Source organism: Pelagibius litoralis (assembly GCF_011683915.1).
GTDB lineage: Bacteria > Pseudomonadota > Alphaproteobacteria > Kiloniellales > Kiloniellaceae > Pelagibius > Pelagibius litoralis.
Genome location: NZ_JAAQPH010000006.1, coordinates 57,672 through 114,241, shown reverse-complemented (window position 1 = coordinate 114,241; position 56,570 = coordinate 57,672). Strand labels below are relative to the sequence as shown.

General features: G+C 63.5%; 54 protein-coding genes and 1 tRNA gene (2 of these 55 cut by a window edge). 27 read left to right on the top strand and 28 right to left on the bottom strand.

Annotated features, from left to right (window positions below):
- Together HBA54_RS09585 and HBA54_RS09580 are read left to right on the top strand one after the other, a co-directional pair.
- Positions 1-797, top strand: partial view of a CYTH and CHAD domain-containing protein gene (locus HBA54_RS09585; RefSeq protein WP_167223855.1) — the 3' portion only. It extends 793 nt beyond the left edge of the window; the window shows 797 of its 1,590 coding nt (coding positions 794-1,590); its start codon lies beyond the left edge, outside the window; it ends in the stop codon at positions 795-797.
- Between the two features lie 80 nt (positions 798-877).
- Positions 878-1,534, top strand: a complete 657-nt coding sequence (locus HBA54_RS09580) for a nucleotide-binding protein (protein WP_167223853.1) — start codon at positions 878-880, stop codon at positions 1,532-1,534.
- Positions 1,535-1,552: 18 nt separating this feature from the next.
- On the opposite strand, the gene HBA54_RS09575 is transcribed toward HBA54_RS09580, so the two are convergent.
- Genes HBA54_RS09575 through denD form a run of 3 tightly spaced genes read right to left on the bottom strand, consistent with a single transcriptional unit; the run spans position 1,553 to position 4,119 of the window.
- Positions 1,553-2,191 (bottom strand): 2-dehydro-3-deoxy-6-phosphogalactonate aldolase, encoded by a 639-nt coding sequence (locus tag HBA54_RS09575; protein ID WP_167223851.1) that lies wholly within the window; start codon positions 2,189-2,191, stop codon positions 1,553-1,555.
- A 3-nt stretch (positions 2,192-2,194) separates the two neighbouring features.
- Entirely contained in the window at positions 2,195-3,142 is a 948-nt protein-coding gene (locus tag HBA54_RS09570) for a 2-dehydro-3-deoxygalactonokinase (RefSeq protein WP_167223849.1), read from the bottom strand.
- The gene (gene denD / locus HBA54_RS09565) at positions 3,139-4,119 is read right to left on the bottom strand and encodes a D-erythronate dehydrogenase (protein ID WP_167223847.1); all 981 of its coding nucleotides are present in this window, start codon (positions 4,117-4,119) and stop codon (positions 3,139-3,141) included. Before denD ends, HBA54_RS09570 begins: the two co-directional genes overlap by 4 nt.
- A gap of 257 nt (positions 4,120-4,376) precedes the next feature.
- On the opposite strand from denD, the gene HBA54_RS09560 reads away from it, so the two are divergent.
- From HBA54_RS09560 to HBA54_RS29420, 7 genes are all read left to right on the top strand, one after another.
- On the top strand, positions 4,377-5,315 hold the full coding sequence (locus HBA54_RS09560) for a 2-hydroxyacid dehydrogenase (RefSeq protein ID WP_322096007.1): 939 nt from the start codon (positions 4,377-4,379) through the stop codon (positions 5,313-5,315).
- A 28-nt stretch (positions 5,316-5,343) separates the two neighbouring features.
- Positions 5,344-6,189, top strand: coding sequence for a fumarylacetoacetate hydrolase family protein (locus tag HBA54_RS09555; protein ID WP_167223845.1), 846 nt, complete (start codon positions 5,344-5,346; stop codon positions 6,187-6,189).
- Entirely contained in the window at positions 6,170-7,192 is a 1,023-nt protein-coding gene (locus HBA54_RS29635; RefSeq protein ID WP_367575707.1) for an NAD(P)-dependent oxidoreductase, read from the top strand. The genes HBA54_RS09555 and HBA54_RS29635 overlap by 20 nt, the downstream gene beginning before the upstream one ends.
- A 650-nt stretch (positions 7,193-7,842) precedes the next feature.
- The gene (locus HBA54_RS09545) at positions 7,843-9,030 is read left to right on the top strand and encodes a pyridoxal-phosphate-dependent aminotransferase family protein (RefSeq protein ID WP_167223843.1); all 1,188 of its coding nucleotides are present in this window, start codon (positions 7,843-7,845) and stop codon (positions 9,028-9,030) included.
- Entirely contained in the window at positions 9,027-9,794 is a 768-nt protein-coding gene (locus HBA54_RS09540) for a CDP-alcohol phosphatidyltransferase family protein (protein ID WP_167223841.1), read from the top strand. The genes HBA54_RS09545 and HBA54_RS09540 overlap by 4 nt, the downstream gene beginning before the upstream one ends.
- Positions 9,795-9,830: 36 nt before the next feature.
- Positions 9,831-10,652 (top strand): phosphocholine cytidylyltransferase family protein, encoded by an 822-nt coding sequence (locus tag HBA54_RS09535; RefSeq protein ID WP_167223839.1) that lies wholly within the window; start codon positions 9,831-9,833, stop codon positions 10,650-10,652.
- A 118-nt stretch (positions 10,653-10,770) separates the two neighbouring features.
- A complete protein-coding gene (locus HBA54_RS29420) occupies positions 10,771-10,905 on the top strand; it encodes a hypothetical protein (RefSeq protein ID WP_277345350.1) in 135 nt (44 codons plus the stop codon).
- A 196-nt stretch (positions 10,906-11,101) separates the two neighbouring features.
- Here HBA54_RS29420 and HBA54_RS09530 read toward each other — a convergent pair whose 3' ends face one another.
- From HBA54_RS09530 to HBA54_RS09505, 6 genes are all read right to left on the bottom strand, one after another.
- Positions 11,102-11,977 carry an SMP-30/gluconolactonase/LRE family protein gene (locus HBA54_RS09530; RefSeq protein ID WP_167223837.1) on the bottom strand — a complete coding sequence of 292 codons (876 nt, stop codon included), beginning with the start codon at positions 11,975-11,977 and terminating at the stop codon, positions 11,102-11,104.
- A gap of 124 nt (positions 11,978-12,101) precedes the next feature.
- Positions 12,102-13,700 (bottom strand): flavin monoamine oxidase family protein, encoded by a 1,599-nt coding sequence (locus tag HBA54_RS09525; RefSeq protein ID WP_167223835.1) that lies wholly within the window; start codon positions 13,698-13,700, stop codon positions 12,102-12,104.
- 341 nt (positions 13,701-14,041) lie between these two features.
- Positions 14,042-15,022 (bottom strand): substrate-binding domain-containing protein, encoded by a 981-nt coding sequence (locus tag HBA54_RS09520; protein WP_205944533.1) that lies wholly within the window; start codon positions 15,020-15,022, stop codon positions 14,042-14,044.
- A 126-nt stretch (positions 15,023-15,148) separates the two neighbouring features.
- Complete coding sequence (locus tag HBA54_RS09515) at positions 15,149-16,144, bottom strand: ABC transporter permease (protein ID WP_205944532.1); 996 nt, start codon at positions 16,142-16,144, stop codon at positions 15,149-15,151.
- On the bottom strand, positions 16,141-16,932 hold the full coding sequence (locus HBA54_RS09510) for an ATP-binding cassette domain-containing protein (RefSeq protein ID WP_167223831.1): 792 nt from the start codon (positions 16,930-16,932) through the stop codon (positions 16,141-16,143). Before HBA54_RS09510 ends, HBA54_RS09515 begins: the two co-directional genes overlap by 4 nt.
- A gap of 36 nt (positions 16,933-16,968) precedes the next feature.
- Positions 16,969-17,730: a FadR/GntR family transcriptional regulator gene (locus HBA54_RS09505; RefSeq protein WP_322096006.1), complete on the bottom strand. Its 762-nt coding sequence runs from the start codon at positions 17,728-17,730 to the stop codon at positions 16,969-16,971.
- Between the two features lie 176 nt (positions 17,731-17,906).
- Between HBA54_RS09505 and HBA54_RS09500 the strand changes: the two genes are divergently transcribed.
- From HBA54_RS09500 to HBA54_RS09490, 3 genes are read left to right on the top strand one after another with little or no spacing between them, the layout of a single operon-like run.
- Positions 17,907-18,845 carry an aldose 1-epimerase gene (locus HBA54_RS09500; protein ID WP_167223827.1) on the top strand — a complete coding sequence of 313 codons (939 nt, stop codon included), beginning with the start codon at positions 17,907-17,909 and terminating at the stop codon, positions 18,843-18,845.
- Positions 18,842-19,765: a dihydrodipicolinate synthase family protein gene (locus HBA54_RS09495; protein WP_205944531.1), complete on the top strand. Its 924-nt coding sequence runs from the start codon at positions 18,842-18,844 to the stop codon at positions 19,763-19,765. The genes HBA54_RS09500 and HBA54_RS09495 overlap by 4 nt, the downstream gene beginning before the upstream one ends.
- A 1-nt stretch (position 19,766) precedes the next feature.
- Positions 19,767-21,230, top strand: a complete 1,464-nt coding sequence (locus HBA54_RS09490) for a hypothetical protein (RefSeq protein ID WP_167223825.1) — start codon at positions 19,767-19,769, stop codon at positions 21,228-21,230.
- Between the two features lie 116 nt (positions 21,231-21,346).
- On the opposite strand, the gene HBA54_RS09485 is transcribed toward HBA54_RS09490, so the two are convergent.
- From HBA54_RS09485 to HBA54_RS09475, 3 genes are all read right to left on the bottom strand, one after another.
- Positions 21,347-22,375 (bottom strand): ABC transporter permease, encoded by a 1,029-nt coding sequence (locus tag HBA54_RS09485; protein WP_167223823.1) that lies wholly within the window; start codon positions 22,373-22,375, stop codon positions 21,347-21,349.
- Positions 22,372-23,154 (bottom strand): ATP-binding cassette domain-containing protein, encoded by a 783-nt coding sequence (locus HBA54_RS09480; protein ID WP_167223821.1) that lies wholly within the window; start codon positions 23,152-23,154, stop codon positions 22,372-22,374. The genes HBA54_RS09485 and HBA54_RS09480 overlap by 4 nt, the downstream gene beginning before the upstream one ends.
- An 83-nt stretch (positions 23,155-23,237) precedes the next feature.
- Positions 23,238-24,236, bottom strand: coding sequence for a sugar ABC transporter substrate-binding protein (locus tag HBA54_RS09475; protein ID WP_205944530.1), 999 nt, complete (start codon positions 24,234-24,236; stop codon positions 23,238-23,240).
- Between the two features lie 382 nt (positions 24,237-24,618).
- Between HBA54_RS09475 and HBA54_RS09470 the strand changes: the two genes are divergently transcribed.
- Complete coding sequence (locus HBA54_RS09470; protein ID WP_167223819.1) at positions 24,619-26,508, top strand: SLC13 family permease; 1,890 nt, start codon at positions 24,619-24,621, stop codon at positions 26,506-26,508.
- Here the strand turns inward: HBA54_RS09470 and HBA54_RS09465 are convergent.
- Both HBA54_RS09465 and HBA54_RS09460 read right to left on the bottom strand, forming a co-directional pair.
- On the bottom strand, positions 26,465-27,739 hold the full coding sequence (locus HBA54_RS09465; protein ID WP_167223817.1) for a division plane positioning ATPase MipZ: 1,275 nt from the start codon (positions 27,737-27,739) through the stop codon (positions 26,465-26,467). The two genes, HBA54_RS09470 and HBA54_RS09465, sit on opposite strands and share 44 nt — an antisense overlap.
- 191 nt (positions 27,740-27,930) lie before the next feature.
- On the bottom strand, positions 27,931-28,638 hold the full coding sequence (locus HBA54_RS09460; protein WP_167223816.1) for a DUF3313 family protein: 708 nt from the start codon (positions 28,636-28,638) through the stop codon (positions 27,931-27,933).
- Positions 28,639-28,818: 180 nt separating this feature from the next.
- Between HBA54_RS09460 and HBA54_RS09455 the strand changes: the two genes are divergently transcribed.
- The 9 genes from HBA54_RS09455 to HBA54_RS09415 all read left to right on the top strand — a co-directional run bounded on the left by HBA54_RS09455 (position 28,819) and on the right by HBA54_RS09415 (position 38,604).
- Entirely contained in the window at positions 28,819-29,841 is a 1,023-nt protein-coding gene (locus HBA54_RS09455) for a hypothetical protein (RefSeq protein ID WP_167223814.1), read from the top strand.
- Positions 29,838-31,031: a hypothetical protein gene (locus HBA54_RS09450; RefSeq protein ID WP_167223812.1), complete on the top strand. Its 1,194-nt coding sequence runs from the start codon at positions 29,838-29,840 to the stop codon at positions 31,029-31,031. The genes HBA54_RS09455 and HBA54_RS09450 overlap by 4 nt, the downstream gene beginning before the upstream one ends.
- 128 nt (positions 31,032-31,159) lie before the next feature.
- On the top strand, positions 31,160-31,627 hold the full coding sequence (locus tag HBA54_RS09445; protein ID WP_167223810.1) for a YbaN family protein: 468 nt from the start codon (positions 31,160-31,162) through the stop codon (positions 31,625-31,627).
- Positions 31,628-31,705: 78 nt separating this feature from the next.
- Positions 31,706-32,608, top strand: coding sequence for an alpha/beta fold hydrolase (locus HBA54_RS09440; RefSeq protein WP_167223808.1), 903 nt, complete (start codon positions 31,706-31,708; stop codon positions 32,606-32,608).
- 128 nt (positions 32,609-32,736) lie between these two features.
- Positions 32,737-33,570 carry a hypothetical protein gene (locus HBA54_RS09435; protein WP_167223806.1) on the top strand — a complete coding sequence of 278 codons (834 nt, stop codon included), beginning with the start codon at positions 32,737-32,739 and terminating at the stop codon, positions 33,568-33,570.
- A 247-nt stretch (positions 33,571-33,817) separates the two neighbouring features.
- Positions 33,818-35,077 carry a PQQ-dependent sugar dehydrogenase gene (locus HBA54_RS09430; protein WP_205944529.1) on the top strand — a complete coding sequence of 420 codons (1,260 nt, stop codon included), beginning with the start codon at positions 33,818-33,820 and terminating at the stop codon, positions 35,075-35,077.
- Positions 35,078-35,150: 73 nt separating this feature from the next.
- On the top strand, positions 35,151-35,492 hold the full coding sequence (locus HBA54_RS09425) for a c-type cytochrome (RefSeq protein ID WP_205944528.1): 342 nt from the start codon (positions 35,151-35,153) through the stop codon (positions 35,490-35,492).
- A gap of 71 nt (positions 35,493-35,563) precedes the next feature.
- Entirely contained in the window at positions 35,564-36,433 is an 870-nt protein-coding gene (locus HBA54_RS09420; RefSeq protein ID WP_167223788.1) for a peptidoglycan-binding domain-containing protein, read from the top strand.
- A gap of 227 nt (positions 36,434-36,660) precedes the next feature.
- Positions 36,661-38,604: a sensor histidine kinase gene (locus HBA54_RS09415; protein ID WP_167223786.1), complete on the top strand. Its 1,944-nt coding sequence runs from the start codon at positions 36,661-36,663 to the stop codon at positions 38,602-38,604.
- 21 nt (positions 38,605-38,625) lie between these two features.
- On the opposite strand, the gene HBA54_RS09410 is transcribed toward HBA54_RS09415, so the two are convergent.
- The 6 genes from HBA54_RS09410 to mnmA form a co-directional block, all read right to left on the bottom strand.
- A complete protein-coding gene (locus tag HBA54_RS09410; protein ID WP_167223784.1) occupies positions 38,626-39,312 on the bottom strand; it encodes a DUF2270 domain-containing protein in 687 nt (228 codons plus the stop codon).
- A gap of 121 nt (positions 39,313-39,433) precedes the next feature.
- A complete protein-coding gene (gene pta / locus HBA54_RS09405; protein WP_167223782.1) occupies positions 39,434-40,432 on the bottom strand; it encodes a phosphate acetyltransferase in 999 nt (332 codons plus the stop codon).
- Positions 40,433-40,547: 115 nt separating this feature from the next.
- On the bottom strand, positions 40,548-42,326 hold the full coding sequence (xsc, locus tag HBA54_RS09400) for a sulfoacetaldehyde acetyltransferase (RefSeq protein WP_167223780.1): 1,779 nt from the start codon (positions 42,324-42,326) through the stop codon (positions 40,548-40,550).
- A 252-nt stretch (positions 42,327-42,578) separates the two neighbouring features.
- Positions 42,579-42,655: transfer RNA gene (locus HBA54_RS09395), tRNA-Met, on the bottom strand.
- A gap of 115 nt (positions 42,656-42,770) precedes the next feature.
- A complete protein-coding gene (locus HBA54_RS09390) occupies positions 42,771-43,082 on the bottom strand; it encodes an SCP2 sterol-binding domain-containing protein (RefSeq protein ID WP_167223778.1) in 312 nt (103 codons plus the stop codon).
- A 36-nt stretch (positions 43,083-43,118) separates the two neighbouring features.
- On the bottom strand, positions 43,119-44,276 hold the full coding sequence (mnmA, locus tag HBA54_RS09385) for a tRNA 2-thiouridine(34) synthase MnmA (protein ID WP_167223776.1): 1,158 nt from the start codon (positions 44,274-44,276) through the stop codon (positions 43,119-43,121).
- A 213-nt stretch (positions 44,277-44,489) separates the two neighbouring features.
- On the opposite strand from mnmA, the gene HBA54_RS09380 reads away from it, so the two are divergent.
- Positions 44,490-45,533: an aldo/keto reductase gene (locus HBA54_RS09380; protein WP_205944527.1), complete on the top strand. Its 1,044-nt coding sequence runs from the start codon at positions 44,490-44,492 to the stop codon at positions 45,531-45,533.
- The gene (locus tag HBA54_RS09375) at positions 45,530-46,117 is read left to right on the top strand and encodes a TetR/AcrR family transcriptional regulator (RefSeq protein ID WP_167223774.1); all 588 of its coding nucleotides are present in this window, start codon (positions 45,530-45,532) and stop codon (positions 46,115-46,117) included. The genes HBA54_RS09380 and HBA54_RS09375 overlap by 4 nt, the downstream gene beginning before the upstream one ends.
- Here the strand turns inward: HBA54_RS09375 and HBA54_RS09370 are convergent.
- The gene (locus HBA54_RS09370; RefSeq protein ID WP_167223772.1) at positions 46,114-47,514 is read right to left on the bottom strand and encodes an alpha/beta fold hydrolase; all 1,401 of its coding nucleotides are present in this window, start codon (positions 47,512-47,514) and stop codon (positions 46,114-46,116) included. The genes HBA54_RS09375 and HBA54_RS09370 overlap by 4 nt on opposite strands.
- Positions 47,515-47,633: 119 nt before the next feature.
- On the opposite strand from HBA54_RS09370, the gene HBA54_RS09365 reads away from it, so the two are divergent.
- Positions 47,634-48,107, top strand: a complete 474-nt coding sequence (locus HBA54_RS09365) for a DUF302 domain-containing protein (RefSeq protein ID WP_167223770.1) — start codon at positions 47,634-47,636, stop codon at positions 48,105-48,107.
- A gap of 6 nt (positions 48,108-48,113) precedes the next feature.
- On the opposite strand, the gene HBA54_RS09360 is transcribed toward HBA54_RS09365, so the two are convergent.
- Genes HBA54_RS09360 through cysE form a run of 5 tightly spaced genes read right to left on the bottom strand, consistent with a single transcriptional unit; the run spans position 48,114 to position 52,241 of the window.
- The gene (locus tag HBA54_RS09360; RefSeq protein WP_167223768.1) at positions 48,114-48,443 is read right to left on the bottom strand and encodes a ferredoxin family 2Fe-2S iron-sulfur cluster binding protein; all 330 of its coding nucleotides are present in this window, start codon (positions 48,441-48,443) and stop codon (positions 48,114-48,116) included.
- 52 nt (positions 48,444-48,495) lie between these two features.
- Positions 48,496-49,719 (bottom strand): aminotransferase class V-fold PLP-dependent enzyme, encoded by a 1,224-nt coding sequence (locus HBA54_RS09355; protein WP_167223766.1) that lies wholly within the window; start codon positions 49,717-49,719, stop codon positions 48,496-48,498.
- Between the two features lie 8 nt (positions 49,720-49,727).
- Positions 49,728-50,828: a cysteine desulfurase family protein gene (locus HBA54_RS09350; RefSeq protein ID WP_167223764.1), complete on the bottom strand. Its 1,101-nt coding sequence runs from the start codon at positions 50,826-50,828 to the stop codon at positions 49,728-49,730.
- A 49-nt stretch (positions 50,829-50,877) separates the two neighbouring features.
- Positions 50,878-51,408 (bottom strand): Rrf2 family transcriptional regulator, encoded by a 531-nt coding sequence (locus HBA54_RS09345; RefSeq protein WP_167223762.1) that lies wholly within the window; start codon positions 51,406-51,408, stop codon positions 50,878-50,880.
- A gap of 53 nt (positions 51,409-51,461) precedes the next feature.
- On the bottom strand, positions 51,462-52,241 hold the full coding sequence (gene cysE / locus HBA54_RS09340) for a serine O-acetyltransferase (protein ID WP_322096013.1): 780 nt from the start codon (positions 52,239-52,241) through the stop codon (positions 51,462-51,464).
- A 314-nt stretch (positions 52,242-52,555) separates the two neighbouring features.
- Between cysE and HBA54_RS09335 the strand changes: the two genes are divergently transcribed.
- The gene (locus tag HBA54_RS09335) at positions 52,556-53,221 is read left to right on the top strand and encodes an alpha/beta hydrolase (protein ID WP_167223760.1); all 666 of its coding nucleotides are present in this window, start codon (positions 52,556-52,558) and stop codon (positions 53,219-53,221) included.
- A gap of 42 nt (positions 53,222-53,263) precedes the next feature.
- On the opposite strand, the gene HBA54_RS09330 is transcribed toward HBA54_RS09335, so the two are convergent.
- On the bottom strand, positions 53,264-54,358 hold the full coding sequence (locus HBA54_RS09330) for an anhydro-N-acetylmuramic acid kinase (RefSeq protein ID WP_167224160.1): 1,095 nt from the start codon (positions 54,356-54,358) through the stop codon (positions 53,264-53,266).
- 171 nt (positions 54,359-54,529) lie between these two features.
- Between HBA54_RS09330 and tyrS the strand changes: the two genes are divergently transcribed.
- Positions 54,530-55,783 (top strand): tyrosine--tRNA ligase, encoded by a 1,254-nt coding sequence (gene tyrS, locus HBA54_RS09325; protein WP_167223758.1) that lies wholly within the window; start codon positions 54,530-54,532, stop codon positions 55,781-55,783.
- Between the two features lie 12 nt (positions 55,784-55,795).
- On the opposite strand, the gene HBA54_RS09320 is transcribed toward tyrS, so the two are convergent.
- Positions 55,796-56,570 carry the end of a DUF3971 domain-containing protein gene (locus HBA54_RS09320; protein WP_167223756.1) on the bottom strand. It continues 2,576 nt past the right edge of the window, so only the last 775 of its 3,351 coding nucleotides appear in the window; the start codon falls outside the window, past its right edge; it ends in the stop codon at positions 55,796-55,798.

The following is a 56,570-nucleotide window of genomic DNA, read 5'->3' as shown; positions in this document are numbered from 1 at the left end:
AGATGCGGGTCGGGTTGCGGCGATTCCGCTCCGCCCTTTCGGTCTTTTCCGAACTGCTGCCCGAAGACCACCACCGCTGGCTGAATACCGAAGCACGCTGGGCCCTGAATGCGCTTGGCCCGGCCCGCGACTGGGATGTATTCCTGGCTGAGCTGCTGGCGCCGGTGGAAGCCAACCGCCCCGGCGACAAGGATCTCGCCGTTCTCAGAAAGGTGGCGGAAAAACGCCGCGCCGAAGCCTATCAGCAGGTGCGCGAGGCCGTCAGCGAACCGCGCTATACCCGGTTTCTGCTGCGCCTGGGCGGCTGGCTGGAGGACCGCGCCTGGCATTGTGCGGCCCTGACGCCGGCGCAGGCGGTCTGGCTGGACCAGCCGTTGATCACGCTGGCAAACAAGCTGCTCACCAAACGACACCGCAAGACATTGAAGCTGGGCAAGCACTTCGACCGGCTTTCGGTCGAGAAGCGGCACGAAGTGCGCATTGCCATGAAGAAACTACGCTACACGACGGAGTTCTTCCGCGCCCTCTACCCCGCAAAGACCGAAAAACCCTATCTCAAAGCCATGCGGGGATTGCAGGAAAGCCTCGGCCATCTGAACGATGTCGCGGTCGCCGAGACGCTTCTGGCCGAGCTGGCCGGGCCACGGGCCGGCGCGCGCCGCCCGGCCGGCCTGGACCAGGCCATCGGCAAGGTGATCGGCTGGTATGCGCACGGCGTGCTCAGTTTCGAGCCGGAAATGCGGGAAACCTGGAGGGCCTTCGCAAAGACCCATCCCTTCTGGAACGGCAAGAAATAGCAGCACCGGCCGCCGGCTTTGCCCGGCAACTTCCGAAAAGCGGTCGTTTGTGTACCCCTTCCTGGGTTAGGATTTGAGTCATGATTACGATTCTCGTCGCTAACCCCAAAGGCGGCTGTGGCAAAACCACCGTCGCCACCCACATCGCCGCGGCCTTTGCGAATGCCGGGCTGCGCACCGCCCTTGCCGATGCGGACAAGCAAGGCAGTTCGCTGGGCTGGATGAAGCAAAGGCCGTCAGAGGCCGGTCCGATTCAGCCGCTGGACTGGCGCGACAGCTGGGGCAAGCCGCCCAAGGCCATCGACCGCCTGATCATCGACTCTCCCGCGGCAATGAAGATGGGCAAGATCGACGATCTGCTGCGCATGGCGGATGTGGTGGTCGTGCCGGTGCTGCCGTCCGGCTTCGACGTTGCGGCAACCGGCGACTTTCTGAAAAAACTCGAGACCCTGAAGCCGATCCGCAAGAGCAGGACGGCCGTTGCGGTGGTGCGCAACCGGGTTCAGCTCGGCACCCGTTCCGCCGGCCGCCTGGACAGCTTCATGATCGGCGTCGGCCATAAAGGGGTCGGCCGTCTGCGCCATCGCACCATCTACACCGAGATCGCCGCCCAGGGTCTCAGCATCTTCGACCTGTCGGGCAAACAGTATGAAGATCTGCGCGACGACTGGGCGCCCTTGCTGCGCTACATCGAGAACAGCGACCCCGGCATCAACGCCTTTGCCGGCAGCCGGTAACGCAAATCCGGCGCCACATCACGCCGCGGCTGCCTTTGCCTTTTCGATGGCATCGCGAAACCCGGGAACCCTGGCGGCGATCGTCGCCGCATCGTCCCCGGGCCGATAGAGGCTGCCCCCCAGGCCGAAGCCTCTTGCCCCCGCCGCCCAGTAGTCGCCGACTTTCTGCGGCGTGATGGAGCCGACGGCAAGGATCGGCAGGTCCGGCGGAAAGACCACGCGCATCGCCTTCACCACCGCCGGCGGATTGGCCTCCGCCGGGAACAGCTTCACCGCATCGGCCCCGGCCTTGACCATGCTCAGCCCCTCCGTAGGGGTGGCAAATCCGGGCATGGCGACCAGGCCTTGGGCCTTGGCCGCGATTACCACGGCCTCGCCCGCATTGGGTGTCACGATCAGCCGGCCGCCGGCTGCAGCGACCCGGCCCACATCCGCCGGGTCGAGCACGGTTCCCGCACCGACCAGGGCATCGTCACCGCAGGCCTCCGCCAGAGCCGCAATGCTGTCGAAAGGACGTGGCGAATTCAGCGGCACCTCGATGATACCGATGCCTTCAGCCACCAAAGCCTGAGCGATGGCCACCACCTCCTCCGGCTTCACACCGCGCAGGATCGCCACCAGCGGCATCTCTTCCAGCCAGTCTTTCAGATCTTTCATGCTCTAACCCTCATGCCGCATCGTCGTACCGTCAGGAAGCCGTTGTGCAAGCTGAAACAAACCGCTTGCAGCCACATCGCTGCCGATCCGGCGCTGAGCGCAGCCGAGCCGGCCGAGGGCTTCCTCGTAAAGTCTTGCCAGGGCGGGCGCGCCGAGGAGCGCCACTTCGTCCGGCCTGTCTTTCGCCGCCCGCAGGGCCGCCGCGATCTCGTGACCAATCAACATGCCCGACAGATAGGCGCGCGCGCCGGCCTCCGGCATGTTCCCGCTCAGCACCCGGCTGCGCACGGAAAACAACATATGCAGCAAGGCGCCGTCCGATGCGCCGCGGACGACCCCTTCGCCGAACCAGTCATCCGACGCCACCGCCTCGTCGGTCATCAGGCGCCCGAGAATCGAATGCGCCTGGAGCAGGTCATAGACTTCGCCGGTCATGTAGGTCGCGAAGTGGACGATTGTTCCCTCCGATACCGTCACCCACTTGCTGTGCGTTCCCGGCAGGCAGACCAGGGCGTTGCCGCCGGGCAGATCCGCCAGGGCGCCGAAAATCTGGACCTCCTCGCCGCGCATGACGTCCGGCAGGCCGGTCTCGGTCTCGTCGCTCAGACCGGGGGCAATCCAGACCTCCGCCTCCGGCCAGTCAAGCCGCACAAATCCAGCGGCCAATCCGGCAAGATCGCAGGGACAGGCGCAGTAAGGCACCTCCTGCCAGCCCTGGCGGCTGCCGATCATGCCGCTCATCACCACCAGGCTGGCGGGGCGGGCGGCCAGCCAGTCGCCGATTTCCTCTGACAGGGCCTGCGGAAACCCGCCCTTCTCCACACGAAGGATACCGCGCGGCGTTTCCCGGCGCTCCCGCACCTCGCCGGCGGGGCCCAGGGCATAAGCACGAAACGACGAGGTGCCCCAGTCAACCGCGATAACCGGACGTGTCACACCGGCAGGCGTCACAGATAGTCCTCTATGTAGTTCTCAACGATGACATCCAAACTGGCGTCCTTGGGCAGGCCAAGGGCCGTGGCGCGATCATGGGACGCATCCTGCGGCCAGCCGGCGCAAATCGCCTCGATGAAGGGATCGGGCTCGAAGACGATCTCGCCCAGGCTGCGTCCGCTTGCGACGCGGTTCAGCGCCTCGATCATTTCCGCAACACTGACCGTAAAACTCGGCAGACTGACCGCCCGATCATCGCCCAGGGCCTCGCCATCGGCCTCGTGAAGGGCAATGAAACCGCCGACAATGGAGCGGTAGCCCAACACCGGCATCATGGTTTCCGGCGCCACCGGAATTCGGCAGACCTCACCGTTCAATGGCTCGCGGAACAGTCCGGAAACGAAGCTGGAGGCCGCCTGGTTCGGCTTACCCGGCCGCACGATCACGGTCGGCAGGCGCGCCGAGCGGCCATCGAGGAAACCCTTGCGGGTGTAATCGTTCACCAGCAGTTCGCAGATCGTCTTGGTCATGCCGTAGGTCGTCTGCGGTGTCTGCTTCACGTGGTCGCCAACTACCGCGGGCATGCCCGCCCCGCCGAAAACGGCGATCGAACTGGCGAAAACAAGCCGCGGCAGGCCACTGCGGGCACGGCAGGCTTCAAAGACATTCAATCCACCGTGCAGGTTGACCCGCATCGCCAGATCGAAATCCAGCTCACCACCGCCGCTGACCACCGAGGCCAGATGAAACACCGAGATGTCGTCCCGGTCGATCAGGCCCGAAACCGTCGCGGCATCGGAGATATCGCCGCTCTGAAAGGTGACGCGATCATCGGCCCAGGCGGGCCGCGCCGGCGGCTCGCTGACATCGAACAGTAACAGGGAATCGATTGCCTCAGGCTCACCCGACGGACCGGTCAAACGACCGCGCCGCAACAACTCTTCCGCCAGACGAAGACCGATGAAGCCGGCACCCCCTGTTATAACAACTTTCACGCCTCTATCTCCCCGCTTTGTCGCAATGGTTTCGGTTTTCAACGCAGGCGCCGATTGTGACCGCCGCACCCTTGTTGCGCAACGAGGGAACAAAGCGGCAGCAGGGACAAAGGCGTGATGAGCCAGCTTGGCGCTGAGCGGAAGGTTTGCTATTGATCATGTATGCCCAACAGAAGAAGGGCAGCCATCCACCGTGTCAGATCCGCCAGCGCGCGAAACCTCACGCCCTCAGGCGCCCTAGCAGTACGGAGAAAAAAGTGAAGCCGGAGCTTGTTTTGGTCGGCCCAATGATGCCGCATGTCATGGAAGCAATGGAGGAGGACTTCACGGTTCACCGCCTCTGGGAAGCCGAAGACCGCGACGCCTTGCTTGCCGAGGTCGGTGAACGCGTCCGCGCCGTCGGCACCAGCGGCAATCTGGGTGCGTCCGCCGCCCTGATGGATGCCCTGCCGAATCTGGAGATCGTCGGGTGTTATGGAGTCGGTGTCGATTCCATCGACCTGCAGCATGCGGCCAAGCGCAAAGTGATCGTCACCAATACGCCGGATGTTCTGAACGACGACGTCGCCAACATGGCCATTGCCCTGCTGCTGGCAACCTCACGGCGGATCTGCGTCGGCGACCGCTATGTCCGCGACGGCAAATGGCTGAAAGCCGCCATGCCGCTGACCCACAGTATCCGCGGCAAGCAGCTGGGCATTCTGGGCCTGGGCCGCATCGGCAAGGACATTGCCGAGAAAGCTTCCGCCTTCGGCTTGGAACTGAGCTATCACGGCCGCCGGAAACAGGATGACGTGTCCTATCGTTTTTTCGACAACCTGGTCGAGATGGCTGAGAACTGCGATTATCTTGTGGCGATCTGCCCCGGTGGCGAGGCGACCAACAACATCGTCAACCGTGCCGTCATGGATGCGCTGGGGCCGGAGGGCGTGTTGATCAACGTCGCCCGCGGCACGGTCGTCGACGAGGCCGAACTGGTTCTGGCGCTGCAGGAAGGCCGCCTCGGCGGCGCCGGCCTGGACGTTTTTCTGGAGGAGCCGAAAGTTCCCGAAGCCCTCTTCGAAATGGATCAGGTGGTTCTGCAGCCCCATGCCGCCAGCGCCACCGTGGAAACCCGCCACGCCATGGGCGATCTGGTGGTAAAAAATCTGCGGGCGCACTTTGCCGGCCAACCGGTTCTGACGCCGGTCCGATAAGGCTGAGAGAAAGTAAGGGAGAAGAAACATGAAACTGTTGCGCTATGGAGCCTTGGGTCAGGAAAAGCCGGGGGCGATGGACCGTAAAGGCGTAATCCGCGATCTCTCCGGCCAGATCGACGACATCGCCGGTGAGGCCCTTTTGCCTGAGAATCTGGACAAGTTGAAGGCGCTCGATCCGGAGAGCCTGCCGGCGGTCGAGGGTGCCCCGCGGATCGGCGCCTGCGTCGGCAAGGTCGCCAAGTTCATTGCCATCGGATTGAACTATGCCGATCATGCCAAGGAATCCGGCGTTGATGTCCCCCGAGAACCGGTAATCTTCACGAAAGCCACCTCCTCCATCTGCGGGCCCAATGACAACGTGGTGATACCGCGCAGCTCGGAGAAAACCGACTGGGAGGTCGAACTGGCCGTGGTGATCGGCACACCGGGCAAGTACATCGACGAAGCCGATGCGCTTGATCATGTTGCCGGCTACTGCATCGTGAACGACGTCTCCGAACGCGCCTTTCAGCTTGAGGGCACGGGCCAGTGGGTGAAAGGCAAGAGCGCCGACACCTTCGGCCCGGTCGGCCCCTGGCTGGTCACGACCGACGAGGTGCCCGACCCGCAGAACCTGCCGCTTTGGCTGGAGGTAAACGGGCACCGCTATCAGGACGGCAGCACCAAGACCATGGTCTTCCCGGTCGCGCATCTGATCAGCTATGTAAGCCAGTTCATGTCGCTGGCCAGCGGCGATATCATCACCACCGGCACACCCCCGGGCGTCGGCATGGGCCAGAAGCCGCCGACCTACCTGAAGCCGGGCGACAGCATGCAACTGGGCATCGAAGGCCTGGGCGAGCAGCGCCAGCATCTGGTCGCCAGCGACTGAAGCGGGACAACCCCGGCACCATAAATCCAAGACCTGGAGGAACAGCGGCGTGAGCAAGGAAAAGCAAAGTGTCGGCTTTATCGGCGTCGGCCTGATGGGCCACGGCATGGCCAAGAACATCGTGGAAAAGGGCTATCCCCTTTCCGTCATGGGCCATCGCAACAAGAAACCGGTAAAAGACCTGGTGAAACGCGGCGCCAAGGAAGCCAAAAGCGCGGCGGCGATGGCACGGGATTGCGACGTGATCTTCCTCTGCGTGACGTCATCGCTGCAGGTGGAAGACCTGATCCGCCGTGCCGACGGCATCAAGGCCGGCGCCCACAAGGGCCTCATCATTGTGGACTGCTCGACCGCCGACCCGAATTCCACCCTGGCATTGGCGGCCGAGCTGAAGCCGCTGGGCGTGAGCCTGATCGATGCCCCGCTCGGCCGTTCCCCCAAGGAGGCGGAACTGGGCCGCTTGAACGCCATGGTCGGCGCCGACCCAAAGACCTTGAAAGAAGTCAGGCCGATCATGGAGACCTGGGCCGAAAACATCATCCACGTCGGGCCCGTGGGCGCCGGCCACAAGATCAAGCTGATCAACAACTTCATCTCTCTGAGCTTTGCCGCAACCTTCGCCGAGGCCTACACAGCAGCAAAGAAGACCGGCGTGCCCCTGGAAAAACTCTACGATGTGGTTTCCGCCGGCGGGATGAACAGCGGGTTTTTCCAGAACGTCAGCAAGTGGGTGATCGGCCGCGACCCCAAGGCCCACGAGTTCACCCTGGCCAACTGCCTGAAGGACATCAGCTACTACAACCAGATGGTCAATGCAGAGAAGCTGACCACCATGGTTTCCTCGGCGGTGCAGCAGGACTACACCATGGCCTTGGCGATGGGCCGCGGCGACCAGCACATGCCGATGCTGGCCGACGCCATCGCCAACTTCAACGGCCTCGACCTGGCGGAAAAACCGAAGAAGCCGGGCACCGCCAAGGCCAAATCGAAAATGAAGAAGTAAGCGGCCAGCGGAGCTGGTTAACCAGGGACGGTGGGACTATATGTCCAGGCTTTCCCCGGTTTTCTATTTAATGTTGGTGAGTGTTGGCCCGCCTGTACAGGCTGAATAGTTTTATTGCGCCCCAGACAAGCCGGGTAGGTTTGGGTCTTTTTTCGAATTGCTTTGCTTGTCAGCCATCATTTCTGTACATGTAAAGCCTTCGAGCGTTGTATGCATTGAGCGCTTGATACCTCGGAAAGGGCTGAGGTGTTGGAGACTTCAGGGGAGGATGATCCCTGTAGCCCAACTGATGATACCGATCTCGACTGGCATGACTATCTAAGACATCGGCGGTGTAGTTGCCTGCACCACGGTGATGCCGATTAGCCCTGCTGCGCTAACTTGCAAGCTGCATTGACTAATCTCTAGCGGGTTACTTTCACGATTCCCGCTGGCGCAGTTCACGACGTTTTTTTATCAGCATCGTTGGATTCAGGAAGGCTCCTTTCCTGAAGAATACCGAACAGATCTAGCTGTGTTGCTGATTTCCTGAATCGATTTGTGCCCTCTCGCTGACCGCGCCCTGAACCTGGGCGGTGTCTCTCATGGGCGCGCAGCAATCACGCGACCGCGAGGTCTAACGGCCGCGCGCCGCAGGAGTTTGTACAGATTTGGACAAGTATCTTCTCTTTACCCCCGGCCCTGTAAACGTGGCTGAGAACCTGCGCGTGGCGATCTCGAAAGAAGATATTTGCCACAGAGAAGCCGATTTTGATGCGCTGCTTGCCAGTATCGAGCAGAAACTTCTTTCGCTTTTTCAGATCAGGAGACGCGGCCGCTACCGCGCTGTGGTGATCACCGGATCAGGCACGGCAGCGAATGAAGCGATGCTCTCCTCCGTTGTAGGAAAAGGCCGTATCCTGATCTTGTCAAACGGCGAGTTTGGCGAGCGCCTGCACAAGACCTCTCTGATCCATAACGACCGGACCCATCTTATTGAGGTGCCGTGGGGCGAGCCCTTCAATCTGCTTGAGGTCGAGGCCTATCTGATGCGCCACAAAATCGATGTGGTGGCGATGGTCCATCATGAGACCTGCTCAGGCATGTTGAACCCACTGGCGCAAGTCGGCGCAATGGCGAAAGCGCAAGGGGCAATCTTTGTCGTGGACGGTGTCAGCAGCGTGGGCGCCGAGATGGTCGACCTGGAGGCTTGCAATATCGCGTTCTGTTCCAGTTCCAGTTCCAAGGCGATCGGGTCTTATCCCGGCCTATCCTTCGTGATCGGCCGCAAAAAACAGTTCAGGAAACTGAAGGCCCATAAGGCGAACACAACCTATCTGAACCTCGCAACATTCTACGACTTCCTCAAAGCGCGCTCACAAACGCCAAATACCCCGGCAGTGCCATTGTTCTTTGCGCTGGAGCAGGCCTTGACGAACATCCTGCGCGAAGGCGTGTCGAAACGCTTTGCTACGATCCGCGCCCGCGCCGAACAATTGCGATGGGGAATGCGGAAACTGAATCTCGAATTCTTGATCGATGAGCAGGACATGTGCTCGGTTCTCACGACGGTCATCGTACCCCCTTCGGTGAAGGTCGGTGATTTACGAGATCGTCTGCGCGAGAAATCCATCATCATCTACGAGGGCAAAGGTTGTTTCCAGGGCAAGGTCTTCCAGGTCGGCAATATCGGAGAGATGTCCAAGTTCGACATCAAGTTCTTCCTGCAGACCCTCAGGGAAGTTCTTGTGACCTTGCAAACCGAGGCGGCTGATCTCGTGGTTCCGATCAGACCAGCCGAGCCGAGCCCGGCGCTGATCACTCCCCTGTGCGGCGCCCTGGCGTCAACCGCTCCATGACCGGCAAGCTGGCACGGCTTTGGGCCACCAAGACCGTGGATGATGAGTGGTGGTCATCCTTTGTCACTGCCCCCATGGCTATCGCTGTGAATTACGGCGCGGTGGAAGCGCCTTGGATCACCCCGAACAGGATCACAGGGGCGTCGTTCCTTGTGGCTGTGGTGGCGTCGCTGTGCATTGTCATTGGCGGGTCCGCGAATTTCATCGCAGCAGCCGTTCTGATCCATCTGAGCCATATGCTCGATTGCATGGACGGGCAGATGGCGCGCTACCGGCAGGTGTCCTCGCCCATCGGCAGCTATTACGACCGCCTGACCGACCAAGTGCAGGTCACGCTCTGGTTCGGCGCGGCAGGTTATGCAGCTTATCTTCAGTCGTCCAGCGTCACACCCGTTGTTTTAGCCCTCATCGGCATCGCGTTGTATGGTCTGCGGGGCTACACAAAATACATCGCCATTGAGATCGAAACGGGGCGTGACCCAGGCTATCTCGCCAAGATGTCCCAATGGAAGAAGCCTGAAAAGGTCGCGGGTCTGGGCTTTGGGCTGCGCGCGAACCTGACATGGTTTGCAAGGGAGCAGCGCAAGATCTTCCACTTCGACGAAGGCGTGTTCATCTTCATGCTGTCGGCCGCGCTGCTTTTCGATGCGCTTGAGCCGATGCTTTGGATCTTCGCCGGCGGCCAGCTTTTCTGGGGCCTGTATCGCGCCGTCCAACACGGTCGACAGATCCAGCAGAATCACCAACTTCCGATCCTCAAATAACGCGCGGATGCGCAGCAGAAGGGAAGCCTGTTCAAAATGAAATCTCCCCCCAAGCCAGCCCACAAGGCTGTCATTCTGGCGGCGGGTGTCGGGTCCCGGATCCGGCCGCTGACGGACGACTGCCCAAAAAGCCTGCTCTCGGTCGCGGGCACGCCAATCCTCGAACGCATGATCCGTAATTGCCAGAGTTGCGGCATCTCCGAATTTGTCCTGGTTCTGGGCTATTTGGAGGAACGGATCAGGCGCTTCGTCGACGACACCTTTCCGGAACTGCAGATCACATTTGTCGTCAATGACAAATACACCAGGACGAATACCGGCTATTCCCTGATGTTGACCGAACGCGCCATCGGCGGCAGCGACTTTATCAAGTTTGATGCCGACGTGGTCTTCGACCCGAGCATCCTGCGTCGCCTGATCGATAGTGATTTCCAGAACGCCCTGTGCATCGATCGCGATATCCAGCTCGATGCCGAAGAGGTGAAAGTGATCATCGACGATCAGCTGCGTATTCTGCAGGCGAGCAAGACAGTTGATCCAAAAACTGCCTTGGGAGAGTCCATCGGGATCGAGAAGATCAGCGCCGAGACCGCCAAGCTTCTGTTTGCCGAACTGACCTTGATGATGGCAGATGACGCGCATCAGCAGGACTACTACGAGGCCGCTTACGAGCGACTGATGGCGCAGGGTACAGCCTTTCACGCGCTCGAAATAACGGATCTGAACTGGACCGAGATCGACACGCACGACGATTTCGCAACGGCAAACAGCCTTTTCAGCGTTCCGCGCGACGCGCTTGGTCAGCGGTATCGGCACCAGCTCGCAGCCGCCTCGGCCCAGGGGGCCAGCCGTATATAACAGACCAAGAAATCAAACCATTGAGTGCCAATTTCAGGCAGTCAATGGATAACCCGCTGCAAGCGGACGCGTCTTGGCCACCAAGACCAGCGCTTGCTGCACGTTGGAAGGAGAGCCAATGTCTAAAGGCGACAACAAGCGCGGCAACAAAGAGGCCAAGAAACCCAAACAGGTCAAACCGAAAGTTTCTGCAACCGCAGATTCCAACGCCACAAGGCAGCCGCTGTCGATCGCCGGTAAAAAGATAAAATAGGGGCGAGCTGGGCCGGGCCGTCAGGAAGACCACCCACCCCCGCGTACTGTGAACCTCCCCAAAGCTGCACAGTGACGTAATTCAATGCGGTGCAACGAAGGTGCGCTCCGGGCTCAAAACAGCCATTGCGGGGTTGCCGGTCGGTCGGCTCTGACCCCCGAATCCTTTCGGCGTGTTCGGCGCTGGACGTGAAACTCTAGCCGGCGAACAAACCCGGGCGCAAACCGGTCTTCCCGGTCTCGACCTCAAAGAGGCCGCCGGCAAGCGGCTGCGCCTCAAGGTCTTCTGCGCTAAGACCGATAGCCGCCGAGGTCACAAAAAGCCGGTCGAGGTTTTCGCCGCCGAAAGCGCAACTGGTCACTTGGCCGACCGGCATCTCGATTGCCCGGTCAAGCTCACCGTTGGGCTTGAAGCGGCTGATCCGCCAGCCACCCCAATGGGCAACCCAGAGCCCGCCCTCGGCATCGCAGGTCATGCCATCGGGATAGCCGTCTCCCTCAGGGATTTTGGCAAAGACGCGCTTGCCGGAAAGCTTGCCGGACCCGGTCAGATCAAAAGCGTAGATCGTCCCCTCGAAGGTGTCGGTGTGGTAGAGGACACGCTCGTCCGGACTCAACGCCGGGCCGTTGGTGACCACGTAGTCCTTATCGACACGCTGCCAATCCAGATCCGGATCGAGGCGATACAGGCTTCCGCTGGCTTCGCGTTCGTTGTCGTCCATGGTGCCGGCCCAGATCCGCCCAGCGGAATCGGCCTTGGCATCATTGAAACGATTGTCGGGGTAATCGGGCTCGGGTTGGCCGATCGCCTCCACCGCCATGCTGCCCGGCGTCAGAAAGACAAAACCGCGCTCCTTGAGGCCGGCAACCAAGCCTTCGCCGTTTGCCCGCTCGATCACCCAGCCGATCCTCTCCGGCATGACCCACGACGTGGTGTCGCCATCGGAAAGACGATAACGATGCAGCGCCGGGGCCTTGATATCCACCCAATACAGCGCGCCCTCGGTGGCCGACCAAAGTGGACCCTCCCCCAGCGTCGCCGCCGCAGGCCACAGGCATTTCACTGCCGACATTCCCACTCTCCGTCTCACATCACTATGTCACCGGCCGGTAGATTAAAGGCTTCTCGGAGAGATCAAAACAACCAAATGCATGCCGTTGAAATCGCCGCTTTCAGTTGCCAAACAAGGTTCGGTTTTATAGGTATTTTCCCCGGTAGTAGCGGTCGAAACGGCCGGCGTTGCGGCCGGCATTCTTCAGATAATGAAGCACGTCCTCTGCAACACGACGTCCGGAAATGTAAGCACCGTGTACAGCCAGGGGCTGATAATCGCGGTCATAGGCCGGCGCAACGGCTTCACCGGCCCAAAAAAGCGGCAGCGTTTCGCGTGGATCTTTCAGGGCTTCACGCGCCTGCTTGGCCAGCATGCGACCCTGGCGTTGCGGCGCAAAAGCCAGATAGGAATTGCCACCCTTTGCGAAGGGGTCTTTCGACCAGTCCTGACGCAGGAAATTCGGCTTGAATTTGCCACCACTGCCGAGCTTGCCCGCCAGTACGGCTTTTTGCGTCCAACGGCGGTTGCGCCCATAGACCTTGCCAAGTGCCTCGAAGACGTGGGCCACCGCCGCCTCGTCGTCCATCTCGGCGATCTGGTCGTGGTCCTGGTTCATCAGCAACCCGGTCAGCACATGGGGGCCATGGTGTTCTTTGGGAAAGGACGAGAAGAAAGTGCGTGCCTTGCCTTCGGGATTGCTCAGCACCGCAAGATGGCTGGCCGATTCGCCGCCGTCGTCGACCCAGATGCGTTCCTTGAACTCCAGCGCGAATTTGGTGATCGCCCCCATGCGGACAAGGCCCAGCGCTTCGCGCTTGGCAGCGGTCAGAAGCGGCCCGAAGATGGCGTCGCCCTCGCCGCTTTTCGGATTCAGCATGCCGGCGGAAAACGTGCAGACGGCTGTCTTTCCCGTGAAGATCTGCCCGCCCGTCGTCGTTACCTTCACCTTGCCGTCGGCGAGGCGTTCAACCGCTGCGACCTTGCGGTTGGTCGACCCGGCGCGACTCTTCTCAAGCTTGCCGCCGGCCTTGCGGAACTCCGCGGCAATCCTGTTGGGCAGACTGTCGAAACCGCAAAGGCCGAAGGGCTTGGCCGCGTCATGCTCCATGCGCAACTCCTTGCGCTCCATCAACTGATCGACAATGGCATCGGTCTTCAACCCGGCAATGGAGATTTCGTTCAACGGCCCCGGCGTGTGGGCCGAGAGGGTATAGGCCAGCAGCGCCAGACCGCGTTTCGACAGGTCGTTCTTGGCGGCGTAACGCTTCACGAAGCTGGCCGCCGTCATGTCGGCCTTGGTCGCGGCATCGAATTCCTGGATTTTCTGCAGCGCATCGGGCAGCGACCAGAATTCCGGCTGGACGATAACCTCTGCCAGCATCTTGGTCCGTTTCCAGGGGCTGAAGTACATGCGGTTGCGGGGAATCTTCAAGATGCCCATGCCGCATTTGTGAAACGGCGAGGTGGTGAAGCCGTGCTTGCGCACCTCCTGCCAGAATTCCTTGTAGCGTGCCTGCTCCGGCACGTGGATGTACTCGGCACCGCCTTCGACCGGCACCGGCTTGCCGCTCTTCTTTACGAAGTCATGCCGGGAATACATGCGCCCACCGACGCGGCTGGAGCCCTCCAGCAACAGCACCTTCAGGCCCGCCTGCTGAAGATCCCGCGCCGCCGTAACGCCGCTGATCCCGGCGCCCAGAACGATGCAGTCATAGATGATATCGGATGCGGTCGTCGGCATCTTTCGCCCCCTCTTTCGGGACCGCCGGCAAAAGCAGCGGTTCCCTTCGTGGATCGGCCCTGTCCGGACCATCGCTGCCACGCCATCTCAGCGGACAATCGAAAGCGGAACAGAGTCGGCGAACCCCCCGGCGCCTCGCAGCAGCCGCAGCTTGCTGCAGTTCGAGCTTACGCCTCTTGTCAGCGCTAATCCAGCGGCCGCGACGATTCGCCAAAACGAAGCAATAACAGAAGGCGGGACGCCGGCAGACGGAAACCCCGGGCTAATCCGAAAGAGAGCGCGGAAAGAAAAAGCGGCCCGGACCAGCCGGGCCGCATCAGGTTTTCAGACTGGCGCCAGATTCAACGAATACCCTTCTCGATCAGCGGGACCAGGGCGCCGATGGTCTTGGGGGTTACGGTGCCGGAACCGGTGTTGGTGAACAGCCCGGTAAAGCCGTACTTGGCTGAGAGCACGCACTGGGTGACCGGCAGGAAGCCCTGCAAATAGAGCTGCTGGTCCAACACGGTGGAAATCCACCCCTCTTCCAGGCCGTCGATGGTTGCCGGCGCCAGATCGATGCCGCCGACCACCACGTCGCCGGGCTTCTTGCCGGAATCCTCAAGCGCCTTGGGGATAAAGGCCGTCACGCCGCCATGCTGGGTGCCGATCGCCTTCACGTCCGGATTGTTCGCCAGATAGGCCGCCAGGATGGGCACCACCAACGAGGAATCCGAATTCACCTCCGGCGAGATCTCCAGATAGTCCACCGTGACGCCGGCCTCCTCCAGGGCGGTTTTCAGGCCAAGCGTGCTCTGGCCGCGCTCTGCTTCCGACAACAGGCCGTAGACCAGCGCCTTGTCGCCTTTCTGCAAGCCCTGGTCGGCCATCGACTTGCCGGTGATGTAGCCGCCGGTGAAGAGATCGACGCCGGCATAGCCGAAGCCGCCGGCCTGATGCTTGTTGTAGAGTTCGGTGAGCGGCGCGTTGCCGCTGGTCACCACGATGCCGGCCTCGCGGGCCTCGTCCACCAGATCGGCGAAGGCATCGCTGCCCGGATGGCCCATGATACCGATACAGGCCGGGCTGGCCGCCATGCCCTCGCGGAAATGGTTCAGCATGGTTTCCGGTTGCCAGGCCGAGTACTGCTCGATCAGCTGCAGGCCGAAGGCCTTGGCGGCATCCCGAGCCCCGGTGGTCCGCGCCAGGGTCGCGCCGTCGCCGGCATTGCCACCCATCTGCATGTACATGACCATGCCGTCGCCGAGCGGCTTGTCGCTGCTCTGCGCCGCTGCCGGGCCGGCGAGCACCGCCAGACCTGAAACAAGACCGAGACCGAACAAGGCCCGAGAAAAGATTCTTGAAGAATTCCGCTGTGACATCCTCTCCTCCATTTGTTTGGATTTTCTTTGTATCGGGCCGGTACCGGGCGACCCTCCCCTAAACAACAAACCGGAACTCAGGCGGCGCTAACCATCGCGCCTCAACAAGCGCCGCAGCGCCGCCAGACGTCCGGGATTTTCGACCAGCAGATGAAAGATGACCGCGCCGATGAAGACCAGCCCGACCACGGCGCGCACCCAGAACCCCTGGATACCGCTGGCCACCAGACCGGCCTCGATCATCACGATGATGAAGGCCCCGAAGAACGAGCCGACGATGCTGCCCTGCCCCCCGAATATCGAGGTACCGCCGATGAAAACGGCGGCCAGGGCAATCAGCAAAAAGCCCTGGCCCTGGGTATTGAAAAAGTTCTTGTTCTCCAGCGTCAGCAGGACGGCGGCAAAGGCGGCCAGAACCCCCATCAGGGTGAACAGCTTGATACGTTCGCGATTGACCGGGATACCGACGACGCGCGCCACCTTGGCGCTGTCGCCGATGAACAACAGATGCTCGCCGAAACGGTGGCGGTTCAGCAGGAACCAGAGAAAGATCGCCAGCGCCAGGACCCAGAGCGACTGCACGGGCAGCACGCCGATACGGCCGACGAAGACCTCCCAGAGCGCGGTCTCCTTCACCGCGCGGATGTTGTAGGAAAGTCCGCCGGAAAGCACCGTGGTGATCCCGCCCCAGAAGAACTGCATCGCCAGGGTCGCGATGATCGACGGCACGCCGATACCCGCCACCAGGATACCGTTCACGAAACCGATCAAGGCGCCGCCGGCCAGGGCCGCCAGAAGCGCCAGCCAGGTCAGCTCATAGGTCTTGAAGAGGTAGGCGAAGAGAAAACCGGAAAAAGCGATGACAGAGGGAAAGGAAAGGTCGATTTCCCCTGCCGCGATGACCAGCGTCAGGCCCAGGGCCAGCAACAGGATCGGCGGCACCGTGATCAGGAACGACATGTAGATCCGGTAACCGAGGAAGACATTGGGCGCCAACACCATGAAGAGGCCGACCAGCAACACGAAGACCCCGACAATCGGCAGGCCTTCGATCTGGGGAAGGCTTTTCGCCCGACCGCTCACGACCCGGCCTCCGCTGTTTCCACCTTGGCATGCTGGAGGTCGATCAGCGCCGAGGTCAACTCCGCCAGAGACATTTCGCCCTTGTGGATTTCCCGGACGACGCGCCCGCGGTCCAGCACCACCAAACGGTCCGCCAGTTCGTGCACATGGGCAAGGTTGTGCTCGATGTAGACGCAGGCGCGGCCCGACTCCTTGATACCGCGCACGAAGTCCAGGACCTTGCGCACCTCGGTGATCGCCAGGGCGACCGTCGGCTCGTCCAGCACGATAAGATCGGAATCGAAGTGCATCGCCCGCCCGATGGCGACGCCCTGGCGCTCGCCGCCGGAAAGCTGTGCGACCGGACTGTCCGCATCGATGCCGGCGCCGCGAAAACCGATCTGGTTGAGCAGCACATCGTTGGCGATCTGCTTTTGCTGCTTCACCTTGATGAAGCCGAGGCGGTTGGTAATCTGGCGGCCGACAAAAAAGTTACGCCACAGCGGCTGTTTCTCGCCCAGAGACTTTTCCTGATAGACCGTCTCGAAGCGCAGTTCGTGAGCGCGGCCGACGGAGTATCCCTCCCAATCGACTTTCTTGTCGCGGATATAGAGGTTTCCGGCCGTGGGCCGTTCGACGCCGGTCATGATCTTGATCAGGGTCGACTTGCCGGCGCCGTTATCGCCGATCAGCCCGACGATCTCGTTGCGGCCGACGGCAAAGTTGATGTCACTCAGTGCCTGAACATTGCCGTAGTGCATCTGGATATTTTCCAGACGTACCACATCCCTGTACTCACTGCCGCTCATTCCCCTCTCCTTCGGCGCTCACCCGACATGGATTTCTTAGTTGTAGAAGGCCGCCGGCTCCTTCTTCTGGGGCAGCTTAAGCACCGCCAGAACGTCCGCCTTGGCGCCGCGCAGCAGCTCACGCATCGCCGAGCGCGCGGCCTCGGGATCACGCCGCTCGATGGCATCGAGGACCGCCTTGTGGCCGGGCAAAGAGGTCACATGAGCATCCGGCCGCGACGCGCTGGAAAGCCGAAACGAGCCGAGCAGCGCGGTTTCGATCAGCGAGCCCAGCGAGCCCATGAACTGATTGTCCGAAGCATTGAGAATTGCCTGATGAAACCGCAGGTCGGTTTCGACCACGGCGTCGCTGCCGCTTGGCGCGCGTTCCATCGCCTCATAGGCCGCCCGGATCGCCGCCAGTTCGGTTTTGCTGCGCCGCTGCGCCGCCATTGCCGCCCCGGAAGGTTCGATGATCTGGCGCATCTCGAAGAGGCCCCGGACAAAGTCCTCATAAGGTGCCGCTTCGAAATGCCAGGCCAGAATGTCGGGGTCGAGCATGTTCCATTCGGCGCGCGATCTGACCCGGGTGCCGACTTTCGGTTTGGACACCAGAAGCCCCTTGGCCGCGAGGACCTTTATTGCCTCGCGCAGCGCGGTGCGCGAAACTTTGAGCAGGGCACTGAGATCCGCCTCGTTGGGCAACAGGGTATCCGATGGCAGTTCGCCGCCGACAATACGAAGACCGAGATCATGGGCAACCAGCCCATGCAGGCTGCGCTTCGAGTAGGTCTTGCTCGCGGGTTTCGTCCCTGACACAGTTTTTTCCTTGCGGCATCGCGAATCATCCTTGCGAAGCCGATGGGAGGAGAGAGTCGGCAAAGGTGCTTTCTCTCTATTCCTCATACAATATGCTGATAGGTTAGCGAAACCATGTGGGGCGTCAAGCCTCGTGACCGGAACACGCAACAGCGCAGGATACGAAGGATTGCGACATGCCGGACGATAGGGCAAAGACCGAAGAAAAGGCCGATGACCGCGTGACTTTGCGGGCCGGCCGGGCAGAGCTGGAGCTTTCGCTGGACGGCGGCTGCATCACGGCCTTCCGCTGGCATGGAAGCGCAGGGGCGATCGACTGGATGCGGCCGGCCCCGGCCGGGAGCGGTTTCCCGCCGACCGATACCGCCTGCTTTCCCCTGGTTCCCTATTCGAACCGCATTCGCGACGGGCGCTTCGATTTCGAGGGAAGACTCTATCAGCTGCCGCTGAACTTTCCGCCGGAAAGCCACGCGATCCACGGCCATGGATGGCAGGGCCGCTGGCAGGTCGAAGCCCGCGGCGAGGCGAGCGCCACCCTGGTCTTCGAGAACAGCGACAGTGCCACCCGCGGCGAATGGCCGGCAGCCTATCGCGCGGAGCAGCGCTTTGAGCTCAGCGAAGACGATCTGCTGGTCGAGATCGCCGTTTCCAACGAAGGCGATCAATCGATGCCTGTGGGCCTTGGCCTGCACCCCTATTTCCCGCGAACCCCGGAATGCCGTCTGACCGCCGAGGTCGGGCGCATGTGGGAAAACGACGATGAAGTCATGCCGACACTGATGGTCACGCCGCCGCCGGAGAAGGACCCCAATCACGGGGTTTTGCCCAGCAGCGCCGGCATCGACAACTGTTTCGCCGGCTTCGGCGGCAAGGCGGTCATCGAATGGCCGGAATGGCGGGCCAAGATGACAATCTACTCCGGCGCCTCGCTGGGCTTCCTGGTCGTCTTCACGCCGCCGGGTGAAAACTTCTTCTGCGTTGAGCCGGTTTCCGCCATGACCGATGCGGTGAACCTGGCCCAGGAAGGCCGCGGCGACACCGGTTTTCGCAGCCTTGCCCCCGGCGAACGCTTTGCCGCCAAGCTGCGCTTTGCACCGGCGCTGGAAACGGCATGACGAACCTGACCGAACCGGACACCGCTTCCAGCTTTCACGGCATCTATCCCATGCTCTACGCCTTCTTCGACGAGGCCGGCGCGCTGGACCGGGATGCCATGCGCCGCCAGGTGGAGGCCTGCCTGACCCAGGGCGCCCACGGCATTGCGGCGCTGGGGCTGGCAACCGAGGTCGCCAAGCTGAGCGAGGCGGAGCGCCGCCAGGTGATGGACTGGGTCTGCAGCGACGTTGCCGGGCGCTGCCCGGTGGCCCTCACCATCTTCGGGAACTCGGTCGCCCAGCAGGTCGCCATGGCCAAGGCCGCCGCCGCTGCGGGCGCCGATTGGCTGATCCTGCAGCCGCCGCCGGTCAAGGGCCTGCCGGAGATCGAATACGTCCGCTTCTTCGGTGCCGTCGCCGAGCAGATCGACCTGCCCATCGCCATCCAGAACGCGCCGGACTATATCGGCATCGGGCTCTCCGCCGCCGGCCTTTTCGAGCTGAACCGGCAACATCCCAACGTCTGCCTGCTGAAGGGCGAGGGCCCGGCGCTGACGATCCAGCGCATGATCGCGGAGACCGAGGGCCGGCTGACCGTTTTCAACGGGCGTGGCGGGCTGGAGCTGCCGGACAACCTGCGCGCCGGCTGTGCCGGGCTGGTCCCCGCGCCGGACTGTTTCGACCGGCAGATCCGTATCTACGAACTGATGCGCAGTGGAAAGGCCGAGGATGAAGCCGCCGCCGAAGCGCTGTACCGCGAGATCCTGCCGACCATCACCTTCGTCATGCAATCGATCGAAACCCTGCTCTGCTACGGCAAACGCATCGCCGCGCTACGGCTGGGCCTGACCGTTCACGACCGGGCGCCGGCGCTGCAGCCCAGCGACTTCGGCCTCGCCTGCGCCCGGCGTTACGCCGAGGCACTGGGCCCCCTGCCCTAGGATGTCCGCCCCGGCGCCGGCGGGCGACCCTTCCGCGCCGACATCGCCCGGGCCGTTTCTTGGGCCCTTGCTGCTGGCCCTGATGGCCTGCGAACTGCTGCAGTTGTTCTCGCCCGGCCGCTTTGCCGAGTTGGGCACGCAGGTGCTGGTTCTCGCGACGCCGCTGCTCGGCTTCACGCGGTTGCGGCTGCGGGAGTTCTACCTTCTCGGCATCGCGCTGGTATTGCTGGCGCTCGCTCTCTATCGCCTGCCCGACGCCGCCGAGACAATCGAGCGCGGTCTGGAGCGGGCCTCTTTCCTGGCCGCTTTCATTCTACTGATGGGCCTGTTGCGCGAAGGCGGCATTACCTCACCCGCAGTGCGCGACTGCGGCACCTACATCACCCGGCAACCCCCGCAGCGGCGTTTCCTCGCCGTCTTCATGGGCAGCCACTTCTTTTCCGTGCTGATCAACCTCGGGGCTCTCTCTCTGCTCGCGCCGATCATCCTGCGCGGCGTTCGCGGCGACAAATCCACTGGCGAAGCCCTGGACGAGATCGGGCGGGTCCGCGAGCGCCGCCAGCTCTCGGCGCTGTTGCGCGGCTTCGCCTGGTTTCTGGTCTGGGCCCCGACAGCGGTCACCCAGGCGATCCTGCCGACGCTGATTCCGGGTATCGAGACCGGCCGCCTGCTGGTCACCGGCCTGGCCGTCGCCTTCGTCATGCTGCTGGTCAGTTGGCTGGAGGACATGCTGCGCTGGTGGCCGCTGCGCCGCCGCTTGCGCAACAGCGGCCAGATGCCGGAAACCGGCGGCCAGGCTTTCCCGGGACCCGCCTTTTTCCGCCTGGGCTGCATCTCCGCGCTCCTGCTTGGCCTGACCCTGGCCCTCAGCACCCTGGGTTCGGTCTCTCTGGTGAACGGCGTCATGCTGGCCGCGCCCCTGGTTCTGATGGTCTGGGTCTTCGCACAGCAGGGGGGACACTCGGCGACGGCCAAGCTGCGCGGCAGCCTCGTCCGGCTCGGCGCGATCACCACCGGCAACCTGCCGTCCTTTGTACGCGAAGCGGTCTCGCTCGGCGCCGCTGGCTTCATCGGCACGCTGGCGGCCCGGCTGATCCCGGCCGATCAGGTCGCCAGCGCCCTCTCGGTCGAACAGATGCCCGGCTGGCTGTTCCTTTTCGGTCTCAGCGCCTTTGTCTGGCTGGGCGGACAGATCGCTCTCAGCCCGATCACCACGGCGGTGTTCCTGGGCAGTCTGGTCGCCGACCTCGGGATCATTCCGGTGAGCCCGACACTGGCAGCGCTGGCCATTGCCGCCGGCACGGCGATCTGCACCACCGGCGCGCCCTTTGCCTCCGGCACCCTGATGCTGGCCCGCGCCAGCGGCCACAGCGGCATCGAGCTGGCCTGGAAATGGAACCTGCCCTATACCCTCGTCGCCATGGCGGTCCTGGCGCTGATCTATGCCGGCCTGACGGCCTTTTAGGGTATTTCGACTTACGTCGAAGCGGTTCCGGCCCGCTCCCCCTCCCGACCACCCACCAGTATAATCGCGTTGGGTGGTCGGGAGGGGGAGCGGGCCGGTGCCGTCAAATCCAAAGCTTAGCCCCCCCGGCGCAACAGCAGGGCATAGATGGAAACCGAAACGGTGATCAGCAGACCGTAGAGGAACTGCACATAGAACCCGGTCAGGCCGATCGCCACGATGCCCGCTTCCAGGGACCCGATGATGAGCACACCGATGAAGGTGCCGTAGAGCGTACCCTTGCCGCCGAAAACCGAGGTACCGCCGATGAAGACCGCCGCCAGCGTCGTCAGCAGCATGCCGTCGCCCTGGCTCGGCCAGAAGTAGGTCACCTCCGAGGTCAGGAAAACGCCCGCCAGGGCGGCGAAACCGCCGACCAGCATGAAGCAGGCGATTTTAACGCGGTCGACCTTGATACCCATCATCGCCGCGGAAGCCGCGTTGTCGCCGACGAAGAGCACATGGCTGCCGAAACGATGGCGCCGGTAGATCAATCCCAGGAACACGGCAATCGCCACCATCCAGACAAACTGCATCGGCAGGACATCGTCGAAGAGCCGGCCGACGAAGACCTGATGCAGCGGCGACTCGCGCAGGGAAACAAGGGCGATGCCCTTGCCTTCCGCCGCCATGTTCACCGCGCCGCGCCACAAAAACATGGTGCCGATGGTCGCGACGATGGAGGGGATGCCGACCTTGGCCACCAGCAGCCCGTTACCCAGCCCGGCAATGACCCCGACCAAGAGGCAGGCCAGCAAGGCCAGCAGAAAGCTCTCGCTCGACACATAGACCGTACCGAAGACCCAGGTGGAAAACCCCATCACCGAGGGGAAGGAAAGGTCCATTTCGCCCAGCGTCACCACAAAGGTCATCGCCAGCGCCATGATGCCGAAAAAGGGCATTGTCGACATGAAAGAGCGATAGATGTCGTAGCGTAGAAAAACATCGGGGTTGCCGGTGAGGAACAGCGAATAGAGCCCCACCAGGATCAAGGTAATGGCGATCTGGATCTTATGCGCCGCGACGAAGGCCGCCCAATCGCGGCCCTTGGCCACCGGCTGCGGTGCGACGGCTTCGCCGGTCACCTGTTCGCTTCCCCCGCTCATGCCTGCGCGCCCTCCTCGTCCAGGCTGCCGGTGGTGGCCAGCAGCAGCATCTTGCGTACCAGTTCCGGCTGGCTGAGTTCTTCCTTGCGGAAGTCACCGGCAATACGGCCACGATCCAGAATCACAAAGCGGTCGCAGACGTCGTAGACGTGGAAGATGTTGTGATCGATGAAGATCGCCGACTTTCCCTGGCGGCGGATATCCTTCACGAAATCCAGCACCCGCGTCGTCTCCTTCAGGGAGAGGCCCATGGTGGGTTCGTCCAGGATAATGAGGTCGGCATCGAAGTAGAGGGCCCGGCCGATGGCGACGCCCTGCTTCTCGCCGCCGGAAAGGCCGCGCACTTCCGAATCGATGGTGATGGCCTTGGAAGTGAAACCCATCTGCCGGCGCAGCAGGCGCTCGGTTTCCGCCTTCTGCTTGGCAACATCGATGAAGCCGAAGCGGTTGGTCAGTTCCCGCCCTGCAAACATGTTGCGCCACAGCGCCTGTTGATCGGCCAGCGCGCGCTCCTGATAGACCGTCTCGATGCCGATCTCGCGCGAACGTTTTACCGAGTGCTCGTTGCGCCGCTCGCCCTTGAACCAGACCTCGCCCGAGGACGGGCTGTGCACACCGGTAATGACCTTGATCAGGGTCGACTTCCCGGCCCCGTTGTCACCGACCAGGGCAACGATCTCATTGCTGCCGATGTCCAGGTCGATTTCGTGTAAGACGGGGATCTTACCGAAACCCTTGGTAATCCGTCGCAGCGACAGAAGACTCTCGCTTGCGGTCATGCCGAACCCTCCTCACTGGATGCCCAGGGTCAGGATGGGGGAGCAGGCCCTGCCTGCCCCCCACCCTTTGCAAAGCGTAACGCTTAGCGAATGGCTTCCGCCGCCAGCGGGGCGACCATGTCGATGTTGCCTGCCGTGATCAGTGCCGCACCGGTATCCACGTTCATCCCGGCAAAGCCGAACTTGGCGGTGAGATACAGCTGCACGATCGGCAGATACCCCTGCAGGAAAGGCTGCTGGTCGAGCACCACATCGATGTAGCCCTCTTCGATGCCCTGTGCCGTCGCGGCGGAAAGATCGAAGCCGGCGCCGCAGACCTCGTCCGGCTTCTTGCCGGCGGTCCGCAGATAGGTGCCGAGGGTCGCGGTCAGGGCGCCGTGGTCGGTCACCACCGCCTTCAGGCCGGGATGGCTGGCCGCGAAGCTGGCAAAGACCGGCGTACCCGTCGCCGCATCCTTGTTCGTGGAGTCGGAGATTTCGAGATAGGAAACCTTCACGCCGGCGGCCTCCAGGGCGTCGATCACGCCCTTGGTGCGCTGACCCCGCGCCTCCTGCCCCAGCAAGCCCCAGACCAGGGCCTCGTCGCCGGACTTCAGGCCGCAGGTCTTCACCGTGCCCTGGCCCAGAAAGCTGCCGGCCTGATAAAGCGTCGCGCCGACATAGCCCATGCCGTCAGCCTTGTACTTGCCTTCGGAATCCGGCAGGTCGACGTTCTGTGTGGTGACAATGATCCCTTTGGAGCGCGCTTCGTCGACCAGGTTGCCGAGCGCGGCTTCGCCAGGGTGCCCCATGAGGGCGATACCGTCGGGGCGCCGGGCGATCGCCTCCTTGAACTGCTGCACCATCTTCGCCGGGTTCCAGTCGGACCAGACATAGTCCACCTGACAACCGGTGTGTTCTGCCGCCAGAACGGCCCCATTGTAGACGATGGATGCGAAGGACCCGCCTTCCGGGCCGCCGGGGAAGAAAACAAACCGCTTGCCCTCGCAGGACATATCCGCCGCCTCCGCCGGTGCCGCAAAGGCCAGCCCGGCCAAAAGCCCGAGCACCGCAGCCTGCTTCTTCATTTTTCCCTTTTTCATGGGTTCCTCCTCCGTTTTGATTATTTGTTTATTCGTTTTGTCTTACTGGATCTTGCGCCCGGACCACGCCTGATCACGAGGCGTCGGAAGGCCGGTCTGCGCCCCGCTTCCCGCAGGCCCCCATAGGCAGATCTATTCCTCATACAATATGCTTTAATCTAGGCGCGCTTCGCAATTGGCGTCAACAGGCTGCGCAAGATGGCCATGGTTTGCACCGGAAAGGCACGTTTCGTGGGGGCCGCAGGTGAGTGCTCGCCGTGTCCGCAATCTGCGGTAAACTCTCTGAAGCAGGTCGACAAAGAATCGAACCGCCGGACAGAACCGCGTTCCATCCAATGTTTCCCACAAGCCCGGACCGACCCTCTGGAGTAAACCTCGACCGATGATTTCTGCCGATCTCCTGGCGCCCTTCCAAATGGGCTTTCTCTTCGTCCTGGTCGTGGTGGTGTTGGCGCTCCTGACGACGGAGGCGGTTTCGATTGAGCTGACCTCGCTCTCCACGATTGCCTTGCTGATTCTGTTTTTTCACTTCTTTCCCGTCATCGACGAGAATGGCAGCGACCTTCTGGATCTGCGGCATCTCCTCTCCGGGTTTGCCAACCCGGCCCTGATCGCGGTTCTTGGCCTGCTTGTCCTCGGCGAGGGATTGACCCGCACCGGCATGCTGGACCTGGCGGCCAACACCGTTATCCAATGGACACGCTCCAACCCCTTTGTCGCTGTCACCTTGATGCTGGTCGTCGTCATGGTCTTCAGCGCCGTTCTCAACAACATCCCCGTGGTGGTGCTCTTCATCCCCATCATGCAAAGCCTGACAAAGCGTTTCCGGCAGTCCCCCAGCCGCTACATGATGCTGCTGAGCTACGCCTCCGTGCTTGGCGGCATGACGACCCTGATCGGCTCCTCCACCAACCTGCTGGTGTCGCTGGAACTGGACGAGCTGGGCGAAGAGGCTTTCGGATTCTTCGACTTCACCATCCCCGGTCTCGTGATGGCGGTTTGCGGCCTGGCCTACCTTCTTCTGATTGCCCCGCGCCTGCTGCCCGACCGCCCGGCCAGCCAGGGTGGTATCGAGGAACAGAGCCGTCATTTCGTTGCTCAGGTTTCAGTAACCGCCGGCTCCCGCCTCGTCGGCCTGGCGCCGGTCGGCGGCATCTTTCCCGCCCTGCCCAACATCACAATTCTGATGATCCAGCGCGGCGAACAGGCGGTTCTGCCGCCTTTCGAGGATGTCGTTCTGGAGGTCAACGACCTGATCATGATTGCAGCCACCCGCTCGGCGCTGGCAAGCCTTGTCAAGGGCGAGCCTGAACTGCTGCACCCCGAACTCGTGGCCGAGACCTCTGGTGGTGAGGCCACGAGCGAGGAACCAGGCGAAGAAGGCAGGCGCCCGCCGTGGCTCGCAGGCGGGCAGGTTCAGGCAGAGGTCATGATCCGTCCGGATTCCGAGATCGTCGGCCACACCCTCGAAGAGATCGGCTTCCGCTACAAGCACCACTGCATCGTCCTGGGTATCGAGCGGCGCAGCCGCATGCTGCGCGAGCGCATCACCCGGATTCCCCTGAAAGACGGCGACGTCCTGTTGATCCAAGGACGGCCCGAGGACGTCGACCACCTGCGGGGCGAACGCAGCGTCGTCCTCATGGAGTGGTCGCGCCAGCCTTTGGTGACACCCCAGCATCAGCGAACCGCCGCCATCATCTTCCTGGGCGTCATCGCCGCCTCCGCCAGCGGACTGATCCCCATCGCCCTGGCGGCTTTTTGCGGGGCGACAGCGATGATCGCCACCCGAATCCTCTCATTGGGCGATGCGCTGCGGGTGCTCGACCGCAAGATCATCCTGACCATTGCCATGGCGCTTGCCTTGGGCGGGGCGATGCAGGCAACCGGCGGTGCGCAATTCCTGGCCGACGCCATGATGGGGATGCTCAGCGGCGCAACGCCGGCCCAGATCCTCTCGGCTTTCTTCCTGCTGCTCGCCCTGCTCTCGAATGTCCTGAGCACCAAGGCCACAGCTGTCCTCTTCACGCCGATCGCCGTCGATCTGGCCTATGCCCTGAACCTGCCGGTGGAGCCTTTTGCCGTCGCGGTGATTTTCGCCTCCAACTGCTCCTTCGCGTCGCCGATTGGATATCAGACCAACCTTGTGGTGATGACACCCGGCAACTACCGCTTCATGGATTTCGTCAGAGTGGGCCTGCCGTTGATCTTTCTCGTCTGGATCGCCTTCAGTCTCTTTGCGCCTTGGTATTATGATCTGCCGGCGCAGTAACCGCCGCCAGGAAGGAAGCGGCCTCCGACTTGGCACGCTTCAGGCTGGCCCGTCCGCTGCGTGCTACATCCTCTTCGGCGAGATCGAAAAGCGTCATGCCGCGGAAGAACAGCTCACGAAACACCACCCGCTCGCTGAAGCCGGGCTCCAGGTGAAACCCCATGCGCCGTGCAAGCACATCCAGTAGGGCGGCCATCTCACGCGTGTTGCGGCTATCCAGTTGTCCGACCCGATTGCGCGTGACAATCCAATCCAACGCCGCGCCGCCCCTTAAGGCCCGGTCCTCTTTTTCCTGCCAGACCATCCGGCAGTAGTTGCTGGGCGCCCTGACCTCATGGCGTTCGCGGTCGATGTCGGCCAAGGCATCAATGTCAATGAAACTGTCATTGATCGGCGTCACCACGACATTGGCCCGGGCATGAGCCAGGCGGGCAAGATGACTGTTGTAGCCCGGCGTATCGATGACGATCGCTTCACAAGCCCGCAACTCGGTCATTGCTGCTTCAAAGAGAGAGCGCTCTTCCTGTTCCCCCTGCGCCCGCTCCGGCGCCGCAGAGGGCTCGATCCGCCGATACCGCGGCACCGCCAGACCAGCGGACAGAGCATTGCCGCTGGCGCTGCGATACTGCAGAAAACGCGACAGGGTCGCCTGACGCCCGTCCAGATCGAGGCAGGCCACCGCCTTTCCCTGCACCGCCAGACCGGTGGCGATGTGGATGGCCGCCGTCGACTTGCCGGTGCCGCCCTTTTCATTGCCGATCACGATAACCCGGGCAGCGCCGCTCTGCGGTGCCGCCGCCTGCGATAAGTCGGGGGCAGGCGCGGACAGAGCGGCGGCAATATCGCCGACGGCCGATTTTGCATGCGGGCTTGCGGCACCATCGGCCAGGGCGATGGCCTGGGCGACCCGCAAAACGAGAGCGACCGCCCCCTCATCGCCGGCTGTTTTTTGGAGATTGCCAAGCGCAGCCGACCGCCCGGCCCGGCCATCGGCACGGATGCGCCCCAGCTCGCTTTCGAAGAATTCGACGGCGCGATGAAGATCGAAACTCTGGGCGCCGCTCAGCTCATCGAGGATCTGGTCAAGCCGGTTGCGCTTGGCAAGCGAGAGGGTGCCGTCGACCGAGGCCACGAGCGCCGCTGCGGAAAGGCATCCGCGAAGAAGCGGCGTAGAGCGCGGCCAACCCTGTCCGCGCAGCACACCGCCGGCAAGCTTGCCAAGGAAGGTCAAGCGGTCCCCCCCGCATACGACTTCTCAGCCGTCCGTCGAGACAATAACCGCGGAAATTGCTTATCGGCAGCCCACGCCCTCGATCAGAACGGCCCCCCATTCAATCGTCAGTGTAACCCTTAATGCGGAGAATTTTAACCATAATGGTTAACCAATTGAGGAAGAGGGCTTTTCGCGCTTCGAACGACCCGTCAGCGCATCGCCTCCGGCGGCTCAATGCAGTTCCGGGCATCGCGAAAGCGGCAGAGGCGATAGCGCACCAAGGCCGCATAGTCCTGCAGCAGCAGGTTAACGTCGGCCCAGTTCCTGATCTGCGCCACATCGATCGTCTTCCTTCCGAAATGGCGGTCTACCGTCGCGCCGAGAACCGCGCCGCTCAGGGAATCGGTCCACTCCGCTTCGACGATGTAGGCCCGGCCTTTGAGAAGCGGGCTGGCAAGCAGGTCACGCACGACGGCGCTCTCGTCCGCATCGCGAAGTGCCGTTGATACGGTATCCAGCGCCACCGCATCGCGGGTCACGGGAAGAAGGGCGAACTGGACTCGCGCGGCGCCGGGTTGGGGGTAGCGCACGATAGTGAAGTCTTTGGCCAGTTCCTGATTGAGCAGGATGTAGAAGTTATTCAGCAGGATCTGCCGGTCACCGGAAGACACCAGGCGCATCTGCTCCAGGGGCGCATAGTAAAGCAAGGGATCGAGCAGGATCTTGTCGTAGCCGGCCCGTGACGCCGCAGCCGTCAAATAGAACTGATCGGGCGCAAACGCGCCTTGCCCAGGCTTCAGAGCGGCCTGAATTTCGATCGGAAGAATGGCCGAACTGTCGGTTTCGCTCTGCGGATTCACCGCGGCGCAGCCGGCAGCCAAAAACAGCGTCAGGATCACGATCATGGGTCGGTACATTTAGCGAATCTCCCTTTTAACGTGCAGCATGGGCCGTAGCAGGCCCGCCCGGCAAACGCAACTTCTCCCAACGAAATCCGGCAATGAACCTTTCTGCCGCCCCTGGCGACTAAGGCCCAGAGGAGAAGACTGCGCGACAAGCGCTCGCCTCTCAAGAACAGTCTTTCAGAGGGGTGGAGCATGCAGGCGATAAAGTACCCGATGGCGCTTCTGCCAGCCGGCGTTTTTCTGTACTTTCTGGATCAGGGTTTCACAGCGGTCTTTGGTGCGCACCTGCCGGCGGTACTTCGCCGTTCATCAATGACAGACAATATCGGCATCCCGCTCTCACTCACCGTCATCGGACTGCTGTGCCTCTTGTTCCTGACCATTGTCGGTCTGACATTCGGCAATTGGCTGACCCGGGCTGTCGCGCGCAATGGCGGCCTGCGGTGCGGCCTTTATCTGGGAGAGACCTTTTCGGGCGCCCGGTACTACGTCGAATACCCCCGGGCCGGCAAAGCCCTGATGACCTTCAAGACCAATGACGCGGGAAACCCCAGCGCACAGAGTTTTCGGCACCTCTTCCGCTATCACCTGCTGGACGATGCCGGCCTTCGCCTGGAACACCAGGAGACCGGGCTGCACCACGGCGTCGAGCAGCTGATCATCAGCCTGATCACCTTTTGGCTGATTTTCATCTTCGTCGGACTGGCATTCCTGCCATCGATGATATTTGAGGTGCTGAGAGCGCCACGCCTGCCCGAGAACGGGTTCTTTCTGCCGCTGCAAATGATCTATGCGGACCAGGTTCTGCTGCCTTCCATGCCCGGCCTCGCCTTGGCATTTGCCGCCACCTTGGCGTTGGGTTTGGCGGCGCTATGGCGGCGCCACAGCCTGCTGGTCTATTACGAAGAGACCCGTCCGAACGCGACGGCCAGGCCACGTGTACAAAGCGGCGAGATCCTGGATGGCCGCATCATCGAACGCAGCCGGATCGATCCGGTCTGGTATCATACGCCCCATGTAGGCTACAGCCTGGAGATCGCCGGCCGATTTGAGCCGCCGGTGGTCCTGGGCTTCTCATTGGCCGCAAGTCCCGACTGCCCGGTTTATGCCGGCCTGGAACGGGCTGCTGCCACTGATGGCAAAGTGCGCGTCTGGGTCGATCCGCATGCAAGGATCCGCCCCCTGTCCGAATCCCTAGCCGAGGTTGGCGAATGAGTAGCGTAAGGCGCCGGGGCGACCGGCACAGCGGACCGGCGACCCACAGTCCCCTGGCCTATCTGAAGGCGGTGTTCTTTCTGTGCCTCTACCTGGCGGTTCCCTATGGTCTGCTGGTTCTCCTCGCCGACCGCTGGACAGAGACCCAGTTTGCAAGCGATTACCTCTCCGTGCTCACACAGGGCCTGCGGGAAGGGCCGGCGGTGCCGCTGGGCGTCGCCCTTTTCATCCAGTTTTGCTGCATCGTCGCAGTCTCGTCGCTTCTGTTTCATATCGTGCAGCCGATACGGGACTGGTGGATGCGGATCGAGCGCTACGTCTTTCTGGGCCACGGCCTTGATGGAGAAACACGCTTCCTCTGCCCGGATCATCCCGGCTGGGGGGTCTTCACCGTCTACGAGGGCGGCCTGGGCCGTCGGCGGGCGCAAGGCTTCGCCAGAGTTCTGCGATACCAACTCTATCAGATGTCCACCGACGACCCGCGCCTGGCAACGGCCTGGGCGGCATCATCCCTGAAGCAGCTTCTGGTCTATGGACTGCTGGGCGGGGGCAGCGCATTGCTCTTCGTTCTGATAACCACCGGCGGCAGCCTGCAGATCGCCTATGAGGCAGGCTTGGAACTGACCGCCTCCGGCCAACAGCGCCTGCAGGACACAGAGAGTCTCGCCCTGGCTTTTGTTGTCGATCATTTGCCCGTTCTCGGCGCCTACCTGGGCGGCGCATTCGTGATTGCTCTTGCCGCCAGTTTCTCCGCGCGCCGCTTCTCAACAGCCCGCCGGGAACTCCTGAAAAGCAGGGGCGAAGCCTACGCAGCCTTGCCGACGGAGATTCAACCCGGCGCCATTCTGAGCACCAACCTCATCGACGCAAAAAAGATTGCGCAACGGCGCGAGAGCGGTCCGGTCGGCAGCCGTACAGGTCAGGCCAGCCGGATACCAAACAAGCGGCCACCCTATCGCCTCTACAACCTCGAATTCGACCGCGGCTTCCCGACACCCGTTCTGGCCGGCTTCTACTTTATCGAAGACCCCGCCCTGAAAGCCCTGCAAAGCTACCTGGACGATGCTGCGGCACGGCAAAGTCCGGTGAAAGTACTGGTGACAGACGACCTCGAGCTCATGCCCTTGCTGCCGGGCGAAAGCGAACCGCCCCGGGCTCTGATCAACCAAAAAAGCTTCGATAGCGCCTGATCCTGAGGTTATCGGCGCCATTATCGGCCTGGCCAATCAATCTAATCGAAAGATTCCATTGGTATAGTTCCCCTCTTTTGACCATCTTCTCCTCAAGCCCATTTTTTTGGGCTGGGGCCGGGGGCCCGATGACCCAAGAAAATACGAGATTCCAGACGATGACCGGCGACGCAGCAACACGGGAAGCGGTTGAACAGACCGCCGGCAAATCCGCCGAAGAGGCGGACCGCAGCCGTGTAGCCTGGGCCTGGACCGGGGCCGGCTACGGCTTTTTCGTGATCGGCCTCGTCGGCCTTGTGCTGCCGGTTCTGCCGACTACGATTTTCTGGATCGCCGCCGCCGCCTGTTTTGCCAAGAGCTGCCCGGCCATGCAGCGCAGGATCTTCGCCTGGCCGGTCGTCGGCCCGGCTGTCGAGGACTTTCTTCTGCACGGCGTCATCCAGGCCAAGTCCAAACGCGCCGCCCTGCTGGGCATGACCCTCGCCGCGACAATCCTGGTCCTGCTGTCATCCTCGCTGCTGATATCGATGGCCGGCCTCGGCTTGATTCTTCTCGGCGCGCTCTATGTCCTCACACGGCCGTCGACCGTCACCTGACGTCTAACGTCTTGAGCAAAGGGGCTCCGGACCGCTAGCCTGCCGCCTGGAGAAACCTTCGAGCGCAGGGAAAGAAGCATGACGTCAGACGATTTGTTTCCCGGCTTCCGCGAAGAACGCTGCACCGGCGCCGACACAGAGATCTACTGCCGGATCGGTGGAGACGGCCCGCCGCTGGTACTGCTCCATGGCTACCCTCAGTGTCATGCGACCTGGCACCGCGTCGCGCCGAGCTTGGCGGAGCATTTCACCTGTGTGCTGCCGGACCTGCGCGGCTACGGCCAGAGCGGTATCCCCGGCGACGATCCGGAACACAGGAACTACTCCAAGCGCCGCATGGCGGAAGACATCGTGGCGGTGATGCAGGGCCTGGGGCACCGGTCTTTTCGGCTGGCCGGCCACGACCGGGGCGCCAGGGTCGCCTATCGTCTGGCCTTCGATCACCCGGAAGCCGTGGAGAGGCTTGCCATCATCGAGGTGGTTCCGACCCAGGTGATGTGGGCCAGCTTTTCCGCCGAGATGGCGCTGAAGGCCTACCACTGGCCCTTCCTGGCACAACCGGCCCCCCTGCCCGAGCGCCTGATCGGCAGTCATGCCGACGATTACCTCGATCACACCCTTGCTTCCTGGACCCGGGACAGGGACCTCGCGGTCTTCGACACAAGGGCGCTGGAACTCTACCGCAGCGCCTTTCGCGACCCGGCACGGCTTCATGCACTCTGCGAGGACTATCGCGCCGGCGCGACCTGCGACCGCGCCGACGACGAGGCAGACCTTGCTGCCGGGCGAAAGATTGCCGCGCCCCTGCACTTCATCTGGGGCCAGGCCGGCTTTCCCGCCAAGGCCGGCGACCCCCTGGGTATCTGGCGCAACTGGGCAGAGAATGTCACCGGTTCAACCACGGATTCCGGCCATTTCAGCCCGGAGGAGGACCCCACCGGCACCCTGGCGGGGCTGCTGCCCTTTCTCCTGAACGCCTGACCCGGCCACGCAAGGCCTGTCGACGAGCGGCCTACCTCTTTTGCCACTGAACCTTAGCCGAGGCGGCCCCGACAGATGGGGACAGCCGCCGCAATTGGGCACCGTCCATTTCCTGAAAGGACACCGCTATGACCCAGTATCGTTTTTCAGTGCCGAAGACCGCGCTCGCCGCGCTCGCCGTTCTTCTTTCCTCCACCGCCGCAAGCCAGGCCGGGCCCTTCGGAGCCTCGGAATCGGTTGCCACCCCAGGCGGCGGTAACAACAGTTTCGTGCAGTTGAAGCAGATTTCCGGCTTTACCGGGAACATGGGCTTCAACTATATCGGCGACAGCGCCTACGTGCCCGCCGGCACCGCCTTCAACAAGTTCATCAAGCTGCGCTTTTCCGTGAACTGCCCGGCGAACTATCGGGTGCACGAGGCCGGTATCCGCGTACGCGGCAACGACGTCTTCAATTACGAGTTCGAGTTGGTGAGCCCTGGCGACCTGCCCTACGACCAGAACACCTGGGAACAGGCTCTGGAGCAGGAGCCCTGGGACTTCGACAAGGTCGTCTCGACCGGCATCGCCGCGATCGAGGACGCGGGCAATAACGGGCCGGTCTACGTCAGCCTCGACAAGGAGCTCGACAGCCGTACCGAGTTCTACGGCAGCTGTTCGGCAAGCCAGCCCAGCTCCGGCCTGCCGTTCCTGTACTACGACAGCCATGCCGAAAACGGCGACCTGCGCCCGATGACCCGCGTGCGCTATCAACTGCAGAACAGCTTTGTGATGAGCACCGGCCAGCAGCTCAAAGCCGCCAACGGCAACACCACTGCGGAGCCGCGAGAAATCAAACGCCTGCGGCATCGCAAGCCTGCCGTGGTTGCGGTACCCGTTCTGAAGACCCCGGCCTTCAAGGCCACCGGCGGGTGTCCCTACGACTGCCCGCCGCCGGTAATGAAGCAGCGCAAGGTGCAGTAACGCCACTGCGCAGTCGAAAACGACGGGCCCGGTGCACTCCGCACCGGGCCTTTTTTCGCATCCGCCTCTGGTTTGGCAAACAGACCAGAGGCGGATGCGAAAAAAGAGCACATACAGGAAATGGCTTGTTTGCACCGATTCCATCACTGCACCCACGGTGAAGCGTAGTATCGTCCTACTACCTCTGGTCGGCCAATCCGGCTAGGCTTAAGCCATAAACAAAAAAATCTACGGGAGGAGTCTCACTATGTTCAGAGCCATGCCCGCCAAATCGCTCGCCGCCACCGTCGCTGCGACGCTGTTTGCCATGCCTGCCTTGGCGCAGAGCAACCTCGAGAAGCTGGGCGAATTCAAACAGACCGGTGTGACGGAATTTCAGTTCGTCGAACAGGGCGGCGACAACGCCGCGGCGATCCGCGAGACGTTGAAGCGCATCAAGCTGCCCGCCGGCTTCAAGATCGAACTCTATGCCATCGTGCCCGATGCCCGCCACATGGCAGTCGGTCCTCAGGGCATTGTCACCTTTGTCGGCACCCGCAAGACCGATGTCTGGTCGGTGACCGACCGCAACAAGGACCGCGTCGCCGACGAAGTGAAGCGTTTTGCGCCCTCCATCGAATTCGCTATTCCCAACGGCCCCTGCTTTTCGACAGACGGCTTCCTCTACATCGCCGAGCAGAACCGGGTGCTGGTCTATCCGGCGGCCGAGTTCTTCTATGAGAGCCCGGATGTCGCCGCCTTCAACGTGGTGCCCAAGGGCGAGCTGATCCCGGTCGAGGAAGAGAGTTACAACCACACGGCGCGGGTCTGCGTCATCGGCCCGGACGACAAGCTCTACATCACCATCGGACAGCCCTTCAACGTCTTCGCACCTGAGAAGATGGATCTCTATACACAAAAGGGTATCGGCGGGATCATCCGCATGAACCGAGACGGCAGCGGCCGTGAGGTCTACAGCTACGGCGTCCGCAACTCCGTGGGCCTCGACATCAACCCGGCCAACGGCGAACTCTGGTTCACCGACAATCAGGTCGACGGTATGGGCGACGATATCCCGCCGGGCGAACTGAACCGCCAGACCGCCAAGGGTCAACACTTCGGCTTCCCCTGGTACGGCGGCGGCGATACCCGCACCAACGAATATGCCGATTCCGAACCGCCGGCCGACACGGTTTTCCCGGCCGTCGACATGGTGGCCCACGCGGCTGACCTCGGCATGCATTTCTACACCGGCAAGATGTTCCCGGCACAGTACCGCGGCGGCATCTTCTCGGCACAGCACGGCTCCTGGAACCGCACGACACCGGTGGGTGCCCGGGTGATGTTCACGGCTGTGAACGAGGATGGCTCGGCGGGTGAAAGCAGGCCCTTCGCAGAGGGCTGGATCGACGAGAACGGCGAGTATCTCGGTCGGCCGGTGGACGTGAAGCAGCTGCGCGACGGCTCCCTTCTCGTCTCCGACGACCTCGCCGGGGCGATCTATCGCATCTCCTACAGCGGCGAGTAAGCCGGATAAGCAAAACGGCGGCCGGGCGCCCCTGCCCGGCCGCCCTTGCCAAAAACCAAGATCGGTTCGCCAGATGACTCTGACCAAGCTGCCTTTCCTGCTGATCGGCCTGGCCGCCCTGACGGCGATGGCCCTGCCCGACGGTGCGTTTGGCGCCGATGCCCAGGCCGGACGCCAGAAGGCGCGTCAGTGCCAGACCTGTCATGGGATCGACGGGATCGCCAGGATTCCCATCGCCCCGCATATTGCCGGCGAAAACGACATCTACCTGATCACGCAACTCAAGGCCTTCCGCTCCGGCAAGCGCACCCATGAGATCATGTCGGTGATCGCCGAGAACCTGAGCGACGAGGACATTGCCGATCTGGCGGCGTGGTATGCCTCCATCGAGATCAAGGCCACCATACCGGAGTGAAGGTCTACAGCCTGTCCAGGCCCCGCCTTTAGCGCGCTGGCCAGCCGGGGCAAATCAACTAAAATACCGGAATGTATGGATTCCCGCGCGCCCTGGCCCCCGGCTTGCTTGCCTGTCTGACCTTCCTTGCACCGCAGGCCCTCGCGGACAATGGGCTTGCACAATCCGATCTGCTTGAATTCGAAAACCTGCTGCGCGACCTCGGCTTCGATCCCGGCCCGGTCGACGGCATTGTCGATGCCGCAACTCTTGCGGCAATCGGGCGCTATCAGGACTTCGCCTCCCTGCCCGGCGATCCGGAGCCCAACAAGGCGCTGCTCGCCGAACTGCGGGGTGTGGCCGCGGCCTTTGCCGCGCTGCGCAACGACAGCGCCACGGCAGAGACGCCGACCACGGCCGCAGAACCGGCGCTACCGGGCACGACTGCGCCCGAGAGCACGGAACCCGGAACCGCCGCGAAGACGATCGTCCCGCCACCACCGGCGCCGCCCAAACTGAGACCGCTGGAAGCGGCCCCCGAACCGGCGGCGGAGCCGCCACAGGTCGCCGCACTGCCGCCCGCTGAGGAGCCGGCCCCAGTAGATGCGGCTCCAGAAGATGTGACCCAGGAAGCTGCCACGCCGCCCGATGACCCGGCAGCGGAGCGTCAGGCGCGGATCGAGGAAGCGCTGCAACCACACCGCAAGGCCCTGGCCGACGGCAGCATCACCCGGCCCGAACTGGCCAGGCAGTTCAACCTGGAAGGCCGGCAACTGCTGGCCGGCGCCGACTACGGGGGCGCCATCGTCAAATTCGATGTGGCGATCTTCCTGGACCCCGGCTTTGCCGGCGCCTATTCCAACCGCGGCACGGCCCACGAACTGTCCGGCGACCGCGCGGCGGCCCTGGAAGATTTCGCCGACGCCAAGAAACGGGGCTTCGGCGGGTTCCGCAGCAACTGAAACGACAGCCCGCAGTCGGGGCGTCCTCATACCAATGTCACCAAGCCAAACCGCCCGCCCGAGACGAATGACAGTCGCCCGTTCGGCCAGGGGTTGTTTTTTTCATGACTCGTGCAGGAAACCGATCCTTCTGCGACTGGCAGAATGGGACTTTGCTCCGCTCTTAACCAAACTTGAAGGCAAGTTGACTAGGGTTCCTATCAATCCCCGCCGCAGGGACCCTGAGAATGACCTCGCGTTTTTATTTGCTGGCTCAGGCCCTTAACTTCCTGAGATCCCGCCTCAGCCGGCGGATCGCTTTGCTTGTGTCCTTGAGCATCATCCTGGTCGAAGCGGCGATCCTGGTGCCTTCCTATCTCAATCTGCGCAGCGCGCTCTATGAAGCGATGGAACAGGACGTCCTGACGACGGCCCGGTTCACCCTGGTCTCATCAGACGAGCGGAGCCCGGTCCAACTGCTGGAAGAAAGCTGGCAGGACTTTCAGAACGTCGGCGTGGCCGGCATCGCCCTCTATGATGGGGCCGGCCTGCCGCTCGCCGCTAAAGGCGATCCGGTGGTCCTGGTACCCGACAGCACGGTACGTCAGGGTGAAGCCCAGGCCGGGCCTGAGCCGGCCACGACCTTCCGCCGCCTCCGGGAAGCTTCCGGTATCTACGCGGTCCTTTGGCCCGGCAAGGCAAGCGGTCTGCCCTTCGTGATGTCGGTGCGTCTCGACACGACGGCCATCGACGGGGAACTGAAGGCCTTTGTCCTGCGCATCGGCGGGTTGGTCTTGCTTCTTGCCTGCTTTGTCTCGGTGACAACGATCCTGATCCTGGGCCGCGAGGTTCTCACCCCGCTTCTGGCGATCCATCGAAACCTGACGGCCGCCCATGCCGATCCGGGCCGCGCCGACGCCTACAAGCTGGACATCCGGCCGTGCGATGAGATCGGCGAAACCGTAACCGCCTTGAACGTCTTGCTCGACCGCGTGGCGGACCTGCGCCGCAGCGACCTGCGCAACGAGGAACAGCGCTTCGAGGATTTCGCAAAATCGAGTTCGGATTGGTTCTGGGAGATGGACGAAAAGCTGCGCTTCTCGTTCTTCTCCGAACGCTTCGCCGAGGTAACGGGCGTCGACGAGCGCGAACTGCTCGGCAAGACACGACAGGAAACCGGCATCCCCGGGGTGGCCCTGGAGGTCTGGGAACAGCACCTGGCGGATCTCGCCGCGCAACGTCCCTTCCGCAACTTCACCCATCCGCGTGAAAAGGCCGACGGCCAGATAGTCTGGCTGGCCATCAGCGGCACCCCGGCTTTCGACGCCGACGGCGTTTTCCTGGGTTACCGCGGCACCGGACGCGATATCACCGCAGAGATCGAGTTGCAGGAGAAGCTGCGCAGCGCCAAGGACCTGGCGGAGACGGCCAACCGCACCAAGTCCGAGTTCCTGGCCAACATGAGCCACGAACTGCGCACGCCGCTGAACGCCATCATCGGCTTCTCGGAACTCATGCTGACCACAATCCCGGAAAACCCCGACAACGAGCAGTATCGCGAATACCTGACGGACATCCACGAAGCAGCCCATCATCTGCTTTCCCTCATCAACGACATACTGGACCTCTCCAAGATCGAAGCGGGCGCTGACGAACTGAATGAGGAGGTCGTGGATGTTGCCACCCTTGCCCAGGCGGTTCTGCGGGTGATCTCCGCGCGCGCCGACAAGGCCGGCGTTGCCTTGCGGTTTGAGCCCGCCGCGGACCTGCCACAACTCTTCGCCGACGAACGCAAGCTGAAACAGGCATTGCTGAACCTGTTGACCAACGCGGTGAAGTTCACTGAGAGAGACGGCAGCATTACCCTGAAGGTCTGGTGCCGGCGCGATACCGGCTATGTCCTGCAGGTGATCGACAGCGGCATCGGCATGGCCGCAGAAGACATCCCAAAAGCCCTGCGCCAGTTCGGTCAGGTCGACAGCAATCTCAACCGCCGCTATGAGGGCACGGGGCTCGGCCTGCCGCTGACCAAGGCACTGATCGAAATGCACCAGGGCGTCCTCAATGTTCAGAGCGAAGAAGGTGCAGGCACCATAGTGACGCTCCGCCTGCCTGCCCACCGCATCGTTGAAGACGACGAAGACCGCACACCGCCCCTCGGCGACGACACGCCTAAAGCGGCAGCCGAGTAGCGCAAGGCGCTGCCTGCGCCCTCACCCCATCCCGGTGCTGTCAACCCTGCGGCCGTGACGTGCCTGGTCGGCCTGATAGCTGAGGAAGGCAATGCCGCCCCAGGTCACGATGTAGACGAAACCGGCAAGCAGCATCACCTGGCCGGGGATCGGCCCGACCGTCGCCCGCTGCCAGAGATCGTCCAGGCTGGTGATAGCGGACGGATGAACCGCCAGCTTGCCCAGGTAGGCAACGGTCTGAATGATCAGGATCCAGAGGTAGTTGCGCCGGATGCGCCGCCCAAGGGCGGTGAAGAAGGTGATGTGATAGCGCGGCGCCCAGTAGTCGCGCGCCAAGGTTTCCTGCCAGCCGTCTTCCGTATGCAGGTCGCCGTCGGTCAGCAGAGGGGCGTAAAGATGGGTTTCCATCCAGCGGGCGCGGGCGCGCCAGACGTTGAAATAACGGTAGCGCCGGGATTCGATGGTAACGAAGAACATGATCAGCACGCCGACCAGAACCAGCGGCAGGGGCGAAGCCGTCGGTGAGGAAAACGAGATCGAAAGCGCCACTCCCAGTGTCACCACGGTCCAGTTGGTCGTGGTGTCGAGGCGGGTGCGCCATATCGTACTGCGGTAGACCTCGCCCCGGTAGAGATGCGCCAAGGCCCCCAGTTCGGCGGCACTGAAAACCCTGGCGTCGCCGCGCGGGCCCGCTTCATCCGTCTCCATAGCATCCTCCCGTCGTTGCAGTCATGCTGCAGCTTAGCAGGAGCGCCCGGGCTGTGGGGCAGCCACACAAAAAGTTGCTGCGCCCGGCGAACCCGGATACGGCAGACGGCAACTTGGCTCGTTACGTTGCGGCCGCCTGTACACCTGTGATAGCGATGAGGTGATAAACGTCATCGGCGCTGCAGCCCCGCGACAGATCGTTCGCGGGCTTGGCGAGGCCCTGCAGGATCGGACCGATGGCCTTGGCCCCACCGATGCGCTGCGCGATTTTATAGCCGATATTGGCGGCCTCGAGGCTGGGAAAGACCATCACATTGGCCTGACCCTCAAGCGGCGAGTCCGGCGCCTTCGTGGCAGCGACCGCCGGCACGAAGGCCGCATCGAACTGTATATCGCCGTCCAGCTTCAGATCCGGCCGCGCGGCCCTGACCCGGGCGGTGGCTTCGACCACGCGGGTAACGCGCTCGTGCCTGGCACTGCTGTTGGTCGAGAAAGACAGCATGGCGACGCGTGGCTCCTCTCCGACCAGGGCGTGGAAAGACTCGGCCGACGAGATCGCTATTTCGGCCAATTCCTCGACAGTCGGATCGACAATCAGCCCGCAGTCGGCGAAGGCAAGGGCCCCCTGCTTCACATGATACGGCTCACAGAGCAGCATGAGGAAAAAGCTTGAGACGGTTTTCACGCCCGGCGCGCGGCCGATGATCTGAAAGGCCGTACGCACCGTATCCGCGGTGGTCGCGACCGCGCCGGCAACGGTGCCGTCGGCATCGCCCTGCCGTACCATCATCGCCGCAAATACAAGCGGATCGGTCATGGCCGCGCGGGCAGCATCACGATCGACGCCTTTGTATTTGCGGAGGTCGAAGTAGGCCGCAGCATAGGCCTCGGCCTGGGCCGCCCCCGCCGGATCGATGAGGTCGAAGTCCGCCGGGTTGGCCCCGGCAGTGGTGAGTCCCTTCTCGATCCGCGCCGGGTTCCCGAGCAGAACGATGTGGGCGATCCCATCACGCAGCGCGCGCGCCGCCCCCTCGATGATCCGCTGATCCTCGCCCTCTGCCAGCACGATGCGTTTCGGTGCCTTGGCCGCCGCGGCAAGAAGGTCATCCAGAGGCTTCATCGGCCGTTCCCTTATGAGGGTTCCCGAAAAGACGCCAAGACGCCTGAAGGCGTCTTGGCGCAGGGTTTTGAATGTGGACCACTTGAGCGTGGACCAGATACCTCCGGACCGGGCTTCAGGCCCCCTGTTGCGGACGCATATCCTCTTTCTTGATGCCGGCGACAACGACCGGCTTTTTCATCGCATCGCGGCGGAAGGGCTCGCCCAGTTCCTGGTTCAGCACGACCTCCAGGAAGGTGGTTACGTTGTCTTCCATCTGCGCCTTCACCGCGGCGCGCAAGGCCTCGGTCAGTTCATCCATGGTCCTGACCTGCACGCCCTTCAGGCCACAACCCTCGGCAATCTTGGCGTACTCGACGCCGAGGTTCAGTTCGGTACCGACGAAGTTGTCATCGTACCACAGCGTGGTGTTGCGCTTTTCCGCCCCCCACTGGTAGTTGCGGAAGATCACCATGGTGATCGGCGGCCAGTCGTTGCGCCCGCAGGCGGTCATCTCGTTCATGGAAATGCCGAAGGCGCCGTCGCCGGCAAAGCCGATCACCGGCACGTCCGGGCGGCCGATCTTGGCCCCCAGGATCGAAGGGAAACCGTAACCGCAGGGCCCGAAGAGGCCAGGCGCCAGATACTTGCGGCCTTCCTCGAAAGTCGGATAGGCATTGCCGATGGCGCAGTTGTTGCCGATGTCCGAGGAGATGATGGCATCGCGCGGCATCGCGGCCTGAATGGCGCGCCAGGCCATGCGCGGCGACATATGTTCGGGCTGGCGTTTGCGCGAACGCTCGTTCCAGTTGGTGCCCGGATCGTCGTCTTCGTGATCCATGGAGGAAAGGGTCTGCAGCCAGCGCGACTTGGTCTCGGCGATCATCTCCTTGCGCTGGGTGCGGTCCTGGTCGCCGGCATTGCCGGCCAGCATCTCCAGGATCTGCTCGGCGACCGCCTTGGCGTCGCCCTGGATGCCGACGCTGACTTTCTTGGTGAGCCCGATGCGGTCGGCATTGATGTCGACCTGGATGATCTTGGCCTCTTTGGGCCAGTAGTCGATGCCGTAGCCGGGCAGCGTTGAGAAGGGGTTGAGGCGGGTGCCGAGCGCCAGCACGACGTCGGCCTTGGCGATCAGTTCCATCCCCGCCTTGGAGCCGTTGTAGCCCAGCGGACCGGCGAAGAGCGGGTGGGAGCCGGGGAAGGCGTCGTTGTGCTGATAGCCGCAGCAGACCGGCGCGTCGAGGCGCTCGGCCAAGGCCTTGGAAGCCTCGATGGCACCGCCGATGACCACGCCGGCGCCGTTCAGGATCACCGGGAACTTCGCCTTCGACAGCAGCCGCGCCGCCTCGGCGATGGCCTCGCGCCCACCCGCGGGAAGTTCGAACTGCACACGCTGGGGCAGGTCGACGTCGATCACCTGGGTCCAGTAGTCGCGCGGTATGTTGATCTGCGCCGGGCCGCAACCGCGCCAAGCCTTTTCGATCACCCGGTTCAGGACTTCCGGAATACGTGAGGGGTCGCGGACCTCTTCCTGATAGCAGACCATGTCCTCGAAGAGGGCCATCTGCTCGATTTCCTGGAAGCCGCCCTGACCGATGGTCTTGTTGGCGGCCTGGGGCGTTACCAGCAGCATCGGCGTGTGGTTCCAATAGGCGGTCTTGATCGGCGTCACGAAGTTGGTGATGCCCGGACCGTTCTGGGCAATGGCCATGGACATCTTACCGGTCGAGCGGGTGTAGCCGTCGGCGATCATGCCGGCGGTGGTTTCGTGGGCGCAGTCCCAGAAGTTGATCCCGGCAGCCGGGAAGAGATCGGAAATCGGCATCATCGCCGAGCCGATAATGCCAAAGGCGTGCTCGATGCCATGCATCTGCAGAACCTTCACGAAGGCCTCTTCGGTCGTCATTTTCATCTTCTGAGATTCCTTGTTCTTGGATACGCCCCATCGGCGGCCCCGCCGCCCGGGCCCGGTTCGCGCTGATACAGCGCAGAAGCCGGCAGCCCTGACCTGAGACATGATATAGAGCAGCAGCAGGGCCACCCCCAAGAGCCAGATAGGCCAGCCCTATGGAGCCAGGGGGGCCAGCGGCCCGGAGGGAGTCTCAATAACGACCGCAAACGCAAACAAGGCCCTGTCCCTTTCGGGCCAAGGCCTTGTTTTTGTTGGTAGCGGGAGAGGGACTTGAACCCCCGACACGCGGATTATGATTCCGCTGCTCTAACCAGCTGAGCTACCCCGCCATAGGGTATTTGGCAGCCTAACATGGGCGCCGGGCTGCGATATATGATCTCACCCCGGCCCTGTCAAGCTGATTGGGGGTCGCCTGGGCCGGCCTCGTCAGGGTTTCTGCGGGCCTCAGTCGCCCAGCAGGGCTGCCAGCTTCATCGCAACGCCCATGGAACCCTCGATCTTCAGCTTGCCGGTCATATAGGCCAGGGTCGGGTCCAGGTTGCCTTCCAGCAGCTTGCCCAGGTCGTCCAGGCTGAAGCGCAGGGTGGTGTCGGCCTCGGCAGCACCATTTTCCACCGGTGCAATCTCCGCCGGGGTGGCGGTGCCGTCCCAGAGGATGGCACCGTCGTCGCCCATGTCGAAAAGCACGCGGTAGCCGAGCGGCGCGTTCAACGCCGCCTGGGCTTTCAACTGTTCGGTCAGGCTTTCCAGGGACATGGTTGGCGGCTCCTTCGACGGGTCTTTCACTTCGGCCTATTCGGCGCCGACAACGGCGGCGACGGAGGGCTCGGCGGCAAGGCGGCTCTCGGCCGTGGCGATCCAGCCACCGCCCAGCACCCGGTCGCCGTCATAACAGACGGCGGCCTGGCCCGCTGCGACGCCGAACTCCGGGGCGTCCAGCACCACCTCGGCCCCGCCCCCGGGGCGCGGATAGATCGTCGCCGGCGCCGGCTCGCTGACCGAGCGCAGCTTTACCTGCACCGCTCTGCCGGCAGCGGGGACCGGCGTGCCGGGCAGCCAGTTGAGGCTGCGCAGGATGATCGAATCGCGCGCCAGGGCGGCCCTTGGGCCGACAATCACGCGGCGCGCTTCCGGCTCCAGCTTGATGACGAAGAGCGGCGCGCTCTCACCGCCGAGGCCGAGGCCGCGGCGCTGACCGATGGTGTAGTGGATGATGCCCTCATGCCGGCCCATGACACGCCCGTCAACGTGGACGATCTCGCCCGGGTCGGCGGCGCCGGGGCGCAGCTTCTGCACGACCGCGGCGTAGGAGCCCTGGGGCACGAAGCAGATGTCCTGGCTGTCCGGCTTGTCGGCGACGGCCAGGCCGTGGCGCTCGGCCTCCACCCGCACCTGGTCCTTCTCCAGCCCGCCCAGGGGGAAGCGCAGGAAGGCGAGCTGCTCTCGTGTGGTCGCGAAGAGGAAATAGCTCTGGTCGCGGCGCCGGTCGACGGCGCGGTGCAGCTCGACCCCCTCAGGCCCCATCTTGCGCTGCACGTAGTGGCCGGTGGCCAGGGCGTCGGCGCCCAGGTCGCGGGCCGTCGCCAGCAGGTCGCGGAACTTGACCGTCTGGTTGCAGTTCACACAGGGGATCGGGGTCTCGCCGCGCAGGTAGCTGTCGGCGAAGTCCTCCATCACGGAATCGCGGAAGCGGCTCTCATAGTCCAGCACGTAGTGCGGAATGCCCAGGTTCTCGGCCACCCGGCGGGCGTCATAGATATCCTGGCCGGCGCAGCAGGCGCCCTTCTTGGCCACCGCGGCCCCGTGGTCGTAAAGCTGCAGGGTGATGCCGACGACGTCATAGCCCTCGGCATGCAAAAGCGCCGCCGTAACCGAGGAATCCACCCCGCCGGACATCGCCACCACCACCCGGGTGGCGCCCACCGCCTTGTCTATACCCATCGAGTTCATGAGGCCGGACTATAGGCAAAGCGGCGGTCGGCGCAAGGGCGCTGGGCGACGCTTTGATGTCCGGATAACGCCAGCCCCAAGCCCCAAAGAGCGAAGCCGCAGGCGCCACCCGGCGCAAAACCCGCTTAGTGTGAAAAAAAGTAAATAACAAATATTGAAATCTGTCATTCCATTATTATCTCCTACACAGACACACACATCTGGAGCAAAACCATGCAACATGAGACAGCGGGCCACTCACCCAGCCAAACACGCCGACTGGGCCAGGATGGGCCGGTGCTTTCCGCCATCGGCCTCGGTGCGATGGGCATGTCGGACTTTTACGGGCCCGCCGACCGCAAAGAGAGCCTGGCTACCCTGCACGCAGCCTTGGAAGCCGGCATCACCCTGCTGGACACAGGGGACTTCTATGGCATGGGCCACAACGAACTGCTGCTGCGGGAGGCCTTGCAGGGCGGCAGGCGCGACAAGGCCTTCATCGCGGTAAAGTTCGGCGCCCAGCGGACACCGGACGGCAGCTTCATTGGCTTCGACGGCAGACCACAGGCCGTCAAGACGGCACTGACGTACAGCCTGCAGCGGCTCGGAACCGACCACATCGACCTCTACCAGCCCGCGCGCCTCGACCCGGGCGTTCCGATCGAGGAGACTGTCGGCGCCATGGCGGAGATGGTGCAGGCGGGTTACATCCGGCACATCGGGCTGTCGGAAGTGGGCGCCGAAACCCTGCGGCGGGCCCAGGCGGTGCACCCGATCACCGCCCTTCAGATCGAGTACTCGCTGCTCAGCCGCAGTGTCGAAGAGGAGATCCTGCCGACGGCCCGGGAACTGGGTATCGGGATTACCGCCTACGGTGTCCTTTCCCGCGGCCTGTTGAGCGGCCATTGGTCGCCCGATCGCGGCATCGCGGCACAGGACTTTCGCAATCACCTGCCGCGCTTTGCCGGTGACAACCTGGCGCACAACCTCGCCCTGGTGGAGAGCCTGCGCTCCCTTGCCTGGGAAAGATCGGCGACGGTCGCCCAACTGGCGATCGCCTGGGTGCTGGCGCGTGGTGCGGATATCATACCGCTCATCGGTGCCCGCAAGCGCGAACGCCTGGCCGAAGCCCTGCCCGCGCTCGATCTCCACCTGACAGAGAGCGATATGACACGTATAGAAGAAGCTCTTGGGCCCCAGGCCGCCGCCGGCGAGCGCTACGGTGCCGACCAGATGGCGATGCTGGACAGTGAAAGGACGTCAGCGTTGACGCGATGACCGAGGCGGTTCTCACGGCAGATCGGATTCTCGAAGCGGCGGAGCAGGTGCTGCGCCGCTTCGGGCCGGCCAAGACGACAGTGGTCGACGTGGCGCGCGCGCTCAACGTCAGCCACGGTTCGATCTATCGCCACTTCCCGAGCAAAGCCGCGCTGCGCGATGCCGTGGCGCAGCGCTGGCTTCACCGTGTCTCGGCGCCGCTCCAGGCCATCGCCGCGCAACAGGCGCCGGCGCCGGCACGATTGAAAAAGTGGTTCGACGCGTTGATCGCCATCAAGCGCCGCAAAGTGCTCGATGATCCGGAACTTTTCGCGACCTACCACCGCATCGCCGAGCAGGCAGGCGACGTCGTCGACGCGCATGTCCATGAACTCGTCACGCAGCTTACGCAGATCATCGAAGATGGTGTCCGCGAGGGCAGCTTCGTCGTCGCCGACCCCAGAGCCTCAGCCGCGGCGGTGTTTCAGGCGACACTGCGGTTTCACCATCCGGTCCATGCCGGTGAATGGCTGAAGCCGGGGATTGACGAGGATTTTGCCACGCTTTGGCAGCTGCTGATGAGCGGCTTGATGAAAAGGCCTTAGTCACCGTTAAGGATGGCGGCGATCCGGTTGAGCGGCTGGGGCTGGCGGTTGAGATCCAGGGAGACGGAGAAATGGCCCTGGCGGCGGATGAAGAGGTTCTCGGGCGGCACCCCCCAGCGCCGGGCCAGCGCCAGACCACCATCAAAGGGCGTCACCGTATCGGCCTCCCCCAGGGTCATGACGATCCGCTCCGGCGGCATGGCAGGCGCCCCGCGGGGCTCCAGCAGGGGGGCATAGCGGGCAAGATCCTCCGGCGACCAACCGGCCTGCGCCAGCGCCGCCGGATAGCCCACGGCGCGCGACAGGCTGCCGGCCATGGCGACATCGAGCGAGTTCGCGCTGGTGGCAACCAGAAGCAGGGCGTCCGGCCGCGTGATCTCCGGCCATTCGCTGGCGGCCACAGCGGTCAGTTGACTGGTCAGCGCCCCCAGGCTGACTCCGCCGATGGCAACCCGCCGGCTGCCATTCTGCCGCGCCCAGGCGGTCATTACGCCGGCCTCGGCGCCCCAGGTGGAAAACAGCTTCAGGAAGCCCTCCGGCCCCAGGGCCATGGCCGGCTCACCGCCATAGCAGCCGGCGATCCGCCGTCGGCCGTGCCAGGGCCCTTCCGGCCGGATCACCCGCAAGCCCCGGCGAAGCAGGCTGGCGGTGCTGTCCACGGCGCCGCTCCAGAAATCCAATTCCATCCCGATGCCATGGAGATTGATGAAGCTGGGCGGGTTCTCGACGCCCTCCGGCTCGAAGACCCGGGCCCAGGCGGTATCGCCGGGCAAGCCCGGTGAGGCAAACCGCAGCCAACGCTCCGGCCCTAAGGGACCGGGCACGGGGTGCGAGACCTCGACCGGCGGCAGCGGGCTGTCCGGCCCCGCGCCACTTGGCTGGGTGATACAGGTGCCGGCGCTGCCCAGCCAATCTTCCGGCGGCGCGAAATCCCCGGGCGGTGTCATCTGCCAACGGACCTGGGCAACGCGCCGGCGGATCGGCATGAACCCGGCCCGCGCCGCCATCAAGGCGCTGGCGGCGGCCAGGCGCGCCCGCTCCCGATCCACCAGCACTTCATCCAACGGCGCTGCAGCAGCGAAGTAAGCTTCAAGCCAGCGCGCGTCGGCGGCCAGATAATCGCCCAGGCGGCGCTGGTTTTTGGCGATGGCGCGGCGGATCGCACGGCCGGTCAGGCCGCCGGGGAAACCCTCCAGCCCGGCCGCCTCGGCAAAAGCCGCCTTGTCGCCCGCGTGGGCCAGGCCGGCCGCCCAGGCCCGCGACAGCGGCAGATACCAGCGGGCCACCAGACCCAGGGCCCAGCGGTCGTACCACGGCCGCATGACAAGATCGCCCAGGGGGTTCCAATCCAGCGGGTTGCGCCGGGGCGCCGGCAAATGCGAATCGCGTTCCGTCATAGCGCGCGAGCATAGTCATCGCGGGCCCAAATCACAGGGAATTTATGGGCCCCCGGGCCCGGCGGCGATTACACTCGCCCCAGCTTTCGGCACAGCAAAACCCGAGGAGACCTCCCGCCATGCGACTTCGACTGGCCAGCGTTCTGTTCGCCCTTCTGCTCTTCTCGCCGCCGCTTGCGGCGGCCGCCGAGCTGCCGGGCTGGAAGGTCATGAAGACAGCCCACAGCTATCCGGTCCTGGTGGAGCGGCTGGAGCAAGCGATTGCCGACAACAAGATGGGGCTGGTGTCGCGGGCCAGCGCCACCCTGGGCGCCAAGCGGATGCTCGACAAGACGATCCCCGGCAACATGGTGATCGGGGTCTACCGCCCGGACTTTGCCGTGCGCATGCTGGAGGTCAGCCTTGCCGCCGGCATCGAAGCGCCGATTCGCTTTTACGTGACCGAGAACGCCGACGGCAGCGCCGATCTCAGTTACAAGACGCCCAGCGCCGTCTTCGCCCCCTACGCGGACGGCGGCGCGGCACTGAAAACGCTGGCAGTCGAACTCGATGAAATTTTTGCAAAGATCGCCGCCCAGGCGGCGGGAACGTAACCGGCCTCAGCCGAGCATGTTGTTCACTTCACGGGGCAGAGCGACCTCAAGGCCGTCCAGCTCGTCGCTCATCACGATCTGACAGCCGAGGCGGGAGGTCGGCTTCAGGCCGAAGGCCAGATCCAGCATATCCTCTTCGTCCTCGGACGGCTCCCCCAGCTTTGCGTACCAGCCCTCGTCGACGATGACATGGCAGGTCGCACAGGCGAGCGAACCTTCGCAGGCCCCTTCGATATCGACATCGAAGCGATGGGCGATTTCCATCACGGAGAGACCCACAGGAGCGTCAACCTCCTTGCGGTTGCCATCCTTCTCAACGAACACCAACTTCGGCATAAACACTGCTCCCATCTCTTCGCATTCCGGCCGGCCCGCCGGCGGAAATCCCCTACTCGGCCGCCTGGCTGCCCTCGGCACGAAGGCTGGCCACCTTGGCCGCAAACTCCTCTATCGCCAGATCGATATCGGCCTCACTGGTGAAGCGCCCGATCCCGACCCGCAGCGATGCCCGCGCCCGCGCCTCCGGCATCCCCAGGGCCCGCAGGACATAGGACGGTTCGACCGATGTCGAGGTACAGGCCGATCCGCTGGAAAGGGCCAGGCGCGGCATGGCTTTCATCAAAGCCTCGGCATCGACCCCCTCAAAGGCGAGATTCAGGTTACCGGCAACCCGCGCCTCGGCATCGGCATTCAGCAGGACCCCGTCCAGGCGGCTTCTAATGCCTTCCAGCAGCCGGGTCTTCAAGCCGGAAATACGGGCCGTTTCCTCAGGCATCTCCTCAGCGGCAAGACGCGCGGCCATGCCGAGACCGACACAGAGCGGCGTCGCCAGGGTGCCGGACCGCAGGCCCCGTTCCTGCCCGCCACCATCGATCATCGCCTCCAGGCGCACGCGTGGACGCCGCCGTACGTAGAGGGCGCCAATCCCCATCGGCGCGTAGAACTTGTGGCCGGAGATGCTCAGCAGGTCGATACCGCTGTCGACCACGTTCACGGGAATCTTGCCAACCGCCTGGGCCGCATCGCTGTGAAAGTAGGCGCCCTTTTCCCGACAGATGGCGGCGATCTCGGCCAGCGGCTGGATGACCCCGATTTCGTTGTTCACCGCCATGACCGACACCACGGCCGTCTCGTCGCTCACCGTATCGGCCAGCAGGTCGAGATCGATCAGGCCGTCGGGCTGCACCGGCAGGATGGTGACCCGAAAGCCCTCACGCTCCAGCTGGCGGCAACTTTCCAGCACGCACTTGTGCTCGGTGGCATAGGTCACGACGTGCGGGCGCGCAGCCCGGTGGAAACGCGCCGCGCCCTTGATCGCCAGGTTGTTGGCTTCGGTCGCGCCAGAGGTGAAGACGATCTCTCGCGGCGAGGCGCCGATCAACGCCGCCAGATCGGCGCGCGCCCGCTCCACCGCGTCTTCCGCGTCCCAACCATAGGCATGGGCGGCGGAATGGGCATTGCCGAAGCGTTCGTTGAAGAAAGGCAGCATGGCCTCCACCACCCGCGGGTCGGTGGGGGTCGTCGCCTGGTTGTCAAGATAGACGGGCCGTGCCGAGCGATTTGCCTTGTCCTTGGTATCCTGGCCTGGGGAGCACTGCTTCGTCTGCGTCATGCTGCCCCCTAAGCCGCCTGGCTGCGGCGGTAGAGATCGCCCCAGGCGGCCAGGAAACGGTCGACATCATCGGTGCTGCTGCGCCAACCCAGGCTGACGCGGATCGCCGAAGCCGCTTCGCCCGCACTCGCCCCCATGGCGGTCAGCACGTGGGATGGCCGCACCTTGCCGGAGGAACAGGCCGCACCGGCACTGACCGCGACACCGGCAAGATCCAGCGCCATGATCTGGGTCTCGGCCGCCATGCCGGCAAGCGCCAGACAGGAGGTGTTCGCCAAACGGGCGCTCTCGGCGCCGAAAACCCTGACCTCCGGCGCGATGGTCTGCGCGCCGGTTTCCAGGCTGTCGCGCAGGCCGGCAATGGACCCAACCTGCGGCAGGTCCCGCAAGGCCGCCTCGGCAGCGGCGCCAAAGCCCGCAATACCCGGCAGGTTCTCCGTACCGGGCCGACGCTGGCGTTCCTGTCCGCCCCCCTGCAACAGAGGTGTCAGCGGCAGGTTATCCCGGCACAGCAGGGCACCGACGCCCGGCGGCCCGCCAAGCTTGTGGGACGAGAGGGTCATGCAGTCGACGCCCAGACGGACCATATCCAACGGCAGCTTGCCCGCCGCCTGAACCGCATCGCAGTGGACCAGGGCACCTGCCGCTTTGGCACGCTCAACAACGGCTTCCATGGGCTGAAGCACCCCGGTCTCGTTGTTGGCCAGCATGACGGAAACGAGGGCGCCCGCCGGCTGGCCGCGAAGGGCTTCCTCCAGGGCATCGAGATCGATCTGCCCATCCGGACGAACCGCCAGCCGCTCTGCCTGCGGTGCGGCCTGAAGGACGGAGTCATGCTCGGTCGCCGAGACCAGCCGCGGCCCGGCAGCCAAGCCGCCCAGCGCCAGGTTATTGGCCTCGGTCCCGCCGGAGGTGAAGATCACCCAGCGCGGATCGACCGCCGCCAGCGCCGCCACCTTCTCGCGCGCTTCCTCGACCAGTCGGCGCGCGCGCCGGCCGGCGGCGTGTACGGAAGAGGCATTGCCCGGCTCGGCCACTGCCCGGGTCATCGCATCAAGGGCTTCCGGGCGAAGCGGTGCGGTTGCGTTGTAGTCGAGGTAGGCGATCATTCAGCTCTCATCCAAGAACCGTTACTGCCTTTGCAGGCGCTTGAACGGGCTAATCACCGGCGTCGGCCAGCACAGGCGGCTTCCCGCCCGGCGCAGCGGCAGCCGGATTGTCCGCCGGGTCTAACTGGCCTGCCGGTCCATCACCGGTCAGAAGTCCGCTGGTGCCCAAAACGCGACGCGAGATCACGTCGTCGACCGTAACCGAAGAGAGATAGAGATAGATCTGGTTGCCCAGTTCCTCCCAGAGGTCATGGGTCTGGCAGCGGCTCTGATTGCCACGGCAGCCAACCGGTTGGCCGGGCATGCAGCGGGTCGCGCGGATCGGTTCGTCGACGGAAAGAATGATATCCGAAATGCGGGTCTCAGCAGCCTTGTGGGCCAGCAGATAACCGCCACCAGGGCCGCGGACCGACTTGACGAGGCCGCCCCGGCGCAGCTTGGCGAAGAGCTGCTCCAGATAGGACAGCGAGATTTCCTGCCGCTCGGCAATATCGGCCAGCGCAACGGGTTTGTCTTCGGAATGGCCGGCGAGATCGCAGAGCGCCATCACGGCATAGCGGCCCTTTGTGCTGAGTTTCACCTAGTGACTTCCTTTCCTAAGGCCCAAACCTTTTCTCACGAAACCGGACAGCCTCAACACTTGCCTTCGGCTGCCTTGGATGCTTCGGCATCCCGATCGTCGCCATCAGCGCCGGGGCCTCCCCCGGAGTCGGCAGCCTGGCGACCTTCCTCAAGCTCGTTCACCCGCGCTCTCAAGCTGTGAACCTCATCGAGCAGGCCATCAAGGGCACGGGCAACCGGATCCGGAATATTGCCGGTCGGTGTCCCATAGGCCACGAAGGGTGCCTTCTCGGCTGCCGGTGTCTTTTGTGTCTGGATTGCCCGGGCGGGGATGCCAACGACGGTTGCGCATTCCGGAACCTCTTTGGTGACGACGGCATTGGCGCCGACGCGCGCGCAGCGGCCCACCGTAATGGGGCCCAGCACCTGGGCGCCGGAACCGACGATCACGCCGTCCAGCAGGGTTGGATGACGCTTGGTGTTGCGCTGGCTGTCGCTATCGACACTGGGGGCGACACCGCCCAGGGTGACCCCCTGGTAGAGCGTTACATCGTTGCCGATTTCCGCTGTCTCGCCGACCACCACGCCCATGCCGTGGTCGATAAAAAATCGCTCGCCGACAACGGCGCCGGGGTGGATTTCGATCCCGGTCAGGATGCGCCCGACGGCAGAAATCCAGCGTCCGAGCAGGGTCCAACCACGGCGCCAACAGACGCTCGACAGGCGATAAAGCATTATGGCCTGGAAACCGGGGTAACAGAGCACCACCTCCAAGCGTGAGCGCGCCGCCGGGTCGCGCTGCATGGTCGCGTCGATTTCAGTCCTCAGAGACTTGAACATGGCTTCGTCCATCGTGCTATGATCGCGGCCCTTTGCCGCCTTGGGCGGCTTGGTGGGCAGATGATGCGCCGATCTGACCAGAACCTGCAACATCTTGATAGATAGTAAGTCCGAGTAAATTGGTCAAGTTTGGCGTGAGAGGAAACGATCCAATTTCAGACGATTGCCGAAGCCAGCATCGCCTAAAAACCGCAATAACTGAGGCGATATAGTGGTTATCGGATTGGCCTGCCTGCGCCGGTCGAGTCCCCCTTTTAGGGAAAGCTAAACAACAAAGCGCCCGGCGCTATGCCGTTCGTGGAAGAAAAATAGGGAACAATTGGTCTATGCCTGACGTGATCTTCAACGGTCCAGAAGGTCGTCTTGAAGGACGCTATTATCACAGCAAGCAGGCGAATGCGCCTGTTGCATTGATGTTGCACCCCCATCCACAGCATGGGGGTACGATGAACAACAAGGTGGTCTACACCCTTTTTCACGCCTATGTGCGCCAGGGGTTCTCGGTTCTGCGCTTCAACTTTCGCGGGGTCGGCCGCTCCCAGGGCAGCTTCGACCGCGGCGAGGGCGAGCTGTCGGATGCCGCCTCCGCTCTTGACTGGTTGCAAGCCTATAATCAGGGCGCCGCGGCCTGCTGGATCGCCGGCTTTTCCTTTGGCGCCTGGATCGGCATGCAACTGCTGATGCGACGGCCGGAAATCAGCGGCTTCATTTCCATCGCCCCGCCGGCGAACATGCACGATTTCAGCTTCCTCGCGCCCTGCCCGTCATCCGGTCTGATCCTTCAGGGCGATGCCGACGATGTGGTGCCCGAGCCCTCGGTCGCCAAGCTGGTCGCGAAGCTCTCCTCGCAACGCGGTATCACCATCGACTACCGGCTGATACCGGGCGCCGGGCACTTCTTCCAAAACGAGATGGAGCAGTTGGAAGGCCACATCGACGACTACCTGACCAAGGTCATGGCAGCCGACGAAAACGCCTCAGCGGCCCGCTAGCCCGTCCACTCGTTAGCCCGTCCGGAGGGATTGTCCGGGGGTTCAGGCTGCGATGTGGTGCTGACCGCCGCTGGCCGCTTCACGAACGCCTGTCGTTCCGGGCAGGGTCAGCGGCAGGCCGGCAAGCGAGCGCAGGGCGAGGTATGCAAAGGCCTGCGCCTCCAGCGCATCGCCTTGCCATCCCACCGCCTCCACCGGATCGACCGGCGCTTGGAGGCGGTCGGCCAGGGCCGCCATCAGCACGGGGTTGTGACGCCCGCCCCCGGTGATCAGCCAGCGTTCGACAGGCTGCGGAAAGAACCCCCCGGCAAGCGCCACGCTGGCAGCGGTAAAGGCGGTGAGGGTCGCCGCACCGTCCTCCAACGACAACTGTTCGACGCCCGCTTTGGAGAAGTCGTCGCGGTCCAAAGATTTCGGCGGCTGCCTGGTGAAGTAGGGGTTGTCGAGCAAGGCATCCAGCGCCGCCAGGTCCACCCGGCCGGCCTTCGCCAGAGCGCCGTCCCGGTCGAGCGGCTCACCGCCGTGGGATTCCACCCAGTCGTTGATCAGGGCGTTGCCGGGGCCGGTATCGAAAGCCAGCACGGCTTCCGCCCCGTCACCGATCCAGGTGACATTGGCCACGCCGCCGACATTCACCACCGCCAGCGGTCGCGGCAGGGCAGCGGCCAGGGCCGCTTGATAGAGCGGCACCAGGGGTGCGCCCTCGCCGCCCAGGGCAACGTCCCGGCTGCGCATGTCGCAGACCACGTCTATCCCGGTTTCCTCGGCCAGCAAGGCGCCATCGCCGATCTGCCAGGTCCACCGCTCCTCGGGCCGATGAAGAATGGTGTGGCCGTGAAAGCCGATCACCTGGACATCGCCGGGCGCGATCCCGGCGCCGGCCAGCAGTTCCCGGACCACCGCGGCATGCCTGAGAGTGAGAGCCCGCTCGACCTCTTTGACCGCCCCCGCGCCGCCGACCACCGAGCGCAACTGGGCCCGCATGTCGTCGTCATAAGGCAGCGAGACGCTGGGGCCCATCTCGATCTGCCTCAGGCCATCACTGCGGATCAGGGCGGCATCAATGCCGTCCAGGGAGGTTCCGCTCATCAGGCCGAGGGCCCAGGGCTGCGTGTCGGTTGAAGGATTGAGAGCCATTGTAACTGCCATCTCCCGCCTCTTGAGGCCTAATCACGGATATCAGGGCAAATTGTGAAACCGGGTGGATTGTGCTAAATGCCTGCGCCCGCGGCAAGATACCGTGGCAATCCATAATGATCCAATAAGGCCAAGGCCCCAGCAAGGCATAGGTAAGGCACAGGTAAGACCATGACGGCGCCCCGCTCCGATTTCTTGCGCGTTCTCCAGGAACGCGGCTTCATCCATCAATGCACGGATATGGAGGCGCTGGACGATCTCGCCGCCAAGGGCCGCCTCACCGCCTATATCGGCTTCGATGCCACCGCCGACAGCTTACATGTCGGAAACCTGGTTGGGATCATGATGCTGCGCTGGCTGCAGCAGACCGGTCACCGCCCGATCGCCCTGATGGGCGGCGGCACGACCAAGATCGGCGATCCCTCGGGCAAGGACGAATCGCGGCAATTGCTGAGCGCCGAGCGGATCGACGCCAATATTGCCAGCATCCGCACCGCCTTCGAGAACCTCCTGAGCTTCGATGACGGCCCCAACGGCGCCCTCATGGTCAACAATGCCGACTGGCTGGATAAGCTTGAGTACATTGCCTTCCTGCGCGACGTCGGCCCGCACTTCACCATCAACCGCATGCTGACCTTCGACAGCGTGCGCCTGCGCCTCGACCGCGAGCAGCCGCTGACCTTCCTGGAATTCAACTACATGATCCTCCAGGCTTACGACTTCCTGGAACTCGGCCGCCGCCTCGACTGCTGCCTGCAGATGGGCGGCTCCGACCAGTGGGGCAACATCGTCAACGGTGTTGAACTTGGGCGCCGGATAGACCAGCGTCAGTTCTTCGGCTTGACGACACCGCTGATCACCACCGCCTCCGGCGCCAAGATGGGCAAGACCGCCGCCGGCGCGATATGGCTCAACGAGTCCCGGCTGTCGCACTACGACTACTGGCAGTACTGGCGCAATACCGAGGACGGCGATGTCGGGCGCTTCCTGAAGCTCTTCACCGAACTGCCGATGGATGAGATCGCCCGCCTGGAAGCGCTTCAGGACGCCGAGATCAACGACGCGAAGAAGGTGCTGGCCGACGAGGCGACCCGCCTCTGCCGCGGCGCGGAAGCCGCCAGGCAGGCGGCGGAAACCGCCCGCCAGACCTTTGAGGAAGGCCGCTCTGCCGAGGGCCTGCCGTCTGTCGACGTGCCGGAGGCCGAACTCAGCGCCGGCATCCCGGCCTATGAGCTACTGCGCCGCGCCGGCCTGGCCGGCAGCAACGGCGAAGCCCGACGGCTGATCAAAGGCGGCGGCGCACGGATCAACGACGTTCCGATATCGGGCGAACAGCAGAACGTCAGCCTCGCCGACCGCAATGCCGAGGGCGTCATCAAGCTCTCGGCGGGCAAGAAACGCCACGCCCTGCTGCGGATCGTCTGAAACGCTTGCAGGTTAGCGGTCGATCCGTTCCGGCACCGCCTCGATCTTGTCGGTTCCCGGATCGGCCGTGAAAATGCCGCGCAGGAAGCCGGGCGTCAGGGCGGAGAGCGGATTGACGCTCACCTGCGGGTCGTCCACCGGGCCCTTCACCCCATAGACCACGGCGATCAGGCCCTCGCCTTCGCCACCGGTCAGGACCGGCCCCAGGAGCGGAATGTTGCTGAGGAAATTGTTGATCGAATAGGCCGGTACGACCGTGCCGACCAGATCGATTGCATCCTCATCGAAATCGATCTTTCCTCTGGCGGTCAGCCCCAGCGAGGCACCGTAGATCCGCATCAGCTCGGTGGTGGCCTCACCGTCGTCGAGAACGAATTCACCGTCCAGGCCGTCGAAGCCGATCCCCTCGCCGCTCAACAGGTTGAGCACACCGGTGAAGGAAGCGACGGTCAGAAGCTTGGCCAGGACCGGCGCCTTCACCATGACGAAATCGCGCGCCACGACCTTGGCGTTGATCGGATGGGTCGGCGACGGCCCGGCGCTGGACCCGGTCACCTGGATGTTGCCGCCGACAATGCTGTCGGTGATGTTCACGGCCCTCAGCAGGGCGCCGAGGTCATCGCTCTTGGCAAGCAGGCGCAGGCCGCTCCCCGCGGCATCCGGCGCCAGTGAAAGCTGCAGGTAGCGGCGGTCAAGGGCAACCACCGCCTCAGGATCGACACCCTCGGCTTCGGCCTCAGCCGCATCGCGCGGCGACCAGTATTGCTCAGGAATGCTGCCGGACAGC

Coding starts and splice junctions, on each gene's coding strand:
- HBA54_RS09445 (WP_167223810.1), top strand. CDS start 31,160: ATGACCCAAGAAAATACGAGATTCCAGACGATGACCGGCGACGCAGCA.
- HBA54_RS09440 (WP_167223808.1), top strand. CDS start 31,706: ATGACGTCAGACGATTTGTTTCCCGGCTTCCGCGAAGAACGCTGCACC.
- HBA54_RS09580 (WP_167223853.1), top strand. CDS start 878: ATGATTACGATTCTCGTCGCTAACCCCAAAGGCGGCTGTGGCAAAACC.
- pta (WP_167223782.1), bottom strand. CDS start 40,432: ATGAAGCCTCTGGATGACCTTCTTGCCGCGGCGGCCAAGGCACCGAAA.
- HBA54_RS09510 (WP_167223831.1), bottom strand. CDS start 16,932: ATGAGCGGCAGTGAGTACAGGGATGTGGTACGTCTGGAAAATATCCAG.
- xsc (WP_167223780.1), bottom strand. CDS start 42,326: ATGAAAATGACGACCGAAGAGGCCTTCGTGAAGGTTCTGCAGATGCAT.
- HBA54_RS09435 (WP_167223806.1), top strand. CDS start 32,737: ATGACCCAGTATCGTTTTTCAGTGCCGAAGACCGCGCTCGCCGCGCTC.
- HBA54_RS09575 (WP_167223851.1), bottom strand. CDS start 2,191: ATGAAAGATCTGAAAGACTGGCTGGAAGAGATGCCGCTGGTGGCGATC.
- HBA54_RS09365 (WP_167223770.1), top strand. CDS start 47,634: ATGCGACTTCGACTGGCCAGCGTTCTGTTCGCCCTTCTGCTCTTCTCG.
- HBA54_RS09475 (WP_205944530.1), bottom strand. CDS start 24,236: ATGAAAAAGGGAAAAATGAAGAAGCAGGCTGCGGTGCTCGGGCTTTTG.
- cysE (WP_322096013.1), bottom strand. CDS start 52,241: ATGGACGAAGCCATGTTCAAGTCTCTGAGGACTGAAATCGACGCGACC.
- HBA54_RS09355 (WP_167223766.1), bottom strand. CDS start 49,719: ATGACGCAGACGAAGCAGTGCTCCCCAGGCCAGGATACCAAGGACAAG.
- HBA54_RS09375 (WP_167223774.1), top strand. CDS start 45,530: ATGACCGAGGCGGTTCTCACGGCAGATCGGATTCTCGAAGCGGCGGAG.
- HBA54_RS09530 (WP_167223837.1), bottom strand. CDS start 11,977: ATGTCGGCAGTGAAATGCCTGTGGCCTGCGGCGGCGACGCTGGGGGAG.
- mnmA (WP_167223776.1), bottom strand. CDS start 44,276: ATGAACTCGATGGGTATAGACAAGGCGGTGGGCGCCACCCGGGTGGTG.
- HBA54_RS09350 (WP_167223764.1), bottom strand. CDS start 50,828: ATGATCGCCTACCTCGACTACAACGCAACCGCACCGCTTCGCCCGGAA.
- HBA54_RS09490 (WP_167223825.1), top strand. CDS start 19,767: ATGTCCGCCCCGGCGCCGGCGGGCGACCCTTCCGCGCCGACATCGCCC.
- HBA54_RS09555 (WP_167223845.1), top strand. CDS start 5,344: ATGAAACTGTTGCGCTATGGAGCCTTGGGTCAGGAAAAGCCGGGGGCG.
- HBA54_RS09500 (WP_167223827.1), top strand. CDS start 17,907: ATGCCGGACGATAGGGCAAAGACCGAAGAAAAGGCCGATGACCGCGTG.
- HBA54_RS09415 (WP_167223786.1), top strand. CDS start 36,661: ATGACCTCGCGTTTTTATTTGCTGGCTCAGGCCCTTAACTTCCTGAGA.
- HBA54_RS09480 (WP_167223821.1), bottom strand. CDS start 23,154: ATGACCGCAAGCGAGAGTCTTCTGTCGCTGCGACGGATTACCAAGGGT.
- HBA54_RS29420 (WP_277345350.1), top strand. CDS start 10,771: ATGTCTAAAGGCGACAACAAGCGCGGCAACAAAGAGGCCAAGAAACCC.
- HBA54_RS09380 (WP_205944527.1), top strand. CDS start 44,490: ATGCAACATGAGACAGCGGGCCACTCACCCAGCCAAACACGCCGACTG.
- HBA54_RS09525 (WP_167223835.1), bottom strand. CDS start 13,700: ATGCCGACGACCGCATCCGATATCATCTATGACTGCATCGTTCTGGGC.
- HBA54_RS09390 (WP_167223778.1), bottom strand. CDS start 43,082: ATGTCCCTGGAAAGCCTGACCGAACAGTTGAAAGCCCAGGCGGCGTTG.
- HBA54_RS09420 (WP_167223788.1), top strand. CDS start 35,564: ATGTATGGATTCCCGCGCGCCCTGGCCCCCGGCTTGCTTGCCTGTCTG.
- HBA54_RS09335 (WP_167223760.1), top strand. CDS start 52,556: ATGCCTGACGTGATCTTCAACGGTCCAGAAGGTCGTCTTGAAGGACGC.
- HBA54_RS09425 (WP_205944528.1), top strand. CDS start 35,151: ATGACTCTGACCAAGCTGCCTTTCCTGCTGATCGGCCTGGCCGCCCTG.
- HBA54_RS09495 (WP_205944531.1), top strand. CDS start 18,842: ATGACGAACCTGACCGAACCGGACACCGCTTCCAGCTTTCACGGCATC.
- HBA54_RS09485 (WP_167223823.1), bottom strand. CDS start 22,375: ATGAGCGGGGGAAGCGAACAGGTGACCGGCGAAGCCGTCGCACCGCAG.
- HBA54_RS09470 (WP_167223819.1), top strand. CDS start 24,619: ATGATTTCTGCCGATCTCCTGGCGCCCTTCCAAATGGGCTTTCTCTTC.
- HBA54_RS09430 (WP_205944529.1), top strand. CDS start 33,818: ATGTTCAGAGCCATGCCCGCCAAATCGCTCGCCGCCACCGTCGCTGCG.
- HBA54_RS09540 (WP_167223841.1), top strand. CDS start 9,027: ATGACCGGCAAGCTGGCACGGCTTTGGGCCACCAAGACCGTGGATGAT.
- HBA54_RS09410 (WP_167223784.1), bottom strand. CDS start 39,312: ATGGAGACGGATGAAGCGGGCCCGCGCGGCGACGCCAGGGTTTTCAGT.
- HBA54_RS09535 (WP_167223839.1), top strand. CDS start 9,831: ATGAAATCTCCCCCCAAGCCAGCCCACAAGGCTGTCATTCTGGCGGCG.
- HBA54_RS09360 (WP_167223768.1), bottom strand. CDS start 48,443: ATGCCGAAGTTGGTGTTCGTTGAGAAGGATGGCAACCGCAAGGAGGTT.
- HBA54_RS09450 (WP_167223812.1), top strand. CDS start 29,838: ATGAGTAGCGTAAGGCGCCGGGGCGACCGGCACAGCGGACCGGCGACC.
- HBA54_RS09370 (WP_167223772.1), bottom strand. CDS start 47,514: ATGACGGAACGCGATTCGCATTTGCCGGCGCCCCGGCGCAACCCGCTG.
- HBA54_RS09330 (WP_167224160.1), bottom strand. CDS start 54,358: ATGGCTCTCAATCCTTCAACCGACACGCAGCCCTGGGCCCTCGGCCTG.
- tyrS (WP_167223758.1), top strand. CDS start 54,530: ATGACGGCGCCCCGCTCCGATTTCTTGCGCGTTCTCCAGGAACGCGGC.
- HBA54_RS09460 (WP_167223816.1), bottom strand. CDS start 28,638: ATGTACCGACCCATGATCGTGATCCTGACGCTGTTTTTGGCTGCCGGC.
- HBA54_RS09455 (WP_167223814.1), top strand. CDS start 28,819: ATGCAGGCGATAAAGTACCCGATGGCGCTTCTGCCAGCCGGCGTTTTT.